The following is a 57,671-nucleotide window of genomic DNA, read 5'->3' as shown; positions in this document are numbered from 1 at the left end:
CCGGCCTCTGCGGGGTTGGAAAATGCAGCCCCCGAAGCTCAATTCGCAGTTGGCGGACAATGGCTCACCGTTTTCGGTGATATCGACAGCGGGTTTTTTGAACGGTTCCTTGCGGAACTGGAGCGGTCTCCGACGGTTACCGAAGTTCGCCTGGGCAGTGGCGGCGGCAGCGTGAAGGATGCTTTGTTGGCCGGACGGGAAATCCGCTGCCGAGGGTTGAACACCACACTGGCCGGCAATTGCTATTCCGCCTGTCCGCTGGTCTTTGCGGGCGGCGTCGACCGGACAAAATGGGCCAACGCGGGTGATGATTTCGGTTTTCATCGTCTATCGACGACTGACGGTACCATCCTGCCCGACAATCACCCCTTTTATGATCTAATCGCCGAATACTTGACCGAGATGGGGGTCGATCCAGTGACCTATATTGGCTGGATGCTGCAAGCCGGGCCGGATGAATTGTTCTCACCCGAGCCTCGGGATCTCTGCAAGCCCATGCTTGCCACTTTCGTGCAACGGATCTGCGCGGATGGTGAGTTTTTCTAAGGCCTCAGCCCCCGCGCACCGTGTCGATCATCAGCTGCACGTTTTCGGGATCGGCGTCCGGCGTGATGCCGTGGCCGAGGTTGAAGATATGCGGCCCGCCCGAAAAGGCATCGACCACGCGGCGGGTTTCGCGCACGAGGTCGTCGCCGCCGGTCACCATGTGCGACGAGGCAAGGTTGCCCTGCACACAGCCGGCGGGCTGGACATGTTCCGCCGCCCATTCCGGCGTCACGCTGTCATCCAGCGCCACGCAATCGGCGCCGGTGGCGGCGTGGAAGCCCACGTATTTGTCGCCCGCCTGACGTGGGAAGGCGATGACCGGAATGCCCGGATGCCGGCTTTTCAATTCCTGCGTGATGGTACGCGCAGGCGCGGTGCAATAGCGGTCGAAATCCTCGCCCTGCAGCGACCCGGCCCAGCTGTCAAAGATCTTGACCACTTCGGCGCCCGCCTTCACCTGCTCGGACAGGTAGTCGATGGTCGCCTCCGTCAGACGGTCGATGATCTGCTCGAACAGCGCGCGGTTCTCTGCCTTCAGCGCATGCGCCGGGCCCTGATCCTTGGTCCCCTTGCCGGCGATCATGTAGGTCGCCACGGTCCAGGGCGCGCCTGCAAAGCCGATCAGAGTCGTCTCGGACGGCAGCGCGGTCGAGAGGTTGCGCACCGTCTGGTAAACCGGGTTCAGCGTGTCGTGGATCATCTCGCCCCGACCCAGCTTGTCGAAATCGGCCTGAGAGGTGATCGTGGACAGGCGCGGCCCCTCACCGGTGACGAACCACAGGTCCATGCCCAGCGCCTGCGGCAAGAGCAGGATGTCGGCAAACAGGATCGCCGCGTCAAAGCCATAACGGCGGATCGGCTGCAGCGTGACCTCGGTGGCAAGCTCCGGGTTGTAGCACAGCGACAGGAAATCCCCGGCCTCGGCCCGCGTCGCCTTGTACTCGGGCAGATAACGGCCCGCCTGCCGCATCATCCAGATCGGCGGGGTGGGCAGCGTTTCGCCCGCAAGGGCGCGCAGGATCGTCTTGGTCATTGGGGTCCTCCTGATCGTGGGCCTTGGTCCGACGCGGGCGGCGCGGTGTCAAGCCATCGACAATAGCGCGGATGCCGCAGGGGTCCCGCCGAAAGGACGTTTTCTTTCGTCGCGCTGCGCGGTAATCGAATGGGCATGACAGATTTGCCCTCGCCCTCCGCCCCGCTGAAACTTGGCACCCGTGGCTCTCCGCTGGCCCTTGCGCAGGCGCATGAGACGCGCAACCGGCTGGCCACCGCCTTTGACCTGCCCGGCGAGGCCTTCGAGATCGTGGTGATCAAGACGACGGGCGATGACCGCACGCTGATCGACGCAGACCGCCCGCTGAAAGAGATCGGCAACAAGGGCCTGTTCACGAAAGAGATCGAAGAGGCGCTGCTGTCGGGAGCCATCGACATCGCCGTGCATTCGATGAAGGACATGCCCACGGAACAGCCCGACGGGCTGGTGCTGGAATGCTACCTGCCGCGTGAAGACGTGCGCGACGCCTTCATCTGCCCGGCGCATGGCGCGCTGGCGGATCTGCCTGCGGGGGCGGTGGTAGGAACCTCCTCGCTGCGGCGGCGGGCACAACTGCTGCACCGGCGGCCCGATCTGACGGTGGTGGAGTTCCGCGGAAACCTTCAGACCCGGCTGAAAAAGCTGGGCGACGGCGTGGCCACGGCGACATTCCTTGCCTGCGCGGGGCTGAACCGCCTCGGCATGACCGAGGTGCCCGCAGCCCCCATCGCACCCGAGGACATGCTGCCCGCTGTTGCGCAGGGCGCCATCGGCATCGAACGGCGTATGGACGATGCGCGCGCCCAGACCATGCTGGCGGCGATCCACGACACGCCAACCGGCCTGCGCCTGGCCGCCGAACGGGCCTTTCTGGCCGCTTTGGACGGCTCCTGCGAAACGCCCATCGCGGCGCTGGCAGAGCTTGAGGGCGACAGCCTGCGCCTGCGCGGCGAGATCCTGAAAACCGATGGCTCCGCGGCCTTTGCCGACGAGATCAGCGGCCCCGTGACCGAGGGGGCAGCTCTGGGCAAACGGCTTGCCGCCGACCTGCTGGACCGCGCCGGACCGGGCTTTTTCGCGCACCGCGCCTGATCCCGCCACGCGGGCAGACGACCGCCTCGCGACAGGTTGATAGGCCGCGCGCCGGATTCGTGCTACCTTTTGACGCAGAGCGCATCTGGCCGGAGTGTCAATCCGCGCAATGATCTCCTCCGGACGGGTGCGACAGCACACACCAAAAGGAGAAGACGCATGGCCCAGACAATCGGAAACCCAGGAACATGGCTGGCCGGGGCGCTCGGCCTCGCGGGGCGCCATGCAGCGGAATCGACCCAAAGGCTCGGCGGAGACGAGGCCGAAGCCCCGCCGCAGACCCGGACACTGACCACCGCGGACCTGCGCGATGCTCTGTCCGCCGGATGGCAGGATTTTCAGGCCTGCCGCACGGACGTGATGTTCATCGTGCTGCTCTACCCCGTGATCGGCCTGATCCTTGCCGTCGCGGCCCTGAACTTGAACCTGATCCCGCTGATTTTCCCGCTCATCGCGGGCTTTGCCCTGCTTGGCCCGGTCTCCGCCGTCGGCGTCTATGAGATCAGCCGCCGCCGCGAGGCCGGGGAAGACATCGGCCTGCTATCGGCGCTGAAGGTGGTGGAACGGCCGCGTTTTGCCTCTGTCGTCGTGCTGGGCATCTACCTCGCCACGGTCTTCTGCCTGTGGATGGTGGTCGCCGGGCACCTCTACGGTGCCACGATGGGACCAGAGGCACCCGCCTCCATCGGGGCCTTCCTCAACGACGCGCTGACCACCGGCGCGGGACTGACGATGATCGTGCTTGGCTGCGCCATCGGCTTTGTCTTTGCGCTGGCCGTGCTGGCGACCTCCGTGGTCGCCTTTCCGCTGCTGCTGGACCGGCGCGTCGGCCTGCCGGTCGCCGTGCTGACCTCGATCCGGGTCACCCGCGAAAATCCACGCGTGATCCTGACATGGGGCGCGATCGTCGCCGCCGGACTGGTCATCGGCAGCCTGCCCTTCCTCCTCGGCCTGGTCATCGTGCTGCCCGTTCTGGGGCACGCCACCTGGCACCTTTATCGCCGCGCCGTGGTCTGATCGGAAATGGAATGAAGGGGCGTTGCCCCCTCTTGGCCCTGACGGGCCAATTCACCCCCGCGTATTGGAAAAGAGAAGAAGCCCGAAGACACCGCCCTGCTTCTTCTCTTTGAAAATATCGCCGGGGGAGGCGCGCGGAACGCGCGGCGGGGGCAGCGCCCCCTTCCTTCAGCTGACCCTGAGGACGATCTTGCCGATATGGCCAGAGCTTTCCATCCGCGCATGGGCGGCGGCGGCCTCGTCCAGCGCAAACTCGCTGTCCATGACCGGCGCGATCTTGCCTGCGTCCAGCAGCGGCCAGACATTGGCCTTCAGCGCCTCGGCGATGCGGGCCTTGGCGACCACGCTTTGCGGGCGCAGGGTGCTGCCGGTGATGGTCAGGCGTTTCACCATGACCATGGCGAAGTTCAACTCCACCTTCGGCCCTTGCAAAAACGCGATCTGCACCAGCCGCCCGTCCTGCGCCAGTGTCTTGACGTTGCGCGGCAGGTAGTCCCCGCCCACCATGTCGAGGATCAGGTCGGCGCCGCCTTCGGCCTTCATCACGTCGGTGAAGTCCTCTTCGCGGTAGTTGATGGCGCGTTCTGCGCCAAGGTCGGTGCAGGCCTTGCACTTCTCCGCCGATCCGGCGGTGGCAAAGACCCGCGCGCCAAAGTGATGCGCCAGTTGGATCGCCGTGGTTCCGATTCCGCTGGAGCCGCCATGTACCAGGAACCGCTCTCCGGCCTGCAGGTCGCCGCGCTGAAACACGTTCGACCAGACGGTGAAGAAGGTTTCCGGCAGGCAGGCGGCCTCTTTCATGCCCATGCCCTGCGGCACCGGCAGGCAATGGGCGGCGGGGGTCGCCACGTATTCGGCGTAGCCGCCGCCGGGCAGCAAGGCGCAGACTTTGTCGCCCAGCGAGAGATTGTCCACATCCGCGCCCAGCGCCACGACCTCGCCCGAGGCCTCCAGCCCCGGCAGGTCAGAGGCGTCCGGCGGCGGTGCGTAGCTGCCCGCGCGTTGCAGCGCATCGGGGCGGTTGACCCCGGCATAGGCCACCCGCAGGACCACCTCGCCCGCGCCGGGCCGTGGCACCGGACGGGTCGTGGGCTGCAGAACCTCGGGGCCGCCCGGCTGCGTGATCTCGATGGCGCGCATGGTTTCCGGCATGGATGTCGACATCGCTGAACCTCCCTGTTTCGGCTGTGGTAGCAAGCTGCGAGGGGCGGGCAAAGCGGTTTCGCGCGTCTCAGCGCGGCGCAGAGGCTCCGCCGGGCAGGTCATCCCCGGACTGCGGCGCCCTGACCCGTTCGAGGATTTTGGCCGGTCCCGCCATCAGCCCGCTCAGCAAGCGGTTGTCGCGGACCTGTGCCTTGAACTTTTCAAAGCGCATCACGTCTTCGATACGACGGTCGAGAAAGTCCCAGGTGGCCTCGTTCTGCAGCGAGTCGTCGCCCAGCCAGTAGAGCACCGTTGAGGAATAGACACCCGACAGTGTCGCCCGCTTGGTGTACCAGTTGAAATCGCGCGAGGTATCGCCCAGCGCAGTCCAGATCGCGTCCGACGTGCCCCAGATCAGCCGCGCGCCATCGGCGGCATAGGGCGGCAGCGCAAAGAGCGTGCTGCCCCGGCGCACCGCCTCGCGGTCCTCTGCCGCCTCGATCCGGGCGCGCACGGCAAAGGCGACCCGGTCGCGAAAGCGCATTTCTGACAGGTCTGTCTCTGCCAGCCGGGCCAGCATCTGCGCGTCGCCCTGTTTGTGATAGGCCACGGCCAGATCCACTGCGCCGCGCGGGAACAGCCCGCGTGCAACAACCGGGTCGACATCCGCATCGGCCACGGCGGCGCGGAAGGTCTGCTCGGACCAGCCGTCAAAGGGCACATGGCCAAGGGCGGCCCCCAGAATTCGTTCGGCAGTGTCGCGCATCTCTGGCATCCTCCGTCTGTCCTGTGCCTAGTGTAGCGCGATTCCCGGCAGGTTCGACCGGCTTTCCCGCCGCAGGGATCCCCGCCCGAAACCGTGTGGACAAGACCGGGTTGGCTTGTTATACGGCCAATTCCTGCAATCCATGCAACTCAAACCTAGAAAGGTGGTGACAACCACATGCAGGTCAGTGTTCGCGACAACAATGTCGATCAGGCGCTCCGCGCCCTGAAGAAAAAGCTGCAGCGCGAAGGCGTTTTCCGCGAAATGAAGCTCAAGCAACATTTCGAGAAGCCGTCCGAGAAGAAAGCCCGTGAAAAGGCCGAGGCGATTCGCCGCGCCCGCAAGCTGGCGCGCAAAAAGGCCCAGCGCGAAGGGCTGCTGTAAGCGACCGAACGCACTTTGAGTCATCGAACCCCTGCGGCCCGCCCGCGGGGGTTTTTCTTTTTCACACGGGTGTTCAGGGATTCCCCACCTTGCCGTAACCGGCACAGGCTTCATAATCCGGAGGACCCGATGTCTCTTGAGGTGACTCTATGATGACCGCCCTGTCCCGATCCATGATCGTTCTTGCCTGCACCGTGCTGGCCGCCGTTCCCGTGCCCGGCAGGGCGCAGGATATCAGCCGCGTCATCGCGCTGGAATCGCTGGCGGTCACGGACCCGTTCCAGGCGCTGCAACAGGTCGACATCGCCATGAGCGATCCAAGGGTCTTGGGCACCCCGCCCGAGATGCGGATCCTTGTGGACCTCATGCAGATGCGGGCCGACCTGCTGGACGGGCTTGGCTATGTGCAGGCCAGCGACGCTTGGGCAGATCTGGCGCGCACCCGCGCCTTTGCCCGTGAACGGCTGGGCGAGGATCCGGTGCCGGCCTATCTGCGCGCCGCCAAGATCTACGAGGCGCAGGGCGCGCTGGGGTCCGCCCGCACGATGATCGAGGCCGCCATCGCCGCCGAGACAGAGACCGCGCGGGACGATGACCTGCTGCAGGAACTCTATGAGGATCTGGCCCGGCTGGCGACGCTGATGGGCGATGCCGCAGGTGCCGCCAAGGCGCGCGCCATGGTCGAGGTGCTGGATGCGCCAGAGCTGGAAACCGCGCTGGATCCGTCGAACGGCAAGGGTTTCCGCGCCATCGAAGTCTTTTACGCCACGGACCGCGCCCGCTCTGGCGTCTCGCATCCGGCGCGCTTCTATGGCGCGGACCGGGGCGACCGGCTGGAACTGGGCATCGCCACGGTGACGATCCCCGACAGCCATGTGGCCGGTCAGGTCGAAAGGCCGTCGGTCTGGCGGCTGGAATTCCGCGCCTCTGAATCAAAGCACGTCCTGCTGCAATCCGTGCAGCCGGTCGATCCGGACAGCTTTTTCGGCAAGTTGCAGGATGAATTCTCGGAGGATGCGGGCCGCGAGTTGATGCTGTTCATCCACGGCTACAACACCAGCTTTGAATATGCCGCGCAGCGCACCGCGCAGATGGTGCATGACATGGGCAATGGCACCGTGCCGGTCCTGTTCTCCTGGCCATCGCGCGACACCACGATGGGGTACAATGCCGATGCCGCGGTCGTGCGCCTGTCCGGGCGGCGGCTGGCGCTGTTCATTGAGGATCTGGTGCTGCGCTCCGGCGCGCGGTCGATCAATGTGGTGGCGCATTCGATGGGCAACCGTGCCCTGACCGACGCGCTGGAGATCATGGCGCTGAAGCGTGACGCCCGACCCGGCGATCAGCCGGTGCTGGATCAGGTGATGTTTGCCGCGCCGGACGTGGACGCCGACCTGTTCGCCGCAATGGCCAATACCTTTTCACCGCTGGCGCGGCGCATGACGCTCTATGCCTCGTCAACCGACTGGGCGCTGGTCTCGTCGCGCAAGCTGCACGGGTCTTCCCCCCGCGCCGGACTGGGCGGCTCCGTGCTGCTGGCCAGCCGCGCCTTTGACAGCATCGACATGTCCACGCTGGGCGACGACATGCTGGCGCACAACTACTTCTCGAACGACAGTTCGGCGCTGGTCGATATGATGACGCTGTTCTGGCAGGACGTGCCGCCGGATCGGCGCTGCGGCCTTGTCGCGCGCGAGAAGGACCGGGGCACGATCTACGAATACCGCGAGGGCGTCTGCCCGTCGAACGACATGATCGGGGTGCTGTCAAACCTGCACACCCGCCACCTGAGCAGCAGCGAGGAAATCCACCTGCTGGTCGCCAGCCTGCTGAACGATCAGAGCCGGGCGGAACGGGTCCTGTCCGTTCTGGACGCGATCCTCGAAGCGATCCAGCAGCGCTGATCCGGGGCGATCAACAGGCCCGCGCCACGCGCTGGCCCGTTGTTATGGCGGTGATCAGCTTGGCCCGACCATGAAGCAGGTCATCTGCCGGGCCTGCAGGCGGCTGCAGGCCAGTTCCGCGCTGTCACGGGTCATGCCCATGAAGGTCGCGTCATAGCCGGTCTTGCCCCGAACCACCTTGCGCAGGGCGCCGTCCAGAGTGGCGGTTTCGGCAAGCGCGGTCTTCAGCAGCACCTTCTCGGCGGAGAATTCACTGGGGAAGCGGCCGATATTGATGCCCCAGTGCCGCCCGCCCGAGGTCGACAGTCGTGTGACCACCTCTGCCTTGCGCTCCGGCGTCGGTTTGTCCTGATAGGCAATGGTGGCGTTGACCACGTTCGCGGGCCGCGGCACCGGCTTGACCGAAGCGGCGGGCGCGATGCCAGCCACAAGCGGCGCGGCGGTGGTGTTCGACACCAGCGCGACCTCTTTCAACTCCCGTTCCAGATCCCTGCCGATCATCGCCACCAGCGGCGCGATCTCATCCGGATCCGGCGTCTGCACCCGGCGGGCCACTGGCCGCAGGCTGCGGGTGACGGCGGCAGAGGCGACGCGAATCGACTTGGCCCGCGTACCGGGCTGCGGATCGGGCGTGTTGGCCACGACGATCCCGCCTGCGCCCGCGCCTTTGCCAAGGTATGGCGGCATCTTGGGCTTGCGCGCGTTGGTCCAGGATGGTGCCTTCTTGAACCCAAGGTCCAGCAGTTCGGCGACGCGCGCGTTGCGCGACGCGGTGGACCGACCGCCAAAGACCGTGGCGATGACCCGCTCCTGCCCGCGTTCGGCAGAGGCGACAAGGTTGAAGCCCGCCGCGCGGGTATAGCCGGTCTTGATCCCGTCGGCGCCCTTGTAGGAGTTCAGCATGCGCGAGTTGGTGTGGTAGACCTTGGCCACCCCGGCATCCGCCGTCTTGCGCGAGAACAGGTTATAATACTGATCGTAGTCATAGATCATGTGCCGACCCAGGATCGACATGTCCCGCGCGGTGGACAGGTGGCCGCTTTCGGTCAGCCCGTGCGCGTTCTTGAAGGTGGTCCGGTTCATGCCCATCGCCTTGGCGGTGCGGTTCATGCGGCGGGCAAAGGCGGCCTCTGATCCTTCGATGGCCTCGGCGATGGCGGTTGCGGCGTCATTGGCGGATTTCACGGCAGCGGCGCGAACAAGGTAGCGCAGCTTGATCTCCTGGCCCGGACGCAGGCCCAGCTTGGACGGTTCCTCGGACGCGGCCTTGCGCGATACGGTCACGAGGGTGTCCATACTGATCTCACCGTGCTGCACCGCCTCGAAGGCGATGTAGAGCGTCATCATCTTGGTCAGGGATGCGGGATGCAGCCGGGTGTCGGCATTCTGCGCGTGGTAGACCTTACCATTGCGCGCATCCATCACCAAAGCGGCATAGGGGGCTGCTGCGACGCTGAGCGGCAGCAACACCACCAGCCAGACACAGATTAATAGATGCAGGCCGAATCGGCCTGACTGCGGACGACGTCCCGTCACGATACACTGCCTTTCTGCCTCGTCCCCCCGGTTTTCCGGTTAGGGTTCTTGCTCTTGTCCCGCCCCATCTTGAAGGAGGCGTGGTTAACTTCAGATTAACACAGAGCCTACATCAAGAGAAGCCAGCAAAACTTTGATATTCATCAATTTTCACAAAAACCACACGGCAACATCTTGGGGAAACCCCGTGACCACCCCCAAGACCAGCCAATAAGGCGGGATTGTGGCGAAATATGGCAGGATTGTGGCGACTCAACGGCGCTTTCGGATCATCCGGTATCAGCCGATTTCGGCGATGAGTCCCGGCAGGTCGCCAAGGTCGTGCAATTCGCGGTAGCGCGGGGCATCCGGCGTGTCGGCATGTTCCAGCGCCCAGGCAAGGTCATGCGGCACCATTACGCCCCATGCCCCGGCCTGAATCGCGGGCACCACGTCGGATTTCATCGAATTGCCGACCATCATGGCGCGCTCTGCCCCGCCGTCGAAGGCCCCGAAGATGCGGGCATAGGTTTCCGGCTGCTTGTCGGAGACGATCTCGACCGCGTCGAACAGCTCACCCAGCCCGGATTGCGCCAGCTTGCGCTCCTGATGCAGCAAGTCGCCCTTGGTGATCAGAACGACGCGGTGCCGGTCAGAGGCGGCCTCGACCGCCTCGCGCGCATGTGGCAGCAACTCGATCGGGTGGGCCAGCATATCGCGCCCCGCCGCCATCAGTTCAGAGATCACGGAGGCCGGAACCCGGCCCTCTGTCACCTCGATCGCGGTCTCGATCATCGACAGGACGAATCCCTTCACCCCGAAGCCATAGTGGCCGATATTGCGCTTTTCCGCCTCAATCAGGCGTTCGGCCAGATGGTCCTTTTCCGCGTGATCGCTGAGCAGATCGGTGAATCTTTCCTGTGTCAGCACGAAAAAGCGTTCGTTGTGCCACAGGGTATCGTCAGCATCGAAACCGATTGTTTGCAGATTCGCCGTCATTCTGTAATAGCCGGAACGGCCCCCTTTTCGATACCCGTGGATAGACTATATAAACGGGCCAAACACCTAATACCAAGGTTCCGATCGCCCCCCATGACAGACGCCTTTTCGACATCGACCGTCATGATGACCGGCAGCTTCCCCGACGACGGTGAGGGGGACGCCGGTGTCGCTGTCCAGACAAAGGCCAGGACCAAGCGCCCGCCGCTCTACAAGGTGCTGCTGCTGAACGACGACTACACGCCGATGGAATTCGTCGTGCATGTGCTGGAACGGTTCTTTGGCATGACCCATGCACAGGCGTTCGAGGTCATGCTGACCGTCCACAAGAAAGGTGTCGCCGTGGTCGGTGTCTTCAGCCACGAAATCGCAGAGACCAAGGTGGGGCAGGTGATGGATTTCGCCCGCCGTCATCAGCATCCCCTGCAATGCACGATGGAGAAAGAATAGGCGCGCGTCGCCGGTTCCCCCCGCATGTCCCAGGATCGCCTCTCCTACGCCCTCGCCACCGGCGGCCTCGTGCTGCCCGATACCGGCCGTGTCGCCCTGATCGGTGCCCCGGCGGATACACCTCTTGATGCGCTGGACCCGGCGCGCGTGGAGGTGGTGCAAGGCTTTGCCCCCGACCATGCCGCTTGGCAGCAGCGCGGTGTCGATGTCGCGACACAGGCAACCGGCCCATATGCCGCCGCCATCGTGACCCTGCCCCGCGCCCGCGATCTGGCGGAGGATCGCATCGCCCGGGCCAGCGCGCTGGCCGATCTGGTGATCGTCGACGGCGCCAAGACCGACGGGATAGAGGCCATCGCAAAGGCCCTGCGTGGACGGTTGAGCATCGACGGTCAGGTGTCGAAGGCGCATGGCAAATGCCTCTGGTTCAAGGGCGGCGCGGATCTGTCGGACTGGCTGCGCGCGCCCCGGACCCTGCCGGGCGGTGAAATCACGGCGCCCGGTGTTTTCTCGGCCGATGGGCCCGATCCTGCCTCCGTGGCGCTGGCCGCGGCACTGCCGGACACGCTGAAGGGGCGGTTTGCCGACCTTGGCGCGGGCTGGGGCTGGCTGTCGAACCGGATCCTGACCCGCGAAGACGTCAAGGAGCTGCACCTCGTCGAGGCGGACAAGGCCGCGCTGGACTGTGCGCGGCAGAACGTGTCTGACCCGCGCGCCGCGTTCCACTGGGACGATGCCACCACGTGGACCCCGCCGCAGGCGCTGGACGGGGTCATCATGAACCCGCCTTTCCATCAGGGGCGCAAGGCCGATCCGCAGCTTGGCCGCGCCTTCATCGCCTCCGCCGCCCGCATCCTTGCGCCGCACGGACAGCTCTGGCTTGTGGCGAACCGTCACCTGCCCTATGAGACCGCCCTTGCCGAGTCGTTCCGGGACACCTCCGAAATCGGCGGCGACTCGCGCTTCAAGATCCTGCACGCCGCGCGGCCCACTCGCCAGCGGCGCTGAACCGGTCTAGCCTGACCGGACAACCGCAAGAGGTCCTCCTATGAGCTTCTCTATCGAAGGCAAGACCGCCATCGTCACCGGCGCCGCCAATGGCGTGGGTCTCGCCATCGCGCGACATTTCGCCAACAAGGGCGCCAATGTCATGCTGGCCGACATGGACGAACCGAACCTCGCCAAGGAATGCGGCGAAACCACGGATGAAAGCACCATCCGCTATTTTGCCGGCGACCTGCGCGAACGCCTGACCATGGCCAACCTGCTGTCCGCGACGCTGGACGCCTTTGACCGGGTCGATATCCTTGTGAACGGGTCGCGCCAGTTGCTGACCTCGGATCCGCTGGATGTCGAGGATGATACCGTCGAACAGCTGCTGTCGCAGAACCTGATGACCGCCTATCGCATGACGCAACTGGTGGCCCGCCGGATGATCAAGCAGGCCGAAGGGCAGGAAGAGGGACAGGTCGGCGCCATCGTCAACCTGTCGTCGATCGCCGCGCGCCGCACCCATCCCGAACTGCTGGGCTATTCCGTCTCCTGCGCCGCATTGGACCAGATGACGCGCTCCATGGCCGTCGGTCTTGCGCCGCATCGCATCCGGGTGAACGCGGTCTCTTTTGGCTCTGTCATGTCGTCCAGCCTCAAGGACACGCTGCGCGAACACAAAAGCTATCGTTCCGACATCGAGGAACACACCCCGCTGGGCCGCATCGCGGCCCCCGGCGAACTGGCCGAGGCGGTGCAGTTCCTGTCCTGCGACGGCGCGGGATTCGTCACCGGCCAGATCATGACGGTCGACGGCGGGCGCACCCTGCTGGACCCGGTGCAGGCGCCCGCACACTAACGCGCAGACTTGCACATGCGCCCCGCCTGTGCTGAGTGGCCTGCGGGTCAACACGGGCGGGAGGACACCACATGATGGACACCGAAAAGGCACGCGCCAGCGCATGGTTCCGGGAGTTGCGCGACCAGATCGTCGCCGCCTTCGAGGGGCTGGAAGACAGCCACGCCACAGGCCCCTTCGCCGACATGACCCCTGGCCGCTTCGACGTGACCGAAACGAAACGCGCCTCTGACGATGGCTCCGACGCGGGCGGCGGATTGATGAGCGTCATGCGCGGCGGCCGCGTCTTTGAAAAGGTCGGCGTCAACGTCTCCACCGTTTACGGCACGCTGGGCGAGGCCGCGCAAAAGGCGATGGCGGCGCGCGGCGTTCCGGGGATCGAGGCGGATCCGCGCTTCTGGGCCTCGGGCATCAGCCTTGTCGCCCATATGCAGAACCCGCATTGCCCCGCCGTCCACATGAACACCCGCATGTTCTGGACCCCCGGCGCATGGTGGTTCGGCGGCGGGTCGGACCTGAACCCCTGCCTCGAATACGATGAGGACACCGCCCATTTCCACGCCACGCAAAAGGCGCATCTGGACCCGCACGAAGAGAGCCTCTACCCGGAGCTGAAGGCCTGGGCGGATGAGTATTTCTACATCCCGCACCGCCACCGGGCGCGCGGCGTCGGCGGCATCTTCATGGATGACCGCAACACAGGCGACTGGGAGGCGGATTTTGCCCTGACACAGGACATCGGCCGCGCCTTTCTGCCCGCCTATCTGCCGCTGGTGGAAAAGCGCCGCGTGCAGGAATTCACAGAGGCGGACAAGGACGCGCAACTGGTCCATCGCGGGCTCTACGCGGAATACAACCTTGTTTACGACCGCGGCACCAAGTTCGGCCTTGCCACCGGGCACGACGCCAACGCTGTGCTGATGAGCCTGCCACCGCTGGCCAAGTGGGTCTGACGCAAGCCATCGGCCAAAACCCGCCCAAGCCCTAGACAAGCCCGGATCAAGCCCTGCACCAAACCCTTGAAAAAGGGTGGGAAAGCGCCTTTATCTGCTGCGCTTGGCCGGTGATTCTGGTCGCCTCCGAACGGCACGCCCGTTCGCGCCCCATGGCCCCGGCCCCATCACTTGGGGCTACACTTGGATACCTTTGACATCGACACCTCCGCACCGGCCATCGGCCGTGCGGATATTGCAATCGACGCCCCCATCCGGGCGGTCTGGTCGGTCCTTGCCGACCTTGCCGACTGGCCGGAATGGAACAGCGGCGTGGACTGGATCAGCAACCGCGTCCCTGCACAGCGCGGCACCTGTTTCGAATGGCGCGCGGGCGGCCTGACCCTGCAATCGCGGCTCGAAGCCGTCTCTGAACCCTACCTCTTGGGCTGGAGCACATCCGGCCCGCTGTTCAAGGCGCGCCATGTCATCCTGCTGGATGACCGCCGCCCGGTGACGCGGGTGCGGGCGGATACCTCTTTCCGCGGCACCTACCCGGGGCTGCTGCCCGGACATGCCCGGCGTCGGATCGAACATCACCTGACGCAGACGCTGGCGGATCTGAAAGGGGTTTGCGAAGGCAAGCGGCCGATGCGGCGCGCGGCCTGACGGATCACGGCGCCGGGCGGATCAGGCGTCCCGCCACTTGCCCGGTGCCAGCCCGTCCAGCGTCCACTCTCCCACCGACCAGCGCACCAGCCGCAGACAGGGCAGGCCCACATGGGCCGTCATCCGGCGCACCTGACGGTTGCGCCCTTCGGTGATGGTCAGGCGCAGCCAGGCATCGGGCACCGATTTGCGGAACCTGACGGGCGGATCGCGTTCCCACAGGTCCGGCGCGGCAATCGCCTCACATTTGGCGGGGCGGGTCGGCCCGTCCTTCAGCGTGACGCCCTCGCGCAGCTGCTGGATCTGCGCCTCTGTCGGCGTGCCTTCGACCTGCACCAGATAGGTTTTGGGCTCGCGGAAGCGCGGGTTGGAAATCGCCGCCTGCACCTTGCCGTCATTGGTCAGGATCAGCAGCCCCTCGCTGTCGCGGTCCAGCCGTCCGGCCGGATAGACGCCCGGCACGTCGATATACTCCGACAGGGTCGCGCGCGGGCTGTCCTCGTTTCCCTTGTCGGTGAACTGGGTCAGCACACCGTAGGGCTTGTTCAACAGGATGATCCGGCGCGGGCCATCCTGCGGTTTCGGGCCGGTTCGCGGCTTGCCGCGGTGATGCGGGCGTTTGGGCCGCGCGGGGCCTGCGGGTCTGGGCGATTTCATCGGCGGGCCTCGAAAAACTCTTTCAGCAAGCGCGCGGCCTCCGGTTCGGACAGGCCGTCATAAACCTCGGGTACGTGATGGCATTGCGGGTGCGAGAAAACCTTCGCCCCCTGCGCCACGCCGCCGGACTTCGGGTCTGCCGCGCCATAATACAGCCGGGCGATCCGCGCAAAGGATATCGCCGCCGCGCACATCGGGCAGGGTTCCAGCGTGACGTACAGATCGTGCCCTGGCAGCCGTTCCGCCCCCGATGCGGTACAGGCGGCGCGGATGGCCAGTATTTCTGCATGCGCAGTGGGATCATTCAGCTCGCGGGTGCGGTTGCCCGCCTGCGCGATCACCTCTCCCGAGGGAGACACCACAACCGCACCCACCGGCACCTCTCCCCGGTCCGCCGCCGCGCGCGCCTCTGTCAGCGCCAGATCCATGTATGACCGGAAACTCATGGCGCTTGTTAGCGCGGCACGCCCGCCGGGAAAAGCGCGGAACGCAAAGGCCCTTTCGCCCTGCCCCGCCCCCGCGCTAAAGGAAACCATGAGCACAGAGACACCCAAGGGCGAGCGAATCGCCAAGGTCATCGCCCGGTCGGGCCGCGCCAGCCGCCGCGAGGCAGAACGCCTGATCGAGGAAGGCCGCGTCACCGTCAACGGGGAAACGATCACCCGCGCCGCGCTGAACGTGACGCCGCAGGACAAGGTGACCGTCGACGGCAAGCCGCTCGACGCGCCGGAGGAACCGCGCCTGTGGCTGTATCACAAGCCCACGGGCCTTGTGACCACCACCAAGGACGAACAGGGCCGCCCGACGATCTACGACGACCTGCCCGAGGAACTGCCCCGCGTGATGAGCGTCGGTCGGCTCGACCTCAATTCCGAGGGGCTCTTGCTGCTGACCAATGACGGCGGGGTAAAGCGCAAGCTGGAACTGCCCTCCACCGGCTGGCTGCGCAAATATCGCGTGCGTGTGAACGGACGCCCCACCGACGAGACCCTGGCCCCGCTGCGCGAGGGGATCGAGGTGGACGGCCAGAAATTCCAGCCCATGCAGGTCAGCATCGACCGCCAGCAGGGCGCCAACGCCTGGCTGACCGTGGGCCTGCGCGAAGGCAAGAACCGCGAGGTGCGCCGCGCGATGAGTGACATCGGCCTCACGGTGAACCGACTGATCCGCGTCTCTTACGGCCCCTTCCAGCTGGGCCAGATGAAACCGGGCGAAGTGCAGGAGGTGCGCCGCAAGATCCTGCGCGACCAGCTGGGCCTTGACCCAACGACAACCGAGGGCGGCACCGCCACCAAGGACAAATCAGGCAAGCCAAAGCCCCGCGTGCAACGCCGACGACGCCCCAGCGGAAAAAGCTGATAGAGCCCCCAGAACGGCCAAAAACGTTCACGGTTCATTAACTTTTCTTGCTTTTTCCCGGTGTTTGCCCCGTTTTTGCCCGTTTTCGCGGCAAAAACGTCCATATGGTGACAACTTTCATAGCCCTATCGATTCTGCTCGCCTCCGCTCTCGTGGTGCTGGTCAGCCTGCGTATGATCCTCTGGGACACCTATACGGCGGTGACGGACTACGCGCGCCGCAGCCGGGACAGCGGTCAGTTGTGGCGCCACCTCGCGTTCTTTGCGCTGTGGATGATGATCTTTGTCATGAGTTACACGTAAGGGGTCTGCGATGGGACGCGGGATCAAAGCTGTTGAGAACTCGATCGTCGGACTCGAAGGTCCCCCGACGGATCGGCATCAGTTCGATTCCGGGCTGAACTTCATGTTCCTCGCGGCCTTCCCGCTGCTGCTCTGGGTGTTCGAAGACAGCTTTGCCGCCATTGCGACGGCGGTGGCTCTGGGCTGGGTCCTGTCGCTGGCGCTGCGCCTGATTTCGGTCGGGCAACAAATCCATCACAACTATGACCGCGCCGATGTGGCCCGCGCGCCCAAGGTCCCGCGCAAGCTGATCGGCTCGCTCCTGATCGGGGCGGTCGTTCTGGTCCTTGCCGGGCACAAGTTCGACAATCTCACACTGCCGGCTCTGGCAGGCGGTCTGGCCATCCTGCTCAGCATCGGCGCCTTTGGTCTGGACCCACGCCACGACAAGGGCACCGAAAAGGCACGCGAACGGGCGATTCTGGCGATGGCAGAGGACGCCATGGCCGAACTGGCCGACCGGGTCGCCGCGCTGGACGATGCCGAACTGACCCTGCGTGTCGAAGCCGCCCGCAATCAGGTCCTGCGCCCGATGCGGCGCAGCGTCGACGACCTGACCACCATGAGCCGCGTGGCGCGCCCGGTGAGCAAGGTGACCGAACTGCTGACGGTCGAGGTTTCCCGGCTGGAAACCGCGTGGCAGGGCGATGGACATGTCTTTGCCCGTCGTCGTTTCCTTGCCAAGCTCGAGGTCCTGTCGGAAAGCTTTGAAATGCTGGCGCGCCAATGCGGTATTCGCGGCGCCCGCGACGCGTTTGAGCGGCAGGCCGACCTGCTTCTTGACCGCATGCCCCGCGAATCCGCCGCCTGAGCCTGAGCGACGGGACTTCCCCCTAGCAAGTGCAGCATTTTGCCCTTAAGTTTTGCCCCAAGAGCGCAACTCTGCGCGGTTCCGGGGGGTCGATATGTCTGGCAACGCCTTGCAGAAGGTGAGTTATGTCCTGCTGATCGTGCTGCTTTTCGGAGTGGCCACCGGCTGGCTGGGGGGGCTCTGAACCCCATGGCACAGCGATACGGCGGAAAATTCAGCCCCGACGGGGCATCGGGTGACGCCCCGGAAGAGCGTCCGACCCACGCGGACCGTCCCGCCTACAAGGGCGCGCGCGTTGCACCTGCGGGGGCGCGCTCCAATGTCCTCTTCGCCCCCGGCATCGTGCTGGCTGTCCTGTCGATCAACGACGGCGCCATCGGCATGGCGGCAGGCCTTGTGGGGGCTGCGGCCCTGTTGCTGGGCGCGTGGCTGCTGCGCGACGGGCTAAAGGCCGAAGCCGCCTTTCATGACCGCAAGGTAGCGCGCCGCCCCGCCATCCCGCGCAAGATCCTCGCCGCGCTTTTTTGCGCCGTCGGCGCGGGCATTGCCGCATGGCGGTCCGAACCCGGCTTTCTTGCACCGCTGATCTTTGGTGGCGCGGCTGGCGTTCTGCACATCGGCGCCTTTGGCATCGACCCGATGAAAGACAAGGGCATGGAAGGCATCGACACCTTTCAGCAGGACCGCGTGGCCAAGGTTGTGGATGAGGCCGAAAGCTATCTGTCCGCCATGGCCGACGCCGTGCGCCGCGCCGGTGATCGCCGCGTCGAAGGCCGCGTCGAACGCTTTTCCACCAAGGTGCGTGAGATGATCCGCACCGTCGAGGAAGACCCGCGCGACCTTGTCGGCGCCAAGAAATTCCTCAGCGTTTATCTGATGGGCGCACGTGACGCGACGGTGAAATTCGCCGATGTCTACGCCCGGTCCAACGATCACGCCGCGCGCAGCGACTACCTGATGCTGCTGACCGATCTCGAAGAAAGCTTTGACAAGAAGATCGACAAGCTGCTGTCCGACAACAACGAAGATCTGAACATTGAAATCGAGGTGCTGCGCGATCGCTTGCAGCGCGAAGGTGTGCATCTCGACAGGAGATGACTTTTGAACGGGAGATCCCATGTCTGAGAACGTACGTCAGCAAGCCGAAAAGGCGCTTGCCATGGTCGATGAAGTGAATGCCGTCATTCTGCCCGAACCGGCAGAGGCCAACGCCGTTGTGCCGCTCAAGGAAGCTCCGGCAGAGCTGAGTTCCGAAATCCGCACCCGGATGGACGAACTGGACATGGAAGACACCAACTCCATCGTTTCCTTTGGCTCCGCCGCGCAGGCCGAACTGCAGGAAATCAGCCAGGCCATGCTGAGCGACGTGCGCAACAAGGACGTCGGCCCGGCTGGCGACTCCTTGCGCAACATCGTGACCACCATCCGCGGCTTCAGCGTGTCCGAACTGGACGTCCGCCGCGAACGCAGCTGGTGGGAAAAACTGCTGGGCCGCGCTGCGCCCTTCGCCAAGTTCACCGCCCGGTTCGAAACCGTGCAGGGCCAGATCGACAAGGTCACCGACGATCTCCTGAAGCATGAGCACAAGCTGCTCAAGGACATCAAGTCGCTGGACCTGCTCTATGAAAAGACGCTGCAGTTCTACGATGAGCTGGCGCTTTACATTGCCGCCGGCGAGGCCAAGCTCGAAGAGATGGACACCGGCATCATTCCCGCCAAGGAAGCCGAAGTTCAGGCAGCGCCCGAAAATGACGCGGTGATGAAGGCGCAGGAGCTGCGCGACATCCGCGCCGCGCGCGATGATCTGGAACGTCGTGTGCACGACCTGAAACTGACCCGTCAGGTCACCATGCAGTCGCTGCCCTCGATCCGTCTGGTGCAGGAAAACGACAAGTCGCTGGTGACCAAGATCAACTCGACGCTGGTCAACACAGTGCCGCTCTGGGAAACCCAGCTGGCGCAGGCGGTCACCATTCAGCGCTCCCGCGAGGCGGCAGAGGCCGTGCGCGGTGCCAATGACCTGACCAACGAACTCTTGACCTCGAACGCCGCCAACCTGCGCGACACCAACAAGGTGATCCGTCAGGAAATGGAACGCGGCGTCTTTGACATCGACGCGGTCAAACAGGCCAATGCCGACCTCATCGCCACGATCCAGGACAGCCTGCAGATCGCCGACGAAGGCAAGGCCCGCCGCGCCAAGGCCGAAGAAGAGCTCAAGCACATGGAAGCCGAACTGCGCGACACCTTGGCTGCGGCCAAGTCGCGCCGCGAGGCTGGCGGCTCGGTGCCGAACTGATCATGCGGGGCGGCCTCAGTATCCTTCTGGCCTGCGTGGCCGCCCTCGCCCTGTCGAGCTGTGTCGGGTCGCAACTTGCCCCGCGCAAGACGACCGTGAAACCAGAGGCGCGGCCCGCCGCGATCGCGCCGAAACCGGCGCCCGTGGTCCGGGCGGAACCCTCTGCCGCCAGCCGCGACCTGACCGCGTATTACGCCCGCATTCAGAGCGATCTGTTGACGCGCGGCCTGTTGCGCACCGATGGCGGCGGGCCCGACACCGTCTTTACGGACACGATGCTGGTGCGCAATTTCGCGGCCATCGCACTGGAAGAGGAATATGAACGCGGCGCGGGGCTGCGCCCCTCCGGCGGCGGTCAGAGCGCGATCAAGAAATGGACCGTGCCGATCCGCATGACGACGGAATTCGGCCCCGGCGTGCCCCTCGACCAGATCGAAGAGGACAAGCGGCAGGTCGCCTCTTATGCCGCGCGCCTGTCCCGTGTCACCGGCCACCCGATCACCATCACCGACCGGAATCCGAACTACCACGTGCTCTTCATGTCCGAAGATGACGCCAAGAGCATCGCCCCCCGCATCCGCCGCATCGTGCCGGATGTGAACCCCAACGCCATCCGCATCTTCGACAACCTGCCGCGCAGCATCCACTGCGTCGTGGTCGCCTTTTCGCAAAGCCCGGGCGGCTACGACTACGGCACCGCCATCGCCGTGATCCGCTCGGAACACCCCGCATTGCTGCGCCGCTCCTGCATCCATGAGGAACTGGCCCAGGGTCTTGGCCTTGGCAACGATTCGCCGCGCGCACGGCCCTCGATCTTCAACGACGACGACGAATTCGCGCTCCTGACCACCCATGACGAGATGCTGCTGCGGATTCTCTACGATTCAAGGCTGCAACCGGGCATGACCGCCGAACAGGCGCTGCCCATCGTGCAGGAGAAGGCGACGGAACTGATGGGCGGCGGTCCGGGCTGACCGTGATCGTGCGGACCGGGCAAATTCCCCAGCTTTCCCCCTGAACCTCCGCCCCCTCTTCTAATACGCTGGGAATGACGTATCCTGCCGCCAGCCACGCGCCTTGGCGCGCAGGACACAGCCAAGGCAAGCATTGGAGGCCACAACATGGGCATCTGGGATTTTCTTTCTGGACAATTCATCGACGTCATCCACTGGACCGATGACACCCGCGACACGATGGTCTGGCGGTTCGAACGCGAGGGCCACGAGATCAAGTACGGGGCCAAGCTGACGGTCCGCGAAGGGCAGGCGGCGGTCTTTGTCCACGAAGGCCAGATGGCCGATGTCTTCACCCCCGGTCTCTACATGCTAGAGACCAACAACATGCCGATCATGACCTCGCTGCAGCACTGGGACCACGGGTTCCAGTCGCCGTTCAAGTCCGAGATCTATTTCGTCTCCACCCAGCGCTTCACCAACCTCAAGTGGGGCACCAAGAACCCGATCATGCTGCGCGATCCGGAATTCGGCCCGCTGCGCATCCGCGCCTTTGGCAGCTACGCCATCAAGGTCGCCGATCCGGCCGTCTTCATGACCGAAATCGTCGGCACCGACGGCGAATTCACCATGGATGAGATCAGCTTTCAGATCCGCAACATCATCGTGCAGGAATTCAGCCGCGCCATCGCCGCCTCCGGCATCCCGGCGCTGGACATGGCCGCCAACACGCGTGAGGTCAGCGAGCTGGTGCGCAAGGCGATCGACCCGGTCATCCACCAATACGGTCTTGAACTGCCGGAACTCTACATCGAGAACATCTCGCTGCCCGAGGCGGTGGAAAAGGCGCTGGATGCGCGCACCTCGCGCGGGCTGGCCGGCAATCTCGACGACCACATGAAATGGAAAGCCGCCGAGGCCATGGGCAAGGGCGGCGCGATGGATCAATCCATGGGCATGGGTTTCGGCGCCGGCATGGGCATGCAGATGGCCAATTCCATGACCCAGCAGGGCCCGTGGGGCGCCGCCCCCGCGCAGGCCCAGCCGCAGGCCGCCCCGATGGCCCCGCCCCCGCCGCCGGTCGAACATGTCTGGCATCTGGCCGCGAACGGCCAGACCACCGGCCCCTTCTCCAAGGCAGACCTTGGCAAGATGGTCGCCAGCAAGGAACTGACCCGCGAAACCCATGTCTGGACGCCGGGTCAGGACGGCTGGAAACGCGCCGGAGAGGTGACCGAACTGGCGCAGCTCTTTACCGTGATGCCGCCGCCCCCGCCGCCGATGTAAGCGCGCGACACTGTCATTCAGGCGGGCCGGTTTCGCGATCGGCCCGCCGCGCCGTCTCATAGCTACAGGCCCGCCCCGTGAAGATTGCCCTGACCGATTTCGCCCGCCGCAACTGGCAACCCGGCGCCAGCGGCACAAGGGTCGAAGGCGTCTCACCCGAGGATCTGACCGACCGTTGCAATGCCGCCGTGGCGCAGGGCGCACCGCTGGTCGACGGCTACGCGCCCTTCTGCAAGCACCTCTTCCTGCCAAACGACAGCCCCACCCGCTGCGGTTTTGCCCCGATCACCCCGGACAATACCCACCTCTTGCGCAGCGGTTATGCCGCCCGGCGTGAGGGCGAAATGCCGGTCCTTGAACGCTGGTTCGAGGGTGAGGCCCCCGTGGCCCAATGGCTGGACGTGATCCTCTACAGCCACGCGCAGCTGGTGCTGGAGGCCGCGGACTACCCCGACGAACAACCCGTGCCAGAGTGTGACTGGGGTATCGTGTCGATCATCGGCACGCTGGAGCCGGTTGAGCCGCCCATGCCCCCGATCACCCAATGGCGCAACGCGCTTGGCCGCGCGGCCGGTGGGTCGGGCAAAGAGATCGACCCCGACGCCTACGCCCGCGCCGTGGACTTCTGGGACCGCCACGCAGCCGTCAAAACCGCCGGGTAAGCCCGTCTTTCCCCGCCCGTACCCGCCAGGCATCGCCTGCGCCAAGGACCGCAATTGCCATCGGCTGACCCGCTGACCGGGCCCTCAGAAATCCGACCAGACCCGCGAGCCGGTCCCATCCCGCACAAGCGGCGCATCCTCTTCCGCCGCAAGGTCCGTCCCCCTGTCCCAGCTCCCAAGGTCGGGCGCGGACCCGGACAGATCCTCCGCAACCTCGGACCGCAGGACCGGTTCCTCCGCCCGGCGCAGGCTGGACACGTCCTTGCCAAGGAACCCGGCAATCACCGAAGCGGCCCGATTAGCCTGCATGGTCAGGCGTTCGCTGGTGGTGTTGATCTCCAGCACCTTGGAGGCGTTCTGCTGTGTCACGCGATCCAGTTCGGAAACCCCGGTGTTGATTTCGCGAATACCGGTCGCCTGTTCCTGCGCCGATGCCGCCATCTCCGAGATCAGCCCGGTGACCTTGCCCGTCCCGTCCACGATGGCCGTAAAGGTGCTGTGCGTGTCATGCATCAGCCGCTCACCCTCTTCGACATGGCTGGCGCTGGTGTGAACCAGATCCTTGATTTCCTTGGCCGATTCCGACGCCCGTTGCGCCAGTGAGCGCACCTCGGAGGCGACGACAGCAAACCCCTTGCCAGCCTCGCCCGCGCGCGCGGCCTCGACCCCCGCGTTGAGCGCAAGCAGGTTGGTCTGAAAGGCGATGTCGTCAATCACGGTGATGATATTGGTGATCTCCTCGGAGGATTTGGAGATGTTCGACATCGCCTTCAGGGCGCGCTCCATCACCTCGGTCCCCGATTCCGCGCGATGGCGGTTGTCATCGGCCACATCGTTCGCCTTCTTTGCCCGTTCGGCGGAGGAATTCACAGCGCTGGAGATCTGTTCCAGCGCGGCGGCGCTTTCTTCCAGCGTGGCGGCCTGCGTTTCTGCCCGCCGCGACATGTCGGTCGAGGTGACCTTCAGATCGTCAGAGCCTTCCTTCACGATGGAAATGCTGGCCTGCATCTGGTCGATCAGCGTCTCGAACGCCTCGGACAGACCGTTGAAGTTCTCGCACAATTCCATCGTGTTGCCGCCAAGATCGGCCCAGGCGCCCTGATCGACCCGGGTGCCGACCGCGCCGTTCTTGAGCGCGTCCATCGACCGGCACAGGGCGTCGAACAGGGCGGCGCGTTTCTCGTGCAGGTCCTGCTCGGCCTGCCGCTCGATCTCGGCATCGCGCAACTGCTGGCGGAATGTATCGACGCTGCGCGCCACCGCGCCGACGCTGTCGGGCCGGTTGGTATGCGGGATGACGGTGTCATACTGCTTTTCGCTGATCGCGGTCACGGCCGTGCCAAGCTGCCCCACGGGTGCAAGAATCCAGCGCAGCGCCACCGCGAGGATGGACAGGAAACCGGCCAGACACAGCAGGGTGATGGCAAGCCCCGAATACAGCATTCCGGAAATAGAGGCATCCAGCGTATCCTTGGACACGCCGACATATAGAATGCCCAGCGGCGCCCCCTCGGGCGTTTCGACCGGCACATAGATCGTCAGGTATTCCTTGCCCAGAATCGTCGCCTCGCCGCGGAACACCTCGCCCTGCCGCATCGAGGTGTAGACCGGATTGCTCTGGCCAAGCACCGTGCCCACCGCGCGTTCCCCGTCAGGTTTGACGATATTGGTGCTGCGGCGCACGTAATCCTTTTGCGCGTCGTCCCAGACAAAGACCGTGGCCGTTTCGCCGGAAATCTCTCCCACCAAATCGATCATTGCGTGATCTTCGAAGGCAACGATATCCGGGGCTGTCGCGCCGGTTATCTCTCCGCCCGCGCCCTTCGAAATCGTCAAATCCTGTCGCGCCAGCATCTCGTTGGCCAGGACCTTGATGGACATGTTCTGCTTTTCGGCCTCGGCCTCCAGCAGGGCGGTTTTCGACTGGTTGAACTGAGGAACAAAAAGGGCCGCCGTCAGCAGGCAGAACAGCAACGCCACGCCGAAACCGATTTGAAAGCCCAGACGATTGAAGATGCGGGACATTGCAAGGCTCCTTTTTTATCCAAGGAACCTCTACCCGGCCAAGCCTTAACAAAACCCGACCTTGAGCGGGGTGGATACCGAATATCCTGTGCAAATTGATACGCTTCCGCTGAAACGCCTTTTGTCTTCGCCGCCGCGCGCCTCACGCTAACCCCTGCCTGCGCGCAGGAAATCGACCGCCGCACATGGTCCGATCCCCCTCATCGAAATCCCCTTCGGGCGACGTCCGATCTTAACAACAGGTAAAACCGTCCCTGTAACCCATTGATCCTGCATTCCCCCTAACCTGTCCACGCGTGGACAGCCCGGATTTCAACGGTCCAGCAGGCTCAGCAGGGCAGGCAGTTTGCAGGCATCCTTGGGAAAGGCGAAATCCTCCACCCTTGAGGCCGGAAAGGGCGTCCCCGGCGACACCTGGCTGTCCACGATCAGCCGGCCATCCAGACAGATATCCTGCGCCGCGTTGCCGATATTGAAGCCGAACCCATCCTTGCCGCAGTCCACACCCTCACCGTCCATGTTCCAGGCCTGCGGCATCCAGATCCCCTCACCATCGACGATGAAACTGCTGGCCTCCGGGTCGAAATGCAGCCGCCACGTCGTCTCTTCGTTCAGCATGGTCAACGCCCAGCGCCCGACAGGCGCCCCGTCCAGCTTGCCCTCGATCACGAAACAACTCAGGTCGCTTTCCAGCACGAAAGGCCCGGCGACCTCCTCTGGGTCGAACTCCAGCGCGCCCTTGACCCGATAGCCGCCGCCCCCCTGCCACTCAAAGGCATAGGTCACCGGCTCGGCCAGCGCTGCCCCCGCAAACACGGTCAGGATCACAGTCAGATACCGCCCCATCGGCGCGCCTCCTCTTTCGGCTCGGGGCAAAGCTAACGGTCCCCCGCCCCGCCGCCAAGGGCCGGCCTTGCCCGGATTCCTCCTTTCCCTCCGCATCAAACCGCGCAAGACTGCGGCAACCCTTGCAAGCGTGAAGACCTTTTCCCGATGAGCACCCCCCCGCCTCCTCCACCCTCCGATATGCCACCGCCGCCGCCCTCGGCCCCCCCCTCAGCGCCACCTGCCGCCAAGGGCCCGACGGACGAACACCGCTTTCCGTGCGATCAATGCGGCAGCGACATGCGTTTTGACCCGGACGAGGGCAAGCTGGTCTGCGAACACTGCGGCAACACGCAGGAAATCGAGGCCTCGCACGGCCCGTGGGGCGGTGGCATCCGGGAGCTGGACTTCAAGGCCGCGATGGACAACCTCCTTCCGCTGCAGGACATGGAGGAAACCACGGTCTCGACCTGCCCCAACTGTGCCGCGCAGGTCGATTTTCCGCCGGACACCCACTCCACCGAATGTCCGTTCTGCGCGACCCCTGTGGTGACCGACACCGGCACGCACCGCCACATCAAACCGCGCGGCTTGCTGCCCTTCGCGCTGGACGAGGCGGCGGCGCGCAAGGCGATGACCGACTGGCTGGGCAAGCTGTGGTTCGCGCCCAACGGGCTGCAGGACTATGCCCGCAAGGGACGCAAGATGAACGGCATCTATGTGCCCTACTGGACCTTCGACGCCGACACGACCTCGGACTATCGCGGCGAACGGGGCACGGTCTACTACGAGACCCGGCAGGTCATGCGCGACGGCAAGATGGAGAGCCAGCGCGTGCAAAAAATCCGCTGGACCCGCGTCTCGGGCCGGGTCAAACGCTTCTTCGACGACGTTCTTGTGCTGGCCTCCCACGCACTGCCTAAACGCTACACCGACGCGCTGGAACCCTGGGACCTGAGCGCGATGGAACCCTACCGGCCCGAATTCCTCGCCGGTTTCTTCGCCGAGGGCTATCAGGTGGATCTGGACGAAGGCTTTGCCGAAGCCAAGGACAAGATGGACCGCCAGATTCACCGCGACGTCCGGTTCGACATCGGCGGAGACCGCCAGCGCGTGCATCACGTGGACACGGACATGCGCGACATCACGTTCAAACACGTCTTGCTGCCGGTCTGGATGGCCGCCTACAAATACCGGGGCAAAAGCTATCGCTTTGTCGTCAATGGCCGCACAGGCCGGGTACAGGGAGAGCGTCCGTGGTCGGCGTGGAAAATCACCATCGCCGTGGTTCTGGCGCTGATCGTCGCGGGCGGCATCGGCTACCTGATCGCGATCAACCAATAAAAGATTGTCCGGTCAGGGCAGGAGACCCCCGCCCCGACCGCGTCGCTCCTTAGCGCTTTTTCACCGCAATCTTCTTGCCACCGGCACTGTCCGGGCTCCGGCGTGGCACGGTGATTTCCAGCACACCGTCCTTGACGTGCGCCTCGGCCCTGTCCGCATCCGCGTCACCGGGCAGGCGGAAGGAGCGGCGAAAACTGCCCCACTCCCGCTCGGAGAAATACCACGTATCCCCCTTTTCTTCCCGGGTTTCGTTCTTTTCGCCGGACACCGTCAACACGCCCTGATCCACGGACAAATCAATGGCTTCTTCCGGCACACCCGGCAATTCGACCCGGATACGATAGGCTGCCTCGTCAGAAGAGGCGTCCGACGCGGGCGACAGCCAATCCGCCACCCGGCTCTGCAGGTTGCGGAAAGGCGCGTAGAGATTGGGCCAAAGGCCCGTTTGGTTCGTTTCGACCATGAAAAACATCTCCTTCTGGCAGAAATGGCCTGAACAGACATGAGTCTGCACCGATCTGCTCGGGATGTCCTTGATCCGGAGCAAATATAGTCGATGCTGGAGGGCGTACAGGCTTTGACCGGGACGGCAATCCGCTGTATTCGGCTCATACGTTAGCGCAAACATAACTCTGGGAGACAGGCGATGATCCTCTGCTGCGGCGAAGCCCTGATTGACATGCTGCCCCGTGAAACGGGCGCCGGGGAGCAGGCTTTTGCCCCCTATGCCGGTGGGGCGGTGTTCAACACAGCGATTGCCCTTGGTCGGCTTGGCGCACCGTCTGGCTACCTTGGCGGGCTGTCCGAGGATCTGTTTGGCACGCTCCTCGCCGAGTCGCTGAACGCCTCCAACGTGGACTACAGCCTCTGCCCGCGCTCGACCCGGCCCACCACGCTGGCCTTTGTCACCCTGACCGACGGGCACGCCAAATATGCCTTCTACGATGAGAACACCGCCGGGCGCATGATGTCCGCCGACGACCTGCCGGCGCTGGACGACAGCATCTCGGCGCTGTTCTTCGGCGGTATCAGCCTTGTCTCGGAACCGCAGGCCAACAGCTATGCGACGCTCTGCCAGCGCGCCGGAGACCTGCCCGTGATGATCGATCCCAACATCCGGCCCGGCTTCATCACCGATGAGGCGGGCTACCGTGCCCGGCTGAACGGCATGCTGTCCCGCGCCGATATCGTCAAGATCTCGGATGAGGACATGGACTGGCTCGGCACCGATGCCGACACGCTGCTGAACGGTGGCACCTCCGTGGTACTGATCACCCGTGGGGCCGATGGCGTCGATATCGTCACCGCGAACGGCACGCAGCGCGTCGCCGCCCGCCGGGTCGAGGTCGTCGATACCGTGGGCGCGGGCGATACCTTCAACGCCGGGTTCCTTGCCGGGCTGCACCGCACGGGTCTGCTCACACGGGCCGACATCTCCGGCGCGACGGCAGAGGCCCTCGCCGAGGCAGCAGACCTTGGCGCGCAGGCCGCCGCGATCACGGTCAGCCGCGCGGGCGCCAACCCGCCCTGGGCCAACGAGTTGTGAGAGCGCTGATTCAGCGCGTCGCCTCCGCCCGCGTGGATGTGGGCGGGGCCACCGTGGGTGAAATCGGGCCCGGGGTACTGGTCCTGATCTGTGCGATGCAGGGCGATGGCGAGGCCGAAGCCGACAAGTTGGCCGCCAAGATCGCCAAACTGCGCATCTTCAAGGACGACGAGGGGCGCATGAACCGCGCGCTGCGCGACATTTCGGGCAGCGCGCTGGTCGTCAGCCAGTTCACCCTGGCCGCCGACACCTCACGCGGCAATCGTCCCGGATTTTCCACCGCAGCCGCACCGCAGGACGGCGAACGGCTCTACGAATACTTCGCCAGCACGCTGCAACAACATGGCATCCCCGTGGCCACAGGCCGCTTTGGCGCGGACATGGCGGTGAGCCTTGTGAATGACGGGCCGGTGACCATCTGGATGGACACCGACGGCTGAAGTCCCACCAGCGGGGGGCCAGCCCCCCGCACCCCCCGGCGGTATTGTCAAAGAGAAGAAGCAGGCTTTCTGCGCTTCTTCTCTTTGGAAAATACGCACCCCCGAGCCTTTTGCCGAAGGCAAAGGGCGAGACAACCAGTGCCGCCGCAGGCGGCGCATCATGGCGGCGTCAGGGCTCGCGGAAGGCCTCGCGCGATTTGTAGAGCGGTTTCAGCAGGTATTGCAGCACGGTCTTGCCGCCGGTGTGCAGTTCGGCCTGTGCCTGCATCCCCGGACGGATTTCCATCGCCACCTGCCGGTCCGTCAACGAGGCCATGTCCACCCGCACCGTCACCTTGTAATGCGGCTCGGACTCCGGGCGGCGCTCATCCTTGAACGTATCGGCAGAGACCACGTCCACGCGCCCCTTCAGCGTGCCATAGATGGTGTAGTCATACGCGGTCAGCTTGATCGTCGCCTCCTGCCCCGGGCGGATGTTGGCGATGTCCTGCGGGCGCACCTTGGCCTCCACGAACAGGTCCTCATCGATCGGGATAATCTGCATGATCTCTTCGCCCGGGCGCACCACGCCGCCGATCGTCGTCACCGACAGTTTGTTGACCACGCCATGCATGGGCGAGGTCAGCACCGTCCGGTTCAGCTGGTCGGTCGAGGATTTCAAGTTCTGTTTCAGCGTCGCCAGTTCCATCAGCGTCTCGGAGAAGGCCTCGGCGCGGGCCAGTTCCGTCTGGGTGATGATCTCGTCGTGCGCCTTTTGCGCGTCGGCATGGGCCTTGCGCGCGCGGGTCACTTCGATCAGCGCGACCACCTTCTTGTCGAGCAGATCCTCCATCAGGGTCATCTCGCGGGCCGCCTCGTCCAGCACGCGTTTTGCGCCTTCGCGGCGCTTGAAATAATCCGATTGCCGCGCCGCCAGCAGCGCCTGTTCCGACGCGACCATTTCCGGCGATGCCTGCACAAAAGCGGCCGGCACCTCCACGACAGAGGCCCCCTGCAATTCCGCCTCCAGCCGCAGGCGGCGGATTTCCAGCGCGGTGATCTGGTCCTGCAGATCATCGACCGAAGACCGGAACTGGATCCCCTGCAGCCGCGCCAGCACATCGCCGCGCAGCACCTCGTCGCCCTCCTTGACCAGCAGTTCCGACAGGATGCCACCTTCGAGGTTCTGGATAATCTGCGGGCGCGAGGAGGAGATGATCTCGCCATCGCCGCGCACGATCTCGTCCAGCCACGCATAGCTGGCCCAGAGGATGAAGGCCCAGACCGTCAGCGCGCAGAGCCAGATCGTCGTCGAGGGTCCCCTCATGCCGCGCGCCAGTTGCGCCGATAGGTTGGTGCTGCTGGTCGCCATGTTATTCGGTCCCCGTCTGGACAGTGCGCAGGTGATCCAGAACCTGATCGCGCGGGCCGTCGATCGCCATCCGCCCATTGGCCAGGATCAGCGTGCGCGAGGCCAGTTGCAGGATCGGCACCCGATGCGTGGCGATCACCGCCGTGCGCCCGGCCAGCCAGCCCTCAAGCCGGGAAATCAGCGTCTTTTCAAGTGTCTGGTCCAGCGCCGCCGTGGGTTCATCCAGCAGGCAGATATCGGGGTCCTGCAGCCACAGCCGCGCCCAGCCGATGCTTTGCCTCTGCCCCACGGACAGCCCCTCGCCGCCATCGCGGATGTCCAGATCCAGCCCCTTTGGGTGCGCTTTGACGAACTGGCCCAGGCCCGCGAAATCCAGCGCCTCGAACAGCCGGTCGTCATCGCGTTCCAGCAGGCTGAGGTTCAGGTTGTCGCGCAGGGTGCCGTGGAACAGCCGCACCTCCTGCCCCAGATAACCGACCGACCGGCGCAGGTCCTTTGGGTCGATCTGCGCCATTTCGGTGCCGTCGATCAGCACCTTGCCGGTGGCGGGCGCGTAGAGGCCCGACAGCATCTTCAGCAGCGTCGACTTGCCGGAACCGTTGGCCCCCAGCACTGCGATTACCTGCCCCGGCTGGATCACCAGTTGCGACAGGTCCAGCACCGCCACCCCCTCGGGATCATAGCGATAGGTGACGTCGCGCAGATCATACTGCCCCCGCAGCTTGTCCCGGCGCAGGTAGGTCCGCTCGGCCGAGCGGTCCTGCGGCACATGCGCCACGCCGTCCAGCCCGTCCAGCGCCGCCTTGACGTTGCCCCAGCGGGCCAGGATGCCCGACAGTTGCGTCAGCGGCGCCAGCGTCCGCGACGACAGGATGCCCACCGCGATGATCGACCCCACGGTGAACTGCCCGGCAAAGACAAGGTAGGTGCCGGTGATCACCGCCGCCACATAGGTGCCCTGCTGCACGCCCTGGCTCCAGAAGGTCAGCGTCGCGGCCAGCTTGCGCTGTTCCGAGGATTTCAGCGCCTGCACGGCGGTCAGTTCTTCCCAGACGCGGGCAAACCGATCCTCGGCGCGCTGCGTCTTGATCGTGTCCAGCTCGACCACCGCCTCTTGCAGCAGACGCGATTGCTTGGCGCTGGCCCCCTGCATTTCCTTTGTCAGCCGGATCATGCGTTTCTGCAGAAAGAATCCCGGGATCACCATCAGCAGGCCGCCCGCGATCAGCACCCAGACGACGCTGCCCGCGATCGACCAGACCAGCAGCAGAAAAACGAAGATGAACGGAATATCCGCAAGCGCGCCAACGGTCGAGGCGGTGAAAAATTCGCGCACAGAGCCGAATTCGCGCATCGCCGAAAACAGTTGTGACGGTGACCGCCCCGGCAGGTCGGACCGCATGCCCAAGAGGCGCGTCATCAGCAGCCCCTGCACACCCATTTCGATTTGCCGCCCCGCCCCGTCCAGCAGTTGTGAGCGCGCGACCTTGAGGAAAGCCTCCATCAGCAGCGCCATTCCGGCCCCTGCCGCCAGAACCCACAGCGTCGCCTCGGATTGGTGCGGGATCACCCGGTCATAGACCTGCAGCGAAAACAGCGCGACGGAAACCGCCAGCAGGTTCGCCACGAAGCTGCCCAGCGCCACCTCGCCGAAGTGTTTGGAAAAGCGTTTGAACTGCCCCCAGAACCAATGGCTTTCGGCATCGGCCTTGGCGTGGTTTTCAGACAGGGCCTGCACCGGCGCCTCTGCCCGCAGGATCTGTCCGGAAAAGACGGTGCCGAATTCGCCCAGTGGCACCTCTGACTGACGAGAGGCGGTTGTGGCGTCGTAGATCGACAGCCTGTCCCCCTCCTGTGAGAGCACCAGCACCGCCTGACCGTTGCGCATCAGCGCCAGCGCCGGCCAGAGACCGGGCACAAGGCTGTCCGGCGTGTCCACGGACGACAACAGACCCGCCGCTTCCAACCCCGCGCAGAGAGAGGCGGCATCATAGCTGTCCCCTGCCCCGGCGTTTTGTGACAGCGCTTCCAGAACGTCGGTCTGCCGCGCCTCGACGCCCAGCCGCCCCGCCAGAACGCGGATCAGGTCCGCCCGGGCGCGCGCGCGTTCGCTGTGCCGCGGCGCGCGGCGGGTCGCGTTAGCCACCTGCCCGGTCGGCACCGCGCGCAGCATCGCCTTGCCTGCGCGGCCTGCCATCTGGAATACGCCGGATTGGCTCACAATTGTGTCCCCTCCGCCAGCGCCCCGCGTAGGCGCGCCAGTTCAAGCTCGGCGCGCGCCGCCTTGTATTTCAGCGAAATCGCCGTCTCCAGCGCGGCGGCATAGGTCTCGTACACGCCGACCACATCCATCACCTGCCGCTGCCCGCCGTCGTACTGACGCTGGAACAGGTCGAGGTTCTGCTTGGCCTGCCGGGTCAGCAGTTCCGCCTCATGCGCCTGCCGTGTATAGGCGGACAACTGGCTTTCCTGGCTGCGGATCTGGCGTTGCGCCTTTTCCTGCGCCTCTGTCACCTTGCGCGCGGCTGTCTCCTTGGCCAGATCGATCGCCTTGAGATCGGCGAACGTCCCAAGCGAGAACATCGAGTCGATGCCGACATTCAGCGCGCCGCTGGACCCGCTGTCCCCGACAGAGCCGCTGGCCGTAAGGCCGGGCAGATGGGAGGCGCGGGCAATGCGCGCCTCGGCCACGGTGATGTCCTGTTCGGCACTGGCGCGCAGCACGCCCAGCGCCTCGCCTGCGCTGACCTTTCGCAACCCGCCAAGGCCCCGCACCTCGGCCAGAGACCCCGACGACATGGCATCCAGTTCGGCCAGCGCGGTGCGGGTGGTTTCCTCGGCCTCGCTCTTGCGGGCGCGGATGCTGGCCAGTTTCTGGCGCAGCACGTTCAGGTCGGACATATCCGACACGCCGCCCTTGACCCGCTCGTTCATGATCCATTCGAACTGCGTCATGTCCTTCAGCGCAAAATCCAGATGCGCCGCCAGTTCGCGGTTTTCCTCGGCCTTCTGGTACAGCGACAGACCGTCAAAGACGCGGGCATTGCCGTCCTCGACCAGCTTGACCGCCGCCAGTTCCACATGCGCCTTGGCCAGATCGCGCTCTGCCTGCTTGCGGCCGTTGTCGAAGAGGACCTGGTTGATCAGCAGGTCCGCCACGAAATCGCCCAGTGAGTTCAGAGAGATGTTTGGCCCGATGCGCGGCAGCCAGTTGTAGCGCGCGGCTTCTGCCCGCAGTTGCGCCACGTGCAGTTCCGCCTGCGCCACCCGTGAATCCGCGGCCATGACGCCCTCTGCCACGCTGCCGTAGGGCGTCTGCGGCTCGACGGCGGAGGCGCGCAACGACAGGCTGTGAATGATCGCAGAGGCCTGCGCCGGGTCCGGGCGCGCGGCCTTGGTCACGGCGGCCGCTTCGGTCGCAACCGGCGTTGCCGCCCCGTTGCCCGAAAAGCGTGCCACCACGCCCTGCCCCATGTCCTTCATGCAGCCGGACAACGTCACCGCGATGGCGACCATGCCCAAACTCCGCCTGCCTATGCTCATCCGTGCCCCCGTCTCGGCGCGTTTATGATTATGCGCGGGATCCGCGGCCCGGTTCTGCGCCGGGCCTGCGGACGGTACTCGTACCTGTTACGTAACCCCGTGAACCGAGGTGATGTCGTCTTCGATCAGCAGCGTCGCATCACCCAGCGAGAAGACGTTGAAGCCTTCGCCGTCGACGGTCCGCGTGCCTTGTGCCTGCGCGCCGGTGATCGTGACCTGATCGTCGGCCCCGCCGCGGATCGTGACGGTGTCGGTGTGATCCGACAGTGCCTTGATCTGCGCCTCGGTGATGGTCAGGCTGCTGTCCTCGGCGAAATGCAGATCGATGGTCTCGATCTGGAAGTCCGACAGCGCCGCCGCGATGTCGTCCGACATCTGCACCGCATTGGTGGCGGGGTCGTCCGTCACCAGGTAGGCGCCAGAGCTGTTGCCCGCCGCATCGGTCGAGGCCAGCACAAGGTGCGTGCCATCCGGAACCGAACCGGCAAGATCCATGTAGGTCTGCCCGATGGCCGGAATGTCGGTCGAACTGTCGATGTTCACCTCGACAACCGAGGGTGTCCCCTGCGGGCTGTCCAGCTTGCCAAGGAAGACCTCGTCGCCGCTGATTTCGGTCCGGATCAGGTCCACGCCGCTGCCGTCGCGGCCATAGCCGGTCCAGCTGATCGTATCGGGCTGTTCGGTATCGATGCTCAGGGACTCGGTGATGGTGCGGCTGTTGCCTGCCGGGTCCACCGCCTCGATCTCGACCGGGGCCGACAGGGTGCCGGTCGGGATCGCCGCCGGCGGAATGTCCACCGTCCAGTTGCCCGATGCATCCACCGTCGCCACATGCGCCATGCCACCGACGGTCACGATGACCGTCGATCCGACCTCGACCGTGCCGTTCAGGGTGACACCCTGCGCCGCCTCTGCCGCGTTGATCACGCCGTCCGGCGTCACCGGATCAGAGGACAGGGCCAGCGTGTTCACCAGCGTGTCGATGTCAAAAGCGACAGAGGTCGTCGCCACGTTGCCCGCGACATCCGTGGTGTCGATCCGGGCGCCGCTGTTCATCTCGCCCGAGGGGATCTCGGCCGCGGTGAAATCGACGCTCCAGTTTCCGGCCGCATCCACCGTCGCGGCGTGGGTCACACCTTCGAAGGTGACAGAGACAGTGCCGCCCGGTTCCGTGGTGCCGGTCAGGGTGAACCCGTCCGACGCCTCGGTCGCATTGATGACATTGTCGCCCTCGACCGGCGTACCGGAGGGGGCAAAGTTCACCACCTCGGTGTCCACCTGCACGCTGTCGGTGCGGGTCAGGGTGTTGCCCGCGCTGTCCACGATGGTGGCAGAGATATCGGCGGTATAGGTGCCCGGCGCGATTTCACCCGGCGCATAGTCCACCGACCAGTTGCCAGAGGCATCGGTCAGCACCGAATGGGTCACGCCGTTCATCGTCACGTCGACGATCTGCCCCGGGGTCGAGGTGCCCTTGATCGTCACCCCGTCCGAGGCTTCGACAAAGTTCACCACATCGTCGATCTCGACCGGCTCGGGGCTGATGGTCAGCAGGCCCGCATCGGTGTCGATGATGACGTTCTGGGTGATCGTATCGGTGTTGCCTGCCATGTCCTTGGACACGGCCGTCAGGGTCACGGTCTGTTCACCACTAGGCAGTTGTGCTGCGGTGAAATCGGCGGTCCAGTTGCCGCCCGCATCCACCACCGCCTGCACGGTGTGGCCGTTCAGCGTGATTGCGACGGTACCGCCCGGCTCTGTCGTGCCGGTCAGGCTGAGGCCCTGCGCCGCCTCGGAGGCGTTGATGACACCATCCGCGCCGCCCGGGGTCGAGGTGATGGCAAAGTTGCGCACCAGCGTGTCCAGATCGACCGTGCCGGTCGCCGTATCGCTGTTGCCTGCCGGATCGGTCGAGGTCGCGACAACGTTCAGCGTCTTTTCGCCCGTCGGCAGTTCGGCCGCGGAGAAATCCACCGTCCAGCTGCCATCCGCCGCAACCGTCGCCGGATGCGTGACGGTGCCCAGCGAAACACTCACGGTGCTGCCCGGTTCGGCGGTGCCGGTCAGGGTGACGCCATCCGCCCGCTCTGCCGCGTTGACCACGCCATCGCCTTCGACACCGGCGGTGTTCACGGTCACGTCGGTCAGCGTATCGATATCGATGCTGCCGGATGTGGTGGCCACGTTGCCCACCCCGTCGATCGAGGTCGCCATGACATCCAGTGTCGTTTCGCCCTCGGGGATTTCCGACGCGGGCAGCAGAACCTGCCACGATCCATCTGCAGCCACGGTTGCGTCATAGCTGTTGCCATTCACGGTGACGGTGACCGACGATCCGGCGTCTGTCGCTTCGGTATAGCCGGTCAGGACAACGCCATCGGCGCGCTCTGCCGCGTTTACGGTTCCGTCGCCCTCGACGCCCGACAGGTACATCTCGACATGGTTCGTCACGTCGATCTGGAACCCGCCAGAGGCCAGCGCCATGTTGCCCGCCGCGTCGGTCGAAAAGACCGTCGCCTCGACCATAATCGCATCGGCCTGCCCCGCGTTGGTCGGCAGGACAGAGGCCGGGAAGGGCATGGACCAGCTGCCATCGGCATTCACCACGGCAGAGGCCTGCTCGCCATAGAGTTCCAGCGTCACCGTGGTGCCGGGCTCTCCGGTGCCTGTAAAGGTCACCATGCCCGCATGTTCGGTGCTGTTGATCACGCCATCCACGGCCAGCGCCGAGGTGTCGATGGTCAGCGCCAGCTCGGTGTCTATGTCGACGCTGCCCGTCGCGGTAACGGTGTTGCCCGCCGCATCCGTGGCGGTCACGGCCACATCCATCAGAACGGTGCCGCGCGGCAGGTTCTCGGGCGGGATCATCACAGACCATTGGCCAGAGCCATCCGCCGTGGTGTCATAGTCGACGCCATTGGCCATCAGGCTCACGGTTGCGCCCGGCTCTGCCGTCCCGGTCAGGACGGTGCCGTCCGCCGCTTCGGCCGCGTTGATCACGCCGTCACCTTCGACGGTCGCCGTATTGACCGTCAGGGTCATCTCGGTATCCACCGAGAAGCTGTGCGTCATGGAAACCGCGTTCCCCGCCAGATCGGTCGAGACGATCTCTGCCGTGGTGTCATAGGTGCCCGTCGGCAGATCGCCCTTGTCGAAGGTCACGCTCCAGCCGCCATCGGCATCCACCGTCGCAGTCTTGGTCACGCCCTCGACCGTCACGGTGATCGTCGCGCCCGCTTCGCCGGTGCCGGTCAGGACCAGACCGCTGTCGTATTCGCCACCAGACACAAGGTTGTCGCCGGTCAGCGGCGCGTTTTCCAGCGTGACGGCGTTTTCGGTATCGACCTGCACCACATCCACAACCGTGGTGCTGTTGCCGAACAGATCGGTCGAGACCAGAGTGATCTCTTTTTCATAGGTGCCGCCGGGGAACACATCCCCGCTGAAGGTAAAGGACCATGTGCCGTCCTCGCCAACCGTGGTCACCTGGCTGGCGTCGCCGACGATGATTTTCATCTCGGCGCCCGGCTCACCCTTGCCGGTCACGGTCACGCCATCCGCGTGATCCTCGGCGTTCACCAGAACGCCGGTCGACACGGTGCCGTCCTCGATATCGATCAGCGGCGGGGTTGTGTCGATCTCGAACGTCGGGCCGGCAAGATCGGTCACCGTTCCATTGGGATCCACCACCGACACGCCGATGTTTTCGTACAAACCGTCAGGCGGGAAGTCGTCGCCCTCGAACACGATGCGCCAGGTGCGATCGTCGCCAGCGGTCCCGGTCAGGGTCGTATCGCCGATGGTGACATCGACCGTCGAACCGGGGTTCGCCGTGCCCGAAATGGCGATCGAAGGATCGTCGCCGCCGTTGATTTCATAGCTGCCGTCCGGATCGTCGACCGTGGGTCCGACCCACTGCGCGCCGCCACCGCCGCCGCTTCCGCCGCCGCCGGTTCCGGCGCCGATCAGGGCCGCGCCGCCCAGCGCAGCCGCGCCCAGACCAGCCGCACCAAGTCCGCCCATGCCCAGAAGACCGGCGGCCAGCATGCTGACCTCGTTGCCGTCAGCCGCACCGATGGCCTCGACCTCGGCCACCACTGTCGGCTCATCAAGAAAGATCAGCTGGTCAGAGGGGCTCCACTTGCCCCAGCTTTCGGTCGGCCCGTACTGCGCGAACAGCGCGCCGCCTTCGGACTGGACAAAGGTGACCTCGTTCAGCTCGCCGTTGGCGCTCAGGAACAACCGGCTGCCAATCTCGTCGCCGGAGAGGTCATAGTACCCTTCCAGCACGATCACGCGACCATCCGCCAGCGTGATCAGCAGATCATTCGCCGCCCGGTCATAACCGCGCACATCCGCCCGGCTGATATTTACTGAAACATCCTGACCGCCCGAAGCGTCAATCAGAAAGCCCTGTTTGTCACCGTCCACCGCACCGCGCTGAATATCGCCCGCACGGGTACGGGTCACGAATTTAATCGCGTTCATAACCACACCGCTCTTACCTCTGCGCCTGCTGTTTTTTTAGGTTTGCAGGCTTGTTTTTCGCCTCGGGGAATAACCCATTCCACATGACTAAGCCACATTGAAATGCCGCAATAGCCCGAAATGAGGGGGAAAAACCGGGACCAGACACCAAATGAGCCACAGATTGTGACAAAAATGCGGCGCTTTCCCTGGTGCCCAATCCGACAGCACACCATGTCTGACGCGGCGTCAACCGGCACCGGCAGCGGGCATCGGCAAGGTCGTCCCGGACGGTTTCACAACCCACGGGCCGCCGATCCACCGCGATCAGGCAGGCTGCGGATTCAGGCCGCGCGGGCCTGCCCCCTGCCGGCAAATCCGCCGTGGAAGCATTTCCCGAAACGGAAAGCCGTTGTTTCGAAAGCCGAAAGAAAGATCCGAAAAATTCACGCCTTTTCCGAAACTTGCCAAGCCGCCCGCGATTGATCACAGTTTCGTTATCGACCGACGCTCCGATTTTGAAAGCAGGTTTCAGAAGTTCAAATCCTTTTCCCCGCCCGCATTCCGTCCACTGGCGCTCTGCCTTGCCCTGCTGGCGCTCAGCATCCCCGCAGCCCACGCCCAATCAGAGGCGATCCGCTCCGGCGACTACCTGCGCTTCGATCAAAGGCAAGCGCAATTGGGGCGTCTGCTGTTCTATGACAAGATCCTGTCAGGCAACCGCAACATCAGCTGCGGCACCTGCCATCACCATACGCTGCACGGCACCGACGCGCTCAGCCTTGGCATCGGTGAGGGCGGCGAGGGCCTTGGGGCGGATCGCACCCCCGGCGCAGGCCTCACCCGCATTGCCGACCGCGTACCGCGCAACGCCCCCGCATTGTGGAACCTTGGCCACGGGACGGTGAGGGTCATGTTCCACGATGGCCGCGTGGAAAAGACCGACGTCAAGGGCATGGCCTTCACCACCCCCGCCGGGGACAAGACACCGCGCGGGTTGAACTCGGTCCTCGCCGCGCAGGCGCTGTTCCCGGTCAGCTCTCCGACAGAGATGGCCGGCGCCCCGGACGAAAATGAGATCAGCGCCCTGTTCAAAGAGAGCATCGAGCTTGGCTGGCAGGCGCTGGCGCAGCGCGTCCGGGATATCCCCGAATACGAACGGCTGTTCATCCGCGCCTTTCCCAACGTGCGCACCGGGCAGGATATCACCATCGTCGAGATCGCCAATGCCATCGCCGCCTTCGAAGGCACCGAATGGCAGAGCTTTGACAGCCCCTATGACGCGTGGCTGACCCGCGGCGCGCCGCTGCCCGCGCTGGCCGAACGCGGGCGCCAGCTGTTCTTTGGCGAGGCAGGCTGCGCCGCCTGTCACAGCGGTCCGCTGTTCACCGATCAGGAATTCCACGTGGTCGGCGTGCCGCAGTTCGGCCCGGGCCGTCCCTTTGACGGCGACACCATCCCGCGTGACCTTGGGCGCATGGAAACCACCCGCAACCCGAACGACGCCTATCGCTTTCGCACACCCTCGCTGCGCAACGTGGCGCTGTCCGCGCCCTATGGCCACAACGGCGCCTACCCCACCTTGCGCGACATGATCCGCCATATGTGCGACCCGATCACCGCCCGCCGGGATTGGACGCCCGGTATGGCCCGCCTGCCGCAGGCTGATTGGCTGGCGGATGATTTCCGCCTGCTATCCTCCTACACCGAAGAGCTGGAACAGCAGGTCGCCTATCTGGATATCGTACCGGTGGACATGGTCGAGAGAGACATCGACGCGCTGGAGGCGTTCCTGAACGCCCTCACCGGCCAAAGCGCAGACAACCGCCCGCTTGGCCGCCCGGACCGCGTGCCCAGCGGGTTGCCCGTCGACTGAAACGCACAACGCCCGGGGGTGTCCCGGGCGTCCGTTCAGTCCATGCTCTTGATCAATTCCCGGATCGCCGGAACCTTGGTCGGGTTGCGATGCAAGCACATCAGCAGATCCGCCAGTTCCTGCTCATCCACCCGCTTGGCCGCCGCCTTTGGCGTGAACCACTTGCGCTTGCGCTCTCCGCGCTCTTTCCAGTCGCGCAGCAGTTTTTCGACGAACATCGGGTAGACCTCGACAAGGCAGGGCATGATCCTGCCGTTGTCAAGGATCTTGGGATAGCGATAGGTGCCGATCATCTCGGTCCCCATGTGGCCCTTGGCCCCCGCCTCTTCCAGCGCCTCGATGGCGGCAGCGGCCCAGGGTTTCTTGCCATTCATGGTCCAGCCCTTGGGCATGACCCAGCGCCCCGTATCGCGCGAGGTGACCATCAGGACCTTGACCTGGTCCTTGGCATCCCGCCGCATGGGCAGCGCCGCAATTTGTTCACCCAACTCCGGCAAACGCGTCATCCTTTGAACTTGAAGGGCGGCAAAGGCCACCCGTCAGATCGCTTAGTCACTATTTGGCATTGCACCAGCCCGATTGAGGAAAAGCCGCGCCAGTCCCGATGGACGGCGCGGCTTTTCCGGAAAGCTGGCGGACCGAGGAGGATTCGAACCCCCGACCCCTTGATTCGTAGTCAAGTACTCTATCCAGCTGAGCTATCGGTCCGTGAGGGGGGGATTTACCCCCCGTGTCCGGCCTTTGCAAGGGGCAAACTCAGGTTTTCGCGATGATCCGCGAAACTTCCTGTGCAGCCTTGCGGCAGATCAAGGCTGCACCGCCGAAATTGGCCAGGCTGTCGCAGAGCTTCCGATCCGGAGACAGGGAAATGGCGTTCATAATCGGCTCGATTATCGGCGAAGACCTCCTGGGCACCCCGCTTGCCGACGCGATCTTTGGTCTAGAGGGCAGCGATACCCTGCGCGGGTTTGACGGCGATGATCGGCTTGAAGGCAATCGCGATGACGACCTGATCGACGGTGGCACGGGGGCGGACACGCTCTTGGGCGGGCATGGGAATGACACGATACTTGCCGGTCCGGGCGCCGACAGCATGGATGGTGCGACAGGGATCGACCTGCTCGACTATTCTGCCGCAACCGGCAACCTGTCAGTGTTGATCTACGCCTTTACCGGGTTCCACCATCCAACGGGCGACCCGCTGGCCCTTGGCGATACCGTCGTCAGCGACTCGTTCGAGCAGGTATGGACCGGCAGCGGCAATGACACCATCGGGGGCACCGATGGCGCCAACCTCATCATGGCCGAAGCGGGCAACGATTCCCTGCTTGGGCTGAACGGCAACGACACGCTGATCGGCGGCGACGGCAACGACACGATCCGGGGCCACTTCGGCGATGACGTGATCGACGGAGGGCCGGGCGCGGACCTTATGGACGGCGGTGTGCAGGGCAATGACCTACTGGACTATTCCGCCGCTGCAACGGCCGTGACAGTCCTGCTGGCCAGCAACACGGTCTCGGGCGATCCGCTGACCCTTGGCGATACCATCACGAATTTCGAAGGCGTGCTGGGCGGCGCGGGCGATGACCTGTTGGGGGGCAATACTCTGGCCAACCGGCTGGACGGCAACGGCGGCAATGACACGCTCGAGGGGTACTCGGGCGACGACAAAATGCATGGCGGCGAGGGGCACGACTCGCTGGATGGCGGGCCGGGAGCGGACATGATGACCGGCGGCGACGGGGATGATTATCTCTTTGGATCGGATGACAACGACACACTGCGCGGCAACGATGGCAACGACACACTGCAAGGCGGTCGGCAGGACGATCTGCTTTACGGTGGTGTCGGCAACGACGTCCTGCGCGGCTCACAGCAGTGGGCGCTGCACATCGGACAGGATACGCTTTTTGGCAACGCGGGCGATGACAGCCTTTTCGGCATGTATGGCGATGACATCTGCGCCGGACAGGACGGTCGGGACCTGGTGCAGGGCGATCAGGGCAATGATACGCTTTCGGGCGGAGCCGATGACGATACCGTTCTGGGGGGAATTGGCGACGACGTAATCTATGCCGGTCCCGGTGCCGACAGTCTGGACGGCGGCAAGGGCACCGACACGCTCAGCTATGCCGGCTTTTCCTCGGGGGTCAATGTGCAGCTTGGCGCACAACTGACCGGTGGCGCGGCGGCGAACGACAGCAACGCGGGGTTCGAGGTTCTGATTGGCGGGCAAAGCGGGGACACGCTGATCGGCCGCGACAGCGCCGACACCCTGCGCGGGCTGGATGGAGACGACACGGTCAACGGGCTGGACGGCGATGACCTGGTGCAGGGCGGCACGGGAAACGATCATCTTCTCGGAGGGCCGGGGCATGATCGGCTGACCGGGCAGGATGGCCAAGACACGCTGACCGGCGGCGCCGGGAATGACATGCTGAGTGGTGGCAGCGGGGACGACAGTTTTATCTTCGAGGGCAGTTTCGGCCGTGACGTGATCTACGATTTCGGCATGGACGGCGCAGATCTGGCCCACATCCTTGGCGCCTCGGCGGGTTACAACAGCTTCGCCGATTTCGACATCAACACCGACGGTGTGATCGACGCCACCGATGCCGCCCTGACAGCAAATGTTCAGGCAGATGCCGCTGGTCTGACCCTGCTGTTCGATGCGTCGGGCGACCTGTCCGTAACCTTCGACACTCTGACCACGCTCACAACAACCGACCTGTTTTTTACCTGACGCGTCCCGCGTCCAAGGAGGCCCCATGGCCCTGATCACTGGCACCGCAGGCAACGACATTCTGAACGGCACTGCGCTGGACGACTTGCTGCTCGGGCAAGAGGGGAATGACACGCTCAACGGTCTGGGCGGCAATGACCGGCTCGACGGCAATGCTGGCGATGACGTTCTGGATGGTGGAGCGGGAGAGGACACGCTGCTGGCCGGGGTTGGCGATGACACGCTCATTGGCAGCCTCGGCGCGGATACGATGAACGGCTCCGGGGGCAACGACCTTGTCGACTACTCGGCGGCGACAACCCCGATCACCCTTAGCCTGTACACGGGCTTTCCTTACCATCCGACCGGCGACCCGGTGGCCTCCGGCGACCTGATCGATCTTGTCGAACGGTTCCTGATGGGCAGCGGCAATGACACCGTCTATGGCAATGTCTTCCACAATGACTCAGTGGACGGCGGCCCGGGGGATGATCACCTGATCGGTTTCGGCGGCAACGACCTGTTGGAAGGTGGCGACGGCAACGATTTTCTGGAAGGCCGCGACGGGTCAGATACGCTGATCGGCGGAGCTGGCAACGACACGCTTGATGGCAGCAACGTGTTCGCCGGGAATGACTTTCTTGATGGAGGCCAGGGCAACGACAGCCTCCTTGGCGGCCTCGGTGACGACTCTCTGCTGGGCGGCGAAGGCGACGATACTCTCTTTGGCGGCGTTGGGAATGACACGCTCGACGGCGGACCGGGAGCGGATCACCTGATCGGAAGCATTTGGCACGACACGCTTGACTATTCCGCCGCACTTTTGGCTGTCACGGTACGCCTGTGGAACAACACGGTGTCTGGCGATCCGCTGACTACGGGCGATGTCATAGAGTCATTGGAATGTGTCATGGGTGGCGCGGGCAACGACCTGCTGGAGGGCAACCACCTCGAAAACCAGTTGGAAGGGAACGCAGGCAATGACACCCTGATCGGTTACGGCGGCAAGGACACGCTGCTTGGCGGCGATGGTGCCGACGTGCTGGACGGCGGCCTGTTGAACGATACGCTGGATGGCGGCACTGGTGACGACAGCCTCATTGGCGCTTCGGGCAATGACGCCCTCTCGGGCGGGGCTGGAGATGACACCATCAACGCAGGCGCGGGTGACGATACGGTCACTGGCGGACCTGGTGCGGATTCGATGATGGGCACCCTTGGCGTCGACACGCTGGACTATTCCGCCAGCCCGACAGGCATCACCGTGAACCTTCATTTGAACACGGCCTCGGGCGGCGACGCGCAGGACGACACGATCAGTTCCTTCGAACGGATCATCGGCTCGGACACCGGGGACGATTCCCTGTCCGGTTCGAGCACCGGCAACAGGCTGTCCGGATTGGGCGGGAACGATACCCTCTCGGGCGGCTCCGGACAGGACTTTATCGACGGCGGCACCGGCAACGACCTCATCTTTGGCCATGCCTCTGCCGATGACATCTGGGGCCGCGACGGCAACGACACGCTGTACGGCAACGACGGCGACGACAGCCTGATGGGGTGGGCAGGCGACGACCTGATGATCGGCGGTTCAGGGAATGACACCCTGCGCGGAGAACTCTCCTTTTCGCAAATCATCGGTCATGACACGCTGCACGGCAACGACGGCAATGACATCCTGATCGGCGGATATGGTGATGATCTGATCGCCGGACAAAACGGTCGGGATTTCGTGAATGGTGATCAGGGCAATGACACCCTTTCGGGCGGGGCGGATATCGACACCCTCATCGGGGGCGATGGCAACGACGTCGTTTATGCCGGTCCCGGCGGCGACAGCCTTGAAGGCGGCGCGGGCATTGACACTCTGAGTTACGCGGCCTTCACAGTGGCCGTCGAGGTCCAGCTTGGCACCCAGCTCACGGGAGGCGCAGCGGCTGGCGACAGCATCTCGGGGTTCGAAGTACTGATTGGCGGCAGTGCGGCGGATACCCTGATGGGCGGCACCGGCGCAGAGACCCTGCGCGGTCTGGACGGTGATGACCTTCTTTACGGTCTTGAGGGGGCCGACCTCGTACAGGGCGGTGACGGCCACGACCAGATATTCGGCGGATTGGACAACGACCGGCTGACAGGACAGGCGGGGAACGACACGCTGATCGGCGGCGGCGGAAACGACCAGATCAGCGGCGGAACAGGCGCGGACGAATTCCTGTTCACGGGCGGTTTTGGACGGGACGTGGTCTTTGAATTCACCCCCGGAGAGGACATTGCCCGCGTCCTCGGCACCGCCGCCGGGTTCAACAGTTTTGCCGATTTCGATGCGAACAGCGACGGTGTGATCGACGCCACCGATGCCGCGCTGACGGCGCAGGTGCTGGCGGATGCCTCTGGCCTGACCCTGCTGTTCGATGCCACCGGCACGACGTCCGTAACCTTCGACACTCTGACCACGCTCACAACAACTGACCTGCTCTTTACTTGACGCGTCCCGCGTCCAAGGAGGCCCCATGGCCCTGATCACTGGCACCGCAGGCAACGACATCCTCGACGGGACGCCGCTGGACGACACGATCCTCGGGCTGGCAGGCAATGACACGATCAGTGGCCAGAATGGCGCCGACCGGATCGAAGGCGGCGACGGAAACGACTCGATCGACGGCAACAACGGAAATGACACAATCATCGGCGGCGAAGGCAATGACCGCCTCTCGGTCGGCGGCGGCTCACGTACCGGCCAGGACATCGTGCTTGGCGGCCCCGGCGACGACTGGATTTACGGCAATGGGTCCGAATACGGCGGCCACGATCTGCTCGATGGTGGTGCAGGCAATGACACGGTCAGCTTTGCCTATGGGCAGGGCTCGATCTTCATAAACCTCGCCACCAGCACGGTCGGCGGTCATATCTGGAACGACACGATCTCGGGTTTCGAAAACGCCGAGGGCGGGTGGTACGCGGATTTCCTTGTCGGCTCTTCAGGCCCGAACCTGCTGATCGGCAACGACGGCAACGACAAGCTCTGGGGCGGAGCGGGTGACGACACCCTGACCGGAGGACTGGGCGAGGATGAGTTCTTCGGCGGTCCCGGCAACGACCTGATCGATGGCGGCCACCAATCGAACCATCTCTACGAGGACATCGACACCGCAAATTACGCCAATGCCACGATGGGGCTCGACATTGGCCTCGGGCCCGAGACCGTCACGACCGCCGACCCTTTCATCGGAAACGACACCATCCGCGAAATCGAAATCGTCATCGGCGGGGCCGGCAACGACCGTATCTATGGCACGGCGGAGCATGAAACCCTGTTCGGCAACGATGGCCTCGACACGCTGGTCGGCATGGGCGGCGATGACAGCCTTGACGGCGGCAGCGGGGCCGACCGCCTGCTCGGCTGGCTCGGCAACGACACCCTGATCGGCGGCGACGGGCACGACCTGCTGGAAGGACAGGGCGGGCACGACAGCCTGATCGCCGGTCCCGGGGCCGATACGCTGATCGGCGGCATCGGCAATGACACTCTGCAGGCCGGTCCCGGCGCAGAGCTGCTCGACGGCTCACCGGGTGAGGTCGACACGCTGGACCTGAGCCTTGCGGTGAACGCCATGTTGGTCCGGATCTGGAGCAGCACTGCCGCCGGTGATCCAGTTGTCGCGGGCGACACGATCCGGAGCTTTGACAATCTCATCAGCGGAGCGGGCAACGACACCATCGAAGGCAGCGTCCGCAACAACCGCCTCGAAGGCGGTGCCGGTGACGACCTGATCCACGGCTACCGCGGCAACGATCGCATCATCGGAGATGAGGGCAATGACACTCTCTTCGGCGGGCCCGGACACGATACGCTGAGCGGCAGGAATGGCGACGACAGGGTTTTCGGCGGGTCGGGAAATGACTTTCTGTCGAGTGACGCAGGCAATGCCTTGCTCGTTGGCGGCGCGGGCGCTGACAACCTATCAAGCAGGTATTCTGCAGAGAGCGATTTCGACACGCTGATCGGCAATGACGGCAATGACTTTCTCCGGGGGGGCAGCGGACAAGCCGTCATTTCAGGTGGCCCGGACGCCGATTGGATCATCGGGGGCGTCGGGAACGAAACGATTTCGGGGGGGCCCGGCAGCGATACGATCAGCGGCGGCGCGGGAGACGATCTCATCTACGCAGGCCCCGACTGGTTCGTCATCGACGGCAGCTACGGTGAAGATACGATGAACAACTCGATGCTCTCCGACGATCTGGAGATCAGCCTGCACGCCTGGAACTTCGAAAGCATCGATTGCCGCTACTGCACCTATTCCAACCCCTCCGCCTTCGAACACCTCGTCGGCGGCACCGGCAACGACACACTGACCGGCAGCATGGACAACAACCTGCTGCGTGGCCTTGAAGGATTGGACAAGATCGACGGGCTGGATGGCGACGACACGATACAGGGCGGTCCGGGAAACGACTGGCTGATCGGCAACGCCGGGCATGACCTGCTGCACGGTCAAGAGGGCGACGATTCCCTTGATGGCAACACCGGAAACGACTCGCTCTCTGGCGGCGCGGGCAACGACACCTTGCGCGGCTGGGCGGGAAATGACGTGCTCTATGCCGACTCGGGCGCCGACCATATCGACGGCGGCGACGGGACGGACGTGCTGAGCTATGCCGACATGACCCAATGGCTCAGCATCGACCTCTCTACCCTGCGCACGGGAGGCGCGGCGGCAGGCGATCTCATCCTCTCCATCGAAGTCCTGATCGGCGGCAGCGCGGGCGACGCGCTGACCGGCACCCACGGCAACAATACCCTGCGCGGCGGGGATGGCAACGACACGCTGCGCGGGCAAGGCGGCAGCGACCTGCTGCAGGGTGGCGCTCAGGACGACCTGCTGCTCGGTGGCACGGGCTGGGACCGGCTGAACGGTCAAGACGGGAACGACACCCTTCACGGCGGCATGGGAAACGACCACTTACACGCAGGCACAGGCGAGGACGAATTCGTTTTCGAAGGCAATTTCGGTCAGGATACGGTTTATGAGATCAGCCACGACGGCAGGGATCTCTTGCGGGTCCTCGGGACGGGGCCGGGCTTCAACGACATCGCCGATTTCGACGTGAACGCAGACGGCATGATCGATACCGTCGACGCCGCGCTGACCGGGAACCTGACCTTCGACGGCGCATCGCTCACGCTGATCTTCGATGCGGCGGGAACCCTCTCCATCAGGCTCTACGAAACCACGGCCCTGCCCGCCACCGACCTGCTCTTCGTCTGACCCCTTGTGTGATTGCGCCGTGTCAAGGCGTGTCCGATCACGCTGCCCTACACTCCGGCTGCATCACCTGAGGGAGGAAGGGTCATGGCAAACCGGGACAAGGGCGTGATCATCGGCACGGCGACCGACGGGAATGACCTGAATAACGGCAGCATCTACTCTGACTGGCTGCTCGGTCTGGCCGGAGACGACACGTTGAACGGCTACGGCGGCAACGATCTGCTTGAAGGGCACGCCGGCAATGACCGGCTGGATGGCGGCATCAACGACGACACATTGATTGCCGGGGACGGTGCGGATTACCTCAGCGGCAGTTCCGGCGACGACTGGCTGGTGCCCGGGCTTGGCCCGGACACGCTGCTTGGCGGGTCGGATTACGACACGCTGGATTATTCCGGCACGACGATGGGGGTGAACCTCGATTTCACCGATGGCAGTTCCTACTGGGCGGTTCTGTCCTCCATTGATCCCATCGCCATCGGGGATCGGGTGTCGATGCAGTTCGAACATGTCATCGGCGGGTCAGGCGATGACACCCTGACCGGCGGCGACGCGGGCAACGGCATGTGGGGCGGCCCCGGCGACGACATGCTGATCGGTGGCATTCACCTCAGCCAGATGGACGGCGGCCCCGGAGCCGACACGCTGGACGGGACGCTCAGCGCCTACGACAGCGCAAATTTCGAAGCAGCCGACAGCAATGTGCTGGTCCGGCTGTGGAATGGCGCCATCGTCACCACGGACCCCGACTACGCCTCCGATGTCCTGATCAGCATCGAAGGCGCGTTCATGGGGGACGGCGACGACACCGTCGAAGGCACGCATGGCATCAACGATCTCTTCGGCGGTTCAGGCAATGACCTGCTGATGGGCTTCGCAGGCGACGACGGTCTCGAAGGCGGAGAGGGCAACGACAGTATCCTTGCGGGTTTTGGCAATGACATCGTCAAGGGCGATACCGGGCACGATCACCTCGAAGGCTGGATCGGCAATGACATCATAGAGGGCGGCGCGGGCAATGACCGGATGGCAGGCCAGCTGGGCAATGACGTGCTGATGGGCGGACTGGGCAACGACACCTTGTCGGATGGGCCGGGACAGGACACGCTCTATGCCGAGGGCGGGCATGACGTCGTCTACTCCGGCGCAGGCGATGACAAGCTGGATGGCGGGCTTGGCATCGACACTCTGAACTTTTCCGGCTGGGCAAAGCAGGTGACGGTGGACCTTGGCGCAGGTATCTCGACCGGACCAGCGGGAACCGATGCGCTCTCCGGTTTCGAAAACGCGACCGGCGGCAGCGCGGGCGACCTGATCACCGGCTCTGCCGAGAACAACCTGCTGAGCGGCCTCGCCGGTGATGACACCCTCAGCGGATTGGCGGGCCTCGACACATTGGTCGGCGGTAATGGCAACGACAGCCTGTTGGGCGGCGGCCAGTTCGATATCCTCGCCGGACAAGCGGGCAACGACACGCTGAACGGCGGGGGCCAGAACGACTTTCTGCGGGGCGGCGACGGGGCGGATGTCTTCGACTTCGTCGACAGCTTCGGCGCAGATGTGATCGACGATTTCGGCTTTGGCGGGGCCGATGTGGCCCGGATCAGCGGCGCGCCCGCAGGTTTCGACAGCTTCGCGGCCTATGACGTGACGGGAAACGGCACGATAGACGCCGCCGATGCGGCCCTGACCGCCAATGTCGCGCTGGGTCCAGATGGTCTGACCCTGTATTTCAATGCGGTCGGCACACAGGCGATCACGTTCCACGGCACCAACGCGCTGGATGCCACCGACCTGCTCTTCGTCTGAGCCTCAGCTCACCCCGCCCATCGGCAGGCGGATTTCAAAGCAGGTGCCGGTCTCATCCGACCGGCCCAGCGTGACGCTGCCGCCATGGCCGCGGATCAGTTCGGCGACGATCGCCAGCCCAAGTCCGGACCCGCCCTTGCGCACGCCGCCATGAAAAGCCTGAAACAGGTGTTCGCGCGCCTTGGGCGGCAGTCCGGGGCCGGTATCGGTGACCGTGATCACCCAATCCTGTTCCTCGGCCCGCGCGGCCACGCTGATCTCGCCCGGTTGGCCGGTGGCCACGATGGCCTGCCGCGCGTTTCGTACCATGTTGGACAGCGCGCGGTAGATCTGCTCCGGATCGCCGCGCACCATCAGCCCCGCCGGGATATCCTCGGACAGCGACACATCCGCCTCGCCAATCGCCAGCCGCTCGGCCTCCAGCACCTCGCCCGTCAATTCCGACAGGTTGAACAGCAACAGCCGCGGCGCGGGCTCTTCGGCGCGGCCAAAGGCCAGCGTGCTTTCGCAAAGCGAAATCGCCCGCGTGATCGAGTTCACCAGCTTGGGCGCCATGCGCTTGACCGCCGGGTCCTCGGACATCTCGATCCGGTCGGTGAACAACTGCGCCGATGTCAGGATATTGCGCAGGTCGTGGCTGACCCGCGCGACGGCCCCGCCCAGCTGCGCCAGCCGCTCTTTCTGGCGCAGGGCCTGCGTCAGTTGCGATTGCAGCGATTGCAGCGATTCCTCGGCCTCGCGCAACTCGCGCACGCGCGCGGTGGGCTGGATGATGCGCCGGGCGTCCTCGGGGGCCTCTGCATATTCGCGGATATGGCCCACGACGCCCTTGATCGGCTTGACCAGCAACCGCCGCACCGCAAGGAACAACAGCCCCGCCGTGATGATCGAGATCGCCGCCGACAGCATCAGGATGCGCACCCCGTAGTCCACCATCGCCGCCCGCAGCGGCCCGCTGTCCATCGTGACCTCGATCAGTTCACCGCCGTCGCGCAGCGGGCTGCCGATCACCCGGATCACCTGCCATTCGCTGTCGATGAGACAGCCGATGGCATCGCGCATCAGCGTCCAGGCAGAGGCATCGCGCAGATCGAAGGTCTGCGCCACCTCGCCCGGCACCTCGGAGGACAGCACCAACTGCCGGATCTGGTCGCGCTGCAAGACCACGTTGAAAACGCCCGCGTTCTCCAGCAACTCGCGTTCCAGCTCCGGCTCGATCATCTCGTCAGCCAGCAGCGCCAGCGACGCGATCTGCGCCCGCTCCAGCCGCGCCAGCAGGTAATCCTCGCGGAACCGCGCGACAGAGGGGACAAAGATCAGCACCTCGGCCACCATCACGAAGATGACCGTCAGGATCAGGAACCGACCGGAGAGGGAATTCAGGATGCGCATCTCTCTATCTGGACAGCCTTTTCAGGGAAGCCAGCGCTGGACCAGCCGAACAACCGTTTTCACCACGTTACTCTCAAACAGCTTTGGCGAGAAATAGGCACCCGCAACCCGTTTGTTAATCTCTCCAACGGTCGGATAGGGAGAAACCGTCGCAGAAACCGCGCTCATCTTCAGCCCGTTGGCAATCACCAGCGACCACAGGCTGGACAATTCCCCCGCCTGATGGCCGACGATCGTGACCCCCACGGGCCGCCCCTTGACGACCATGACCTTGATGAAACCCCTGGTCTTGCGCTCGGCGATCAGCCGGTCGTTGTGATGGAAATCGAACCGCGCCAGTTCCACCTTGTCGCCATGTTCCTCGCGCGCCTTCGCCTCTGTCAGGCCCACCTGCGCCAGTTCCGGCTGGGTGTAGGTGGCCCAGGGGATATGCGCGGTCTTGGCCTTGGCCGGCAGGCCCAGCACGGCAGAACGGACCACGATCCCGGCGTGATAGCCCGCCACATGGGTAAACTGCAGCCCGCCCGCCACATCGCCGATGGCATAGACACGGCGGTTGCTGGTCTTCAGGCTGTCGTCCACCTTGATGCCGGATCTGGTCGTCTCGATCCCGGCGGCCTCAAGGTTCAGTTTGTCGGTATTGGTCTTGCGTCCAACCGCGACCAGCAGATGAGAGCCCTTGAAAACCCGCCCGTCCTTGGCCTCGACCTCGATGCCACCATCGGTGCCCCGGATCTCGGCGGCCAGCGCATCCTCGGCGATTTCGATGCCTTCGGCCCGCAGGTTGTCCAGCACCAGCGCCGCGGCCTCCGGGTCATCCTTGCCCAGCGCCTTGGCCCCTTCGATCACCGTCACCCGTGATCCCAGACGTCGATGCGCCTGCGCCATCTCCATCCCGATGGGGCCGCCGCCGATGATCAGCAGATGCTCGGGGCGCTCGCGCAATTCCCACAGGGTTTCGTTCGTCAGATAGGGCACACCGTCCAGCCCCGGGATCGGCGGCACCAATGGCGACGATCCGGTGGCAATGACGATCCGACGTGCCGTAATGCGATACTCCCCTGCCTCGACCTCGGTCTCAGAAACAAAGCGCCCGTATTCGCGGATCACCCGCACGCCAAAGCCTTCGAACCGCTCCTGGCTGTCCACCGGCTCGATCTGGGAAATCACGTCGGCCACATGGTCCTTGGCGGCGGCATAGTCCACCTGCGGCACCACGTCGGACACACCGTAAACCGACGCATGCTGCATCCCGTAGGCCACCTTGCCCGAGGCGATCAGCGCCTTGGACGGGACACAGCCATAGTTCAAACAGTCGCCGCCCATCTTGTGACCCTCCAGCAGAATCACGTCCGCGCCCATCTGGCTGGCCCCCGCCGCCACCGACAACCCGCCGGACCCGGCGCCAAGGATCAGGAGATCACATTTCAGCTTTTCCATGATCACAGCCCCTTCTGGCCGCGAACGGCCTTCAGCAGGATCGGCAGCGCCGACAGCGCGGCAAGTCCAAGGATCGGCCCGATCACATGCGGCGCAAAGATGATGCTCAGGTCGGGCGTCTCGCCGCGTGCGAACACCTCGCCCAGACCCGCGCCGACAGAGGTATAGACCACAGCCCCCGGAATGATGCCAAGGAAGGTCGAGATCACGTAGCGATGCAGCGGCACCTCAAGGAAAGCAGGCACAAGGTTGGCAACGAAGAACGGCACCGCCGGGACCAGCCGGATCAGGAACAGCATGGACCACTGGTTTTCGTCGATCCCGTCCTTGATCTTTTTCACCATGCCCTGCGAATGCTCCAGCTTTTCGCCCAGACCCGCGCCCAGACCCCAGCGCGCGGCCAGAAAGATGCCGGTCGCGCCCAGCGTGGCGGCGGTCACATTATACAGCGCGCCGGGAAAGGTCGCGAAAAGGAACCCGCCGGTCAGCGTGGCGATGGTCGCCCCGGGCAGCGAAAAGGCCACGATGATCACATAGGCCACGATAAAGACCGCCAGCGTCAGTACATAGTTGGCATCCCGGAACGCCAGCAGCGCCTCGCGGTTTTCGGCCAGCGTCTCGAACGTCAGGTAGTCGCGCAGCGTGAAAAAGCCGATCACGGCGACCACAAGGATCGCGATCAGGGGCAGGTGGCGTTTGATGCCGGGTTTTGGCGTGTCGGTCATGTCACTCATTGTCTGGGCCTTCGGGGCTGTTGTGTCGGGTTGCAGGATAGATGCCCCCCTTTGCCGCGCAGAAACAGCCGCCTCACGCCCGCTTGATCTGACTTGTACGCCAGCGTGAGAAATCCCCGCCCGAAAGGCCAGAGTGAAACATTTCTCCCCCCATGGCGGGGGCCGTTTGTTGCAATACGGGCGGGGTTGGCGGGCCTTTTGTCGCTTGGGCGCGGCTTGACCGTGAGGGGCGAAGATGAAGAATGGGTAAAAACGCGGCTGTAAGCTCTTGATTCTGCATTCCCCCTAAGCTGTCCACGCGTGGACATGCCTTTTGGGCCCCCTGCCGCCGTCCCGGCGAAAAAAGCCATACACCCGTTTGACAGATGCCTTTTGCCCGCCTATAGGCAGGGCTTCGAATTTCCTGCCTCCGAGTCGACTCGCGGGCAATGAACCGGAGTAGCCGCGATGAAACGCACTTTTCAGCCGTCGAACCTCGTCCGCAAGCGTCGCCACGGGTTTCGCGCCCGCATGGCCACCAAGGCCGGCCGCAAGATCCTGAACGCGCGCCGCGCTCGCGGCCGCAAGAGCCTGAGCGCCTGATACCGCTTTCTGCGGGCATGACGACGCACGCCAAGACAGCCGCCCCGGATCACCCCGAGGCGGCTTCTTTGCCGTTGACGGTCCTGTCGAAACGCGCTGACTTCCTGCGCGCCGCCCGCGCCCGCCGCGTGCCTTGCGAAGGATTCCTTCTGCAGGCCCGGCAGCGTGCCGAGGGCGAAGCGACGGGCATCCGCGTCGGGTTCACCTGCTCGAAAAAGGTCGGCAATGCCGTCGCCCGCAACCGCGCCAAGCGCCGGCTGCGTGAAATCGCGCGGCTTATCCTGCCCGAGCTGGGGCAGGACGGCTGGGACTATGTCCTGATCGGCCGCGCCGAACAGACCGCATGGCGCGATTTCGAAGCGCTGCAAAAGGATCTGCGCCGCGCCCTGCGCAAGGTCCACGGCAGATGAGCCCGCTTGCCCATATCGTCGCCCTGCCCGTCCGTGCCTACCGGCTGCTGCTCAGCCCCTGGGTCGGTCACGGCTGCCGCTATCACCCCACCTGTTCTGTCTACGCCCTCGAAGCGCTGGAAAAACACGGCGCGATCAAAGGCGGCTGGCTGGCCGCGCGCCGCATTGCCCGCTGCCACCCCTGGGGCGGGTCGGGCATCGACAACGTTCCGGACTAGGATTATCTGACGCCCATGCTGGACGATGCCGACGACATTCACCCGCTCTTTCACGGGGCGCCCAAATCGACCGAGTTCAAGAAGCTCCGCAAACGGATCGTGCAGAACGTGCGCGAGGCCGTGGCGCAATACGGCATGGTCGAAGAGGGCGGCAAATGGCTGGTCTGCCTCTCCGGCGGCAAGGACAGCTATACCCTTCTGGCCGTGCTGTACGAGCTGAAGTGGCGAGGGTTGCTGCCCGTCGAACTGCTGGCCTGCAATCTGGATCAGGGACAGCCCGGTTTTCCCGCGACCGTCCTGCCCGAATTCCTTGAAAAGATGCAGGTCCCGCACCGGATCGAGTATCAGGACACCTATTCCATCGTCACCGACAAGGTCCCGCAGGGGCGCACCTATTGCGCGCTCTGTTCGCGCCTCCGGCGCGGCAATCTGTACCGCGTCGCCCGCGAAGAGGGCTGCACGGCGGTGGTGCTGGGCCATCATCGCGATGACATCCTTGAAACGTTCTTCATGAACCTCTTTCACGGCGGACGTCTGGCCACCATGCCGCCCAAGCTGGTCAATGAAGAGGGCGACCTGTTCGTTTACCGTCCGTTGGCACATGTGGCAGAGGCCGACTGCGACCGATTCGCGCGGGCGATGAACTATCCGATCATTCCCTGCGACCTCTGCGGATCGCAGGACGGGCTGCAGCGACAGCAGGTCAAGCAAATCCTTGACGGATGGGAGAAAAATTCCCCCGGACGGCGTCAGGTGATGTTCCGCGCGCTGATGAACATCCGCCCGTCCCACATGCTGGACCCCAAGCTGTTCGATTTCGCAGGCCTGATGCGTGACACGGAATCGCCCAATTCGTTGAAAAACGACCTCCCGCGTTAAGAACCGAGTTACCCCCGTCGCCTAAAGTTCTGTCCATGAAGGATAAGGACGGTGGAATGCAGGCGTCGCTGCTCAGGAATTTCGGCAGGCTCAGTGCTGCGCTCCGGCGCGGCCTGCATGGGCCGCAGTCTCTGGCATTCCTGCCTGCGGCCTCGCTTGCCGGGTTCTGGCTGGGCGGTGAGGCACTGCTGCTTGTGGTCGCGCTGGGAACACCGGCGGTGTTTCTTTTGCTGGGCGCGCAGGGTGGTCCGGTGCCGGGCGGCGGCGGTCATGACGGAAACTCCGACTTTGTCAGCGACAATGCCGCCCTCACCCTGTCGCAGCAGGCGCTGGACCGCGCCAGCGCCGCCAACCTCTCCACTGCCTGCATCCTGATCGAAATCGATGGGTTGGACGAGTTTTCGGGGCAGCCCGATGACCGCTCTGGCGACAGGCTGCGGGATCTGTCGCTGAAACGGGTGCGCAGCACCCTGCGGCGCGATGATCTTGCCGTTCGGATGGGCGAAAACCGGTTTCTTGCCCTGCTTGGCCCTTCCCTGCGCCTTGACCTGGAGGCGTTGCTGCAACTCTCGACGCGGCTGCAAAACGCGGTCGAGGAACCCGCGCCCATCGACGGTGGCATGCGCTATCTGTCCGCCTCCATCGGGTTCTGCGGCAGTCCCCGGCTGAAGGACAGCGCCGATGGCAAACAGTTCCTGGAGGCAGCGCAGGTCGCCCTGTGCGAGGCGATCGCCAACAGCCCCTCCGCCATCCGGTCGTGGTCGGAAAACATGCGCATGGCCCATATCGAACAGAAAAACCTGCGCAGCGAAGTGGACCGCGCCCTGTCCAACGGCCAGATTCAGCCGTGGTTTCAGCCGCAGATCTGCACCTCGACCGGCGAAATCAGCGGTGTCGAGGCACTGGCGCGCTGGATTCACCCGGAACGGGGCATCGTGCCGCCCGCCCAGTTCCTGAAGGTCCTCGAAGACGCCGGCCGCATGGATCATCTCAGCGAGGTGATCCTGCAGCATTCCCTGACCGCCCTGCGCAGCTGGGATCAGGCCGGGCTGAATATTCCCCGCGTCAGCGTGAATTTCTCGGACACCGAATTGCGCGACCCGCGTCTTGTCGAGCGCATCCAGTGGGAAATCGACCGCTTTGGCCTGACGGCTGAACGGCTGGGGATCGAGGTGCTGGAAACCGTGATCGCAGGCTCTCCGGAGGGGATCGTGGCCCGCAATATCGTCGAGTTGGGCAAGATCGGCTGCCATATCGATCTGGACGATTTCGGCACCGGGCATGCCTCGATCACATCTCTGCGCCGGTTCAAGGTGCACCGCCTGAAAATCGACCGCAGCTTTGTCACCCGTATCGACCGGGACGAAGAACAGCACAGGATGCTGGCCGCCGTTCTGGGCATGGCCGACCGGCTTGGGCTGGAGACGCTGGCCGAAGGGGTCGAAAGCGTGGGCGAACACGCGCTCCTGTCACAGCTTGGTTGCGATCATGTGCAGGGGTTCGGCATCGCCCGCCCGATGCCCGCCGATCAGATGATCGACTGGGCAGAGGCGCATGAGGCCCGGATTTCCGACGCGCGCAAACTGGGGCGCACGTCGCGTTAGGGGGCCGCGTCGCGGACCTATGCCGGTCCCGATGACGCCCGCCCGCATCAACCAAACTAGGTTTCTTCTGCCCTCGGGGCCAAAGCGGTCGGCTTGCCTGTGCCACACCGCCCCAAAAAGGGGGATTCCGCTTGACCTTTCAGGCGTGGAGGTTTTGAACCCTGCGGTGACTTTCAACGGGAAAGGTGACCGCCCAGATGGACGATCAGAACAAGAATCTCCTCCTCGCAACCGCACTCAGCATGGTTGTGATCCTTGTCTGGTTTCTGCTTTTCCCGCCGCCCGAGGTGGTTGAGGACCCCAACGCGCCGGTTGCGACCGAAACCCTGACGCCCGGCGATGAGGGCGATGTGGCCAGCGTGCCGCGCGCCGCGCCCGGCGCGACGCCCGGCCCCGTCGATCCCGCAGCCGTGACTACGGACACCACGGAGGCGCCGCGCCTGCCGTTGGACACACCGCGCCTGTCCGGGTCGATCTCCTTGACCGGCGGCCGCATCGACGCGCTGCAGCTCAAGGACTACCG

At 64.6% G+C, this 57,671-nt stretch carries 50 protein-coding genes and 1 tRNA gene (2 of these 51 only partly in view); 32 read left to right on the top strand and 19 right to left on the bottom strand.

The genetic code is table 11. The features are described from left to right. A protein-coding gene (locus tag ACTXGA_RS16405) for a COG3904 family protein (RefSeq protein ID WP_443395488.1) crosses the window boundary here: on the top strand, window positions 1-546 show its 3' portion. 417 nt of this gene lie to the left of the window's left edge; the window shows 546 of its 963 coding nt (coding positions 418-963); its start codon lies off the left edge, out of view; the stop codon is at window positions 544-546. Window positions 547-550: 4 nt separating this feature from the next. Here the strand turns inward: ACTXGA_RS16405 and hemE are convergent, their stop codons facing one another. Next, complete coding sequence (gene hemE, locus ACTXGA_RS16400; protein WP_443395486.1) at window positions 551-1,579, bottom strand: uroporphyrinogen decarboxylase; 1,029 nt, start codon at window positions 1,577-1,579, stop codon at window positions 551-553. Between the two features lie 129 nt (window positions 1,580-1,708). Between hemE and hemC the strand changes: the two genes are divergently transcribed. Continuing rightward, window positions 1,709-2,671 (top strand): hydroxymethylbilane synthase, encoded by a 963-nt coding sequence (gene hemC, locus ACTXGA_RS16395; RefSeq protein ID WP_443395484.1) that lies wholly within the window; start codon window positions 1,709-1,711, stop codon window positions 2,669-2,671. 159 nt (window positions 2,672-2,830) lie between these two features. Further along, complete coding sequence (locus ACTXGA_RS16390; RefSeq protein WP_443395482.1) at window positions 2,831-3,688, top strand: DUF2189 domain-containing protein; 858 nt, start codon at window positions 2,831-2,833, stop codon at window positions 3,686-3,688. A gap of 168 nt (window positions 3,689-3,856) precedes the next feature. Here ACTXGA_RS16390 and ACTXGA_RS16385 read toward each other — a convergent pair whose 3' ends face one another. Both ACTXGA_RS16385 and ACTXGA_RS16380 read right to left on the bottom strand, forming a co-directional pair. Next, on the bottom strand, window positions 3,857-4,840 hold the full coding sequence (locus ACTXGA_RS16385) for an NAD(P)H-quinone oxidoreductase (protein ID WP_443395592.1): 984 nt from the start codon (window positions 4,838-4,840) through the stop codon (window positions 3,857-3,859). A gap of 79 nt (window positions 4,841-4,919) precedes the next feature. Further along, entirely contained in the window at window positions 4,920-5,597 is a 678-nt protein-coding gene (locus tag ACTXGA_RS16380) for a COQ9 family protein (RefSeq protein ID WP_443395480.1), read from the bottom strand. A 177-nt stretch (window positions 5,598-5,774) separates the two neighbouring features. Here ACTXGA_RS16380 and rpsU point away from each other — a divergent pair, with 177 nt between their 5' ends. Next, window positions 5,775-5,981 (top strand): 30S ribosomal protein S21, encoded by a 207-nt coding sequence (gene rpsU, locus ACTXGA_RS16375; RefSeq protein ID WP_005614280.1) that lies wholly within the window; start codon window positions 5,775-5,777, stop codon window positions 5,979-5,981. 152 nt (window positions 5,982-6,133) lie between these two features. Continuing rightward, complete coding sequence (locus ACTXGA_RS16370; RefSeq protein WP_443395478.1) at window positions 6,134-7,885, top strand: alpha/beta hydrolase; 1,752 nt, start codon at window positions 6,134-6,136, stop codon at window positions 7,883-7,885. Window positions 7,886-7,939: 54 nt separating this feature from the next. Here ACTXGA_RS16370 and ACTXGA_RS16365 read toward each other — a convergent pair whose 3' ends face one another. Together ACTXGA_RS16365 and ACTXGA_RS16360 are read right to left on the bottom strand one after the other, a co-directional pair. Further along, window positions 7,940-9,421, bottom strand: a complete 1,482-nt coding sequence (locus ACTXGA_RS16365; RefSeq protein WP_443395476.1) for a D-alanyl-D-alanine carboxypeptidase family protein — start codon at window positions 9,419-9,421, stop codon at window positions 7,940-7,942. A 279-nt stretch (window positions 9,422-9,700) separates the two neighbouring features. Then, window positions 9,701-10,399, bottom strand: a complete 699-nt coding sequence (locus ACTXGA_RS16360; RefSeq protein ID WP_443395474.1) for an HAD family hydrolase — start codon at window positions 10,397-10,399, stop codon at window positions 9,701-9,703. A 123-nt stretch (window positions 10,400-10,522) separates the two neighbouring features. Between ACTXGA_RS16360 and clpS the strand changes: the two genes are divergently transcribed. From clpS to ACTXGA_RS16335, 5 genes are all read left to right on the top strand, one after another. Then, window positions 10,523-10,849, top strand: coding sequence for an ATP-dependent Clp protease adapter ClpS (gene clpS / locus ACTXGA_RS16355; RefSeq protein WP_443395590.1), 327 nt, complete (start codon window positions 10,523-10,525; stop codon window positions 10,847-10,849). Between the two features lie 24 nt (window positions 10,850-10,873). Next, on the top strand, window positions 10,874-11,857 hold the full coding sequence (locus ACTXGA_RS16350) for a class I SAM-dependent methyltransferase (protein ID WP_443395472.1): 984 nt from the start codon (window positions 10,874-10,876) through the stop codon (window positions 11,855-11,857). A 40-nt stretch (window positions 11,858-11,897) separates the two neighbouring features. Next, window positions 11,898-12,698: an SDR family NAD(P)-dependent oxidoreductase gene (locus ACTXGA_RS16345; RefSeq protein WP_443395470.1), complete on the top strand. Its 801-nt coding sequence runs from the start codon at window positions 11,898-11,900 to the stop codon at window positions 12,696-12,698. Between the two features lie 71 nt (window positions 12,699-12,769). Beyond that, window positions 12,770-13,651, top strand: a complete 882-nt coding sequence (hemF, locus tag ACTXGA_RS16340) for an oxygen-dependent coproporphyrinogen oxidase (protein WP_443395468.1) — start codon at window positions 12,770-12,772, stop codon at window positions 13,649-13,651. Window positions 13,652-13,834: 183 nt separating this feature from the next. Then, a complete protein-coding gene (locus ACTXGA_RS16335) occupies window positions 13,835-14,299 on the top strand; it encodes an SRPBCC family protein (protein ID WP_443395466.1) in 465 nt (154 codons plus the stop codon). 21 nt (window positions 14,300-14,320) lie between these two features. Here ACTXGA_RS16335 and ACTXGA_RS16330 read toward each other — a convergent pair whose 3' ends face one another. Both ACTXGA_RS16330 and ACTXGA_RS16325 read right to left on the bottom strand, forming a co-directional pair. Beyond that, window positions 14,321-14,956, bottom strand: a complete 636-nt coding sequence (locus ACTXGA_RS16330; RefSeq protein ID WP_443395464.1) for a pseudouridine synthase — start codon at window positions 14,954-14,956, stop codon at window positions 14,321-14,323. Beyond that, a complete protein-coding gene (locus ACTXGA_RS16325; RefSeq protein WP_443395462.1) occupies window positions 14,953-15,402 on the bottom strand; it encodes a nucleoside deaminase in 450 nt (149 codons plus the stop codon). The genes ACTXGA_RS16330 and ACTXGA_RS16325 overlap by 4 nt, the downstream gene beginning before the upstream one ends. Before the next feature lie 88 nt (window positions 15,403-15,490). Between ACTXGA_RS16325 and ACTXGA_RS16320 the strand changes: the two genes are divergently transcribed. The 8 genes from ACTXGA_RS16320 to ACTXGA_RS16285 all read left to right on the top strand — a co-directional run bounded on the left by ACTXGA_RS16320 (window position 15,491) and on the right by ACTXGA_RS16285 (window position 22,668). After that, window positions 15,491-16,315, top strand: a complete 825-nt coding sequence (locus ACTXGA_RS16320; RefSeq protein WP_443395460.1) for a pseudouridine synthase — start codon at window positions 15,491-15,493, stop codon at window positions 16,313-16,315. A gap of 104 nt (window positions 16,316-16,419) precedes the next feature. Next, complete coding sequence (locus ACTXGA_RS16315) at window positions 16,420-16,617, top strand: hypothetical protein (protein WP_443395458.1); 198 nt, start codon at window positions 16,420-16,422, stop codon at window positions 16,615-16,617. Window positions 16,618-16,627: 10 nt separating this feature from the next. Next, a complete protein-coding gene (locus ACTXGA_RS16310; RefSeq protein ID WP_443395456.1) occupies window positions 16,628-17,467 on the top strand; it encodes a hypothetical protein in 840 nt (279 codons plus the stop codon). A gap of 189 nt (window positions 17,468-17,656) precedes the next feature. Then, window positions 17,657-18,565 (top strand): 5-bromo-4-chloroindolyl phosphate hydrolysis family protein, encoded by a 909-nt coding sequence (locus ACTXGA_RS16305; protein ID WP_443395454.1) that lies wholly within the window; start codon window positions 17,657-17,659, stop codon window positions 18,563-18,565. 19 nt (window positions 18,566-18,584) lie between these two features. Further along, complete coding sequence (locus tag ACTXGA_RS16300; RefSeq protein WP_443395452.1) at window positions 18,585-19,766, top strand: toxic anion resistance protein; 1,182 nt, start codon at window positions 18,585-18,587, stop codon at window positions 19,764-19,766. Window positions 19,767-19,768: 2 nt separating this feature from the next. Next, the gene (locus tag ACTXGA_RS16295) at window positions 19,769-20,740 is read left to right on the top strand and encodes a DUF2927 domain-containing protein (protein ID WP_443395450.1); all 972 of its coding nucleotides are present in this window, start codon (window positions 19,769-19,771) and stop codon (window positions 20,738-20,740) included. A 147-nt stretch (window positions 20,741-20,887) separates the two neighbouring features. Further along, window positions 20,888-22,006, top strand: a complete 1,119-nt coding sequence (locus tag ACTXGA_RS16290) for an SPFH domain-containing protein (protein WP_443395448.1) — start codon at window positions 20,888-20,890, stop codon at window positions 22,004-22,006. A 77-nt stretch (window positions 22,007-22,083) separates the two neighbouring features. Beyond that, complete coding sequence (locus tag ACTXGA_RS16285) at window positions 22,084-22,668, top strand: DUF3228 family protein (protein ID WP_443395446.1); 585 nt, start codon at window positions 22,084-22,086, stop codon at window positions 22,666-22,668. A gap of 84 nt (window positions 22,669-22,752) precedes the next feature. Here ACTXGA_RS16285 and ACTXGA_RS16280 read toward each other — a convergent pair whose 3' ends face one another. Together ACTXGA_RS16280 and ACTXGA_RS16275 are read right to left on the bottom strand one after the other, a co-directional pair. Then, window positions 22,753-24,693 carry a methyl-accepting chemotaxis protein gene (locus ACTXGA_RS16280; protein WP_443395445.1) on the bottom strand — a complete coding sequence of 647 codons (1,941 nt, stop codon included), beginning with the start codon at window positions 24,691-24,693 and terminating at the stop codon, window positions 22,753-22,755. 312 nt (window positions 24,694-25,005) lie between these two features. Then, the gene (locus ACTXGA_RS16275) at window positions 25,006-25,539 is read right to left on the bottom strand and encodes a hypothetical protein (RefSeq protein ID WP_443395443.1); all 534 of its coding nucleotides are present in this window, start codon (window positions 25,537-25,539) and stop codon (window positions 25,006-25,008) included. Between the two features lie 180 nt (window positions 25,540-25,719). Here ACTXGA_RS16275 and ACTXGA_RS16270 point away from each other — a divergent pair, with 180 nt between their 5' ends. After that, window positions 25,720-26,862 carry a TFIIB-type zinc finger domain-containing protein gene (locus ACTXGA_RS16270; protein WP_443395588.1) on the top strand — a complete coding sequence of 381 codons (1,143 nt, stop codon included), beginning with the start codon at window positions 25,720-25,722 and terminating at the stop codon, window positions 26,860-26,862. A gap of 49 nt (window positions 26,863-26,911) precedes the next feature. Here the strand turns inward: ACTXGA_RS16270 and ACTXGA_RS16265 are convergent, their stop codons facing one another. Further along, window positions 26,912-27,325 carry an Hsp20/alpha crystallin family protein gene (locus ACTXGA_RS16265; RefSeq protein WP_443395441.1) on the bottom strand — a complete coding sequence of 138 codons (414 nt, stop codon included), beginning with the start codon at window positions 27,323-27,325 and terminating at the stop codon, window positions 26,912-26,914. Between the two features lie 183 nt (window positions 27,326-27,508). Between ACTXGA_RS16265 and ACTXGA_RS16260 the strand changes: the two genes are divergently transcribed. Together ACTXGA_RS16260 and dtd are read left to right on the top strand one after the other, a co-directional pair. Next, window positions 27,509-28,408, top strand: coding sequence for a carbohydrate kinase family protein (locus tag ACTXGA_RS16260; RefSeq protein ID WP_443395439.1), 900 nt, complete (start codon window positions 27,509-27,511; stop codon window positions 28,406-28,408). Next, window positions 28,405-28,848, top strand: coding sequence for a D-aminoacyl-tRNA deacylase (gene dtd / locus ACTXGA_RS16255; protein ID WP_443395437.1), 444 nt, complete (start codon window positions 28,405-28,407; stop codon window positions 28,846-28,848). Before ACTXGA_RS16260 ends, dtd begins: the two co-directional genes overlap by 4 nt. Before the next feature lie 169 nt (window positions 28,849-29,017). On the opposite strand, the gene ACTXGA_RS16250 is transcribed toward dtd, so the two are convergent. The 4 genes from ACTXGA_RS16250 to ACTXGA_RS16235 all read right to left on the bottom strand — a co-directional run bounded on the left by ACTXGA_RS16250 (window position 29,018) and on the right by ACTXGA_RS16235 (window position 38,230). Beyond that, window positions 29,018-30,199, bottom strand: a complete 1,182-nt coding sequence (locus tag ACTXGA_RS16250; RefSeq protein ID WP_443395435.1) for an HlyD family type I secretion periplasmic adaptor subunit — start codon at window positions 30,197-30,199, stop codon at window positions 29,018-29,020. A gap of 1 nt (window position 30,200) precedes the next feature. Beyond that, window positions 30,201-32,372, bottom strand: a complete 2,172-nt coding sequence (locus ACTXGA_RS16245; RefSeq protein ID WP_443395586.1) for an ATP-binding cassette domain-containing protein — start codon at window positions 32,370-32,372, stop codon at window positions 30,201-30,203. A 44-nt stretch (window positions 32,373-32,416) separates the two neighbouring features. Then, on the bottom strand, window positions 32,417-33,715 hold the full coding sequence (locus tag ACTXGA_RS16240; RefSeq protein ID WP_443395433.1) for a TolC family protein: 1,299 nt from the start codon (window positions 33,713-33,715) through the stop codon (window positions 32,417-32,419). Window positions 33,716-33,829: 114 nt separating this feature from the next. Then, window positions 33,830-38,230: an Ig-like domain-containing protein gene (locus ACTXGA_RS16235; protein ID WP_443395431.1), complete on the bottom strand. Its 4,401-nt coding sequence runs from the start codon at window positions 38,228-38,230 to the stop codon at window positions 33,830-33,832. Window positions 38,231-38,621: 391 nt separating this feature from the next. On the opposite strand from ACTXGA_RS16235, the gene ACTXGA_RS16230 reads away from it, so the two are divergent. Continuing rightward, window positions 38,622-40,085: a cytochrome-c peroxidase gene (locus tag ACTXGA_RS16230; protein ID WP_443395429.1), complete on the top strand. Its 1,464-nt coding sequence runs from the start codon at window positions 38,622-38,624 to the stop codon at window positions 40,083-40,085. 35 nt (window positions 40,086-40,120) lie between these two features. On the opposite strand, the gene ACTXGA_RS16225 is transcribed toward ACTXGA_RS16230, so the two are convergent. Then, window positions 40,121-40,591, bottom strand: a complete 471-nt coding sequence (locus ACTXGA_RS16225; protein WP_443395427.1) for an NUDIX hydrolase — start codon at window positions 40,589-40,591, stop codon at window positions 40,121-40,123. Between the two features lie 125 nt (window positions 40,592-40,716). After that, window positions 40,717-40,793 (bottom strand) — tRNA-Arg (locus tag ACTXGA_RS16220). Window positions 40,794-40,953: 160 nt separating this feature from the next. Here ACTXGA_RS16220 and ACTXGA_RS16215 point away from each other — a divergent pair. The 4 genes from ACTXGA_RS16215 (at window position 40,954) to ACTXGA_RS16200 (ending at window position 49,889) form a co-directional block, all read left to right on the top strand. After that, the gene (locus ACTXGA_RS16215) at window positions 40,954-42,831 is read left to right on the top strand and encodes a calcium-binding protein (protein WP_443395425.1); all 1,878 of its coding nucleotides are present in this window, start codon (window positions 40,954-40,956) and stop codon (window positions 42,829-42,831) included. A 25-nt stretch (window positions 42,832-42,856) separates the two neighbouring features. Continuing rightward, window positions 42,857-45,295, top strand: coding sequence for a calcium-binding protein (locus ACTXGA_RS16210; RefSeq protein ID WP_443395424.1), 2,439 nt, complete (start codon window positions 42,857-42,859; stop codon window positions 45,293-45,295). Between the two features lie 25 nt (window positions 45,296-45,320). Continuing rightward, a complete protein-coding gene (locus tag ACTXGA_RS16205) occupies window positions 45,321-48,080 on the top strand; it encodes a calcium-binding protein (RefSeq protein ID WP_443395422.1) in 2,760 nt (919 codons plus the stop codon). Window positions 48,081-48,164: 84 nt separating this feature from the next. After that, entirely contained in the window at window positions 48,165-49,889 is a 1,725-nt protein-coding gene (locus ACTXGA_RS16200) for a calcium-binding protein (RefSeq protein ID WP_443395420.1), read from the top strand. A 3-nt stretch (window positions 49,890-49,892) separates the two neighbouring features. On the opposite strand, the gene ACTXGA_RS16195 is transcribed toward ACTXGA_RS16200, so the two are convergent. From ACTXGA_RS16195 to ACTXGA_RS16185, 3 genes are read right to left on the bottom strand one after another with little or no spacing between them, the layout of a single operon-like run. Beyond that, window positions 49,893-51,275: a sensor histidine kinase gene (locus tag ACTXGA_RS16195; protein ID WP_443395584.1), complete on the bottom strand. Its 1,383-nt coding sequence runs from the start codon at window positions 51,273-51,275 to the stop codon at window positions 49,893-49,895. A gap of 27 nt (window positions 51,276-51,302) precedes the next feature. Beyond that, window positions 51,303-52,721, bottom strand: a complete 1,419-nt coding sequence (locus ACTXGA_RS16190; protein ID WP_443395418.1) for a dihydrolipoyl dehydrogenase family protein — start codon at window positions 52,719-52,721, stop codon at window positions 51,303-51,305. 2 nt (window positions 52,722-52,723) lie between these two features. Further along, complete coding sequence (locus ACTXGA_RS16185) at window positions 52,724-53,455, bottom strand: TVP38/TMEM64 family protein (RefSeq protein ID WP_443395416.1); 732 nt, start codon at window positions 53,453-53,455, stop codon at window positions 52,724-52,726. 447 nt (window positions 53,456-53,902) lie between these two features. Here ACTXGA_RS16185 and rpmH point away from each other — a divergent pair, with 447 nt between their 5' ends. From rpmH to yidC, 6 genes are all read left to right on the top strand, one after another. After that, complete coding sequence (gene rpmH / locus ACTXGA_RS16180) at window positions 53,903-54,037, top strand: 50S ribosomal protein L34 (RefSeq protein ID WP_012177012.1); 135 nt, start codon at window positions 53,903-53,905, stop codon at window positions 54,035-54,037. Between the two features lie 17 nt (window positions 54,038-54,054). Then, complete coding sequence (gene rnpA / locus ACTXGA_RS16175) at window positions 54,055-54,447, top strand: ribonuclease P protein component (protein WP_443395413.1); 393 nt, start codon at window positions 54,055-54,057, stop codon at window positions 54,445-54,447. Then, window positions 54,444-54,665, top strand: coding sequence for a membrane protein insertion efficiency factor YidD (gene yidD / locus ACTXGA_RS16170; protein WP_443395411.1), 222 nt, complete (start codon window positions 54,444-54,446; stop codon window positions 54,663-54,665). The genes rnpA and yidD overlap by 4 nt, the downstream gene beginning before the upstream one ends. Window positions 54,666-54,680: 15 nt before the next feature. Next, entirely contained in the window at window positions 54,681-55,544 is an 864-nt protein-coding gene (gene ttcA / locus ACTXGA_RS16165) for a tRNA 2-thiocytidine(32) synthetase TtcA (protein WP_443395410.1), read from the top strand. 56 nt (window positions 55,545-55,600) lie between these two features. Next, window positions 55,601-57,148 (top strand): putative bifunctional diguanylate cyclase/phosphodiesterase, encoded by a 1,548-nt coding sequence (locus tag ACTXGA_RS16160; RefSeq protein ID WP_443395408.1) that lies wholly within the window; start codon window positions 55,601-55,603, stop codon window positions 57,146-57,148. A 197-nt stretch (window positions 57,149-57,345) separates the two neighbouring features. Next, window positions 57,346-57,671: the start of a membrane protein insertase YidC gene (gene yidC, locus ACTXGA_RS16155; protein ID WP_443395406.1), read on the top strand. It continues 1,504 nt past the right edge of the window; 326 of the gene's 1,830 nt are visible here — the first part of the coding sequence; it begins with the start codon at window positions 57,346-57,348; its stop codon lies beyond the right edge, outside the window.

The sequence above is a fragment of the Antarctobacter jejuensis genome, from assembly GCF_052266595.1.
GTDB classification, from domain to species: domain Bacteria; phylum Pseudomonadota; class Alphaproteobacteria; order Rhodobacterales; family Rhodobacteraceae; genus Antarctobacter; species Antarctobacter jejuensis.
Note: the sequence above shows the minus strand (reverse complement) of the source record. Positions and strands in the feature narration are given on the sequence as shown.

Bases quoted from the DNA above. Each gene is read 5' to 3' on its own strand.
- ACTXGA_RS16305 (WP_443395454.1), top strand. From the start codon at position 17,657: ATGGCACAGCGATACGGCGGAAAATTCAGCCCCGACGGGGCATCGGGT.
- ACTXGA_RS16245 (WP_443395586.1), bottom strand. From the start codon at position 32,372: ATGCTGCGCGCGGTGCCGACCGGGCAGGTGGCTAACGCGACCCGCCGC.
- ACTXGA_RS16190 (WP_443395418.1), bottom strand. From the start codon at position 52,721: ATGGAAAAGCTGAAATGTGATCTCCTGATCCTTGGCGCCGGGTCCGGC.
- ACTXGA_RS16200 (WP_443395420.1), top strand. From the start codon at position 48,165: ATGGCAAACCGGGACAAGGGCGTGATCATCGGCACGGCGACCGACGGG.
- ACTXGA_RS16315 (WP_443395458.1), top strand. From the start codon at position 16,420: ATGGTGACAACTTTCATAGCCCTATCGATTCTGCTCGCCTCCGCTCTC.
- ACTXGA_RS16215 (WP_443395425.1), top strand. From the start codon at position 40,954: ATGGCGTTCATAATCGGCTCGATTATCGGCGAAGACCTCCTGGGCACC.
- ACTXGA_RS16290 (WP_443395448.1), top strand. From the start codon at position 20,888: ATGGGCATCTGGGATTTTCTTTCTGGACAATTCATCGACGTCATCCAC.
- ACTXGA_RS16225 (WP_443395427.1), bottom strand. From the start codon at position 40,591: ATGACGCGTTTGCCGGAGTTGGGTGAACAAATTGCGGCGCTGCCCATG.
- ACTXGA_RS16310 (WP_443395456.1), top strand. From the start codon at position 16,628: ATGGGACGCGGGATCAAAGCTGTTGAGAACTCGATCGTCGGACTCGAA.
- ACTXGA_RS16370 (WP_443395478.1), top strand. From the start codon at position 6,134: ATGACCGCCCTGTCCCGATCCATGATCGTTCTTGCCTGCACCGTGCTG.
- ACTXGA_RS16350 (WP_443395472.1), top strand. From the start codon at position 10,874: ATGTCCCAGGATCGCCTCTCCTACGCCCTCGCCACCGGCGGCCTCGTG.
- ACTXGA_RS16210 (WP_443395424.1), top strand. From the start codon at position 42,857: ATGGCCCTGATCACTGGCACCGCAGGCAACGACATTCTGAACGGCACT.
- ACTXGA_RS16300 (WP_443395452.1), top strand. From the start codon at position 18,585: ATGTCTGAGAACGTACGTCAGCAAGCCGAAAAGGCGCTTGCCATGGTC.
- ACTXGA_RS16385 (WP_443395592.1), bottom strand. From the start codon at position 4,840: ATGCCGGAAACCATGCGCGCCATCGAGATCACGCAGCCGGGCGGCCCC.
- ACTXGA_RS16360 (WP_443395474.1), bottom strand. From the start codon at position 10,399: ATGACGGCGAATCTGCAAACAATCGGTTTCGATGCTGACGATACCCTG.
- hemC (WP_443395484.1), top strand. From the start codon at position 1,709: ATGGGCATGACAGATTTGCCCTCGCCCTCCGCCCCGCTGAAACTTGGC.
- ACTXGA_RS16205 (WP_443395422.1), top strand. From the start codon at position 45,321: ATGGCCCTGATCACTGGCACCGCAGGCAACGACATCCTCGACGGGACG.
- ttcA (WP_443395410.1), top strand. From the start codon at position 54,681: ATGCTGGACGATGCCGACGACATTCACCCGCTCTTTCACGGGGCGCCC.
- yidD (WP_443395411.1), top strand. From the start codon at position 54,444: ATGAGCCCGCTTGCCCATATCGTCGCCCTGCCCGTCCGTGCCTACCGG.
- ACTXGA_RS16325 (WP_443395462.1), bottom strand. From the start codon at position 15,402: ATGAGTTTCCGGTCATACATGGATCTGGCGCTGACAGAGGCGCGCGCG.
- ACTXGA_RS16250 (WP_443395435.1), bottom strand. From the start codon at position 30,199: ATGGCGACCAGCAGCACCAACCTATCGGCGCAACTGGCGCGCGGCATG.
- hemF (WP_443395468.1), top strand. From the start codon at position 12,770: ATGATGGACACCGAAAAGGCACGCGCCAGCGCATGGTTCCGGGAGTTG.
- ACTXGA_RS16160 (WP_443395408.1), top strand. From the start codon at position 55,601: ATGCAGGCGTCGCTGCTCAGGAATTTCGGCAGGCTCAGTGCTGCGCTC.
- rnpA (WP_443395413.1), top strand. From the start codon at position 54,055: ATGACGACGCACGCCAAGACAGCCGCCCCGGATCACCCCGAGGCGGCT.
- ACTXGA_RS16330 (WP_443395464.1), bottom strand. From the start codon at position 14,956: ATGAAATCGCCCAGACCCGCAGGCCCCGCGCGGCCCAAACGCCCGCAT.
- ACTXGA_RS16265 (WP_443395441.1), bottom strand. From the start codon at position 27,325: ATGGTCGAAACGAACCAAACGGGCCTTTGGCCCAATCTCTACGCGCCT.
- clpS (WP_443395590.1), top strand. From the start codon at position 10,523: ATGATGACCGGCAGCTTCCCCGACGACGGTGAGGGGGACGCCGGTGTC.
- ACTXGA_RS16320 (WP_443395460.1), top strand. From the start codon at position 15,491: ATGAGCACAGAGACACCCAAGGGCGAGCGAATCGCCAAGGTCATCGCC.
- ACTXGA_RS16275 (WP_443395443.1), bottom strand. From the start codon at position 25,539: ATGGGGCGGTATCTGACTGTGATCCTGACCGTGTTTGCGGGGGCAGCG.
- ACTXGA_RS16295 (WP_443395450.1), top strand. From the start codon at position 19,769: ATGCGGGGCGGCCTCAGTATCCTTCTGGCCTGCGTGGCCGCCCTCGCC.
- hemE (WP_443395486.1), bottom strand. From the start codon at position 1,579: ATGACCAAGACGATCCTGCGCGCCCTTGCGGGCGAAACGCTGCCCACC.
- ACTXGA_RS16260 (WP_443395439.1), top strand. From the start codon at position 27,509: ATGATCCTCTGCTGCGGCGAAGCCCTGATTGACATGCTGCCCCGTGAA.
- ACTXGA_RS16390 (WP_443395482.1), top strand. From the start codon at position 2,831: ATGGCCCAGACAATCGGAAACCCAGGAACATGGCTGGCCGGGGCGCTC.
- ACTXGA_RS16235 (WP_443395431.1), bottom strand. From the start codon at position 38,230: ATGAACGCGATTAAATTCGTGACCCGTACCCGTGCGGGCGATATTCAG.
- ACTXGA_RS16270 (WP_443395588.1), top strand. From the start codon at position 25,720: ATGCCACCGCCGCCGCCCTCGGCCCCCCCCTCAGCGCCACCTGCCGCC.
- ACTXGA_RS16380 (WP_443395480.1), bottom strand. From the start codon at position 5,597: ATGCGCGACACTGCCGAACGAATTCTGGGGGCCGCCCTTGGCCATGTG.
- rpsU (WP_005614280.1), top strand. From the start codon at position 5,775: ATGCAGGTCAGTGTTCGCGACAACAATGTCGATCAGGCGCTCCGCGCC.
- ACTXGA_RS16185 (WP_443395416.1), bottom strand. From the start codon at position 53,455: ATGAGTGACATGACCGACACGCCAAAACCCGGCATCAAACGCCACCTG.
- ACTXGA_RS16240 (WP_443395433.1), bottom strand. From the start codon at position 33,715: ATGGTCGCCATCGCGGTGACGTTGTCCGGCTGCATGAAGGACATGGGG.
- ACTXGA_RS16345 (WP_443395470.1), top strand. From the start codon at position 11,898: ATGAGCTTCTCTATCGAAGGCAAGACCGCCATCGTCACCGGCGCCGCC.
- rpmH (WP_012177012.1), top strand. From the start codon at position 53,903: ATGAAACGCACTTTTCAGCCGTCGAACCTCGTCCGCAAGCGTCGCCAC.
- ACTXGA_RS16280 (WP_443395445.1), bottom strand. From the start codon at position 24,693: ATGTCCCGCATCTTCAATCGTCTGGGCTTTCAAATCGGTTTCGGCGTG.